Annotated in this window: 56 protein-coding genes and 1 pseudogene (1 of these 57 cut by a window edge); 42 read left to right on the forward strand and 15 right to left on the reverse strand. The window is 72.6% G+C overall.

The window, feature by feature from the left end; genetic code table 11:
* Positions 1 to 70 precede the first annotated feature (70 nt).
* The 3 genes from ACFVS9_RS29790 to ACFVS9_RS29800 all read right to left on the reverse strand — a co-directional run bounded on the left by ACFVS9_RS29790 (position 71) and on the right by ACFVS9_RS29800 (position 2,826).
* A complete protein-coding gene (locus ACFVS9_RS29790) occupies positions 71 to 1,051 on the reverse strand; it encodes a heme A synthase (protein WP_383118135.1) in 981 nt (326 codons plus the stop codon).
* 84 nt (positions 1,052 to 1,135) lie between these two features.
* Positions 1,136 to 1,903, reverse strand: a complete 768-nt coding sequence (locus ACFVS9_RS29795) for an ABC transporter permease (protein ID WP_383118116.1) — start codon at positions 1,901 to 1,903, stop codon at positions 1,136 to 1,138.
* Positions 1,900 to 2,826 carry an ABC transporter ATP-binding protein gene (locus ACFVS9_RS29800; RefSeq protein ID WP_389937329.1) on the reverse strand — a complete coding sequence of 309 codons (927 nt, stop codon included), beginning with the start codon at positions 2,824 to 2,826 and terminating at the stop codon, positions 1,900 to 1,902. The genes ACFVS9_RS29795 and ACFVS9_RS29800 overlap by 4 nt, the downstream gene beginning before the upstream one ends.
* Positions 2,827 to 3,060: 234 nt before the next feature.
* Between ACFVS9_RS29800 and ACFVS9_RS29805 the strand changes: the two genes are divergently transcribed.
* The 10 genes from ACFVS9_RS29805 (at position 3,061) to ACFVS9_RS29850 (ending at position 11,642) form a co-directional block, all read left to right on the forward strand.
* Positions 3,061 to 3,810 carry a helix-turn-helix transcriptional regulator gene (locus ACFVS9_RS29805; RefSeq protein ID WP_383118118.1) on the forward strand — a complete coding sequence of 250 codons (750 nt, stop codon included), beginning with the start codon at positions 3,061 to 3,063 and terminating at the stop codon, positions 3,808 to 3,810.
* A complete protein-coding gene (gene sufB / locus ACFVS9_RS29810; protein WP_383118119.1) occupies positions 3,807 to 5,228 on the forward strand; it encodes a Fe-S cluster assembly protein SufB in 1,422 nt (473 codons plus the stop codon). Before ACFVS9_RS29805 ends, sufB begins: the two co-directional genes overlap by 4 nt.
* A 67-nt stretch (positions 5,229 to 5,295) precedes the next feature.
* Positions 5,296 to 6,513 (forward strand): Fe-S cluster assembly protein SufD, encoded by a 1,218-nt coding sequence (gene sufD / locus ACFVS9_RS29815; RefSeq protein ID WP_389937334.1) that lies wholly within the window; start codon positions 5,296 to 5,298, stop codon positions 6,511 to 6,513.
* 1 nt (position 6,514) lies between these two features.
* The gene (locus ACFVS9_RS29820) at positions 6,515 to 6,832 is read left to right on the forward strand and encodes a bifunctional 3-phenylpropionate/cinnamic acid dioxygenase ferredoxin subunit (RefSeq protein WP_014156911.1); all 318 of its coding nucleotides are present in this window, start codon (positions 6,515 to 6,517) and stop codon (positions 6,830 to 6,832) included.
* 7 nt (positions 6,833 to 6,839) lie between these two features.
* Positions 6,840 to 7,604 (forward strand): Fe-S cluster assembly ATPase SufC, encoded by a 765-nt coding sequence (sufC, locus tag ACFVS9_RS29825; RefSeq protein ID WP_383118121.1) that lies wholly within the window; start codon positions 6,840 to 6,842, stop codon positions 7,602 to 7,604.
* A complete protein-coding gene (locus tag ACFVS9_RS29830; RefSeq protein WP_383118122.1) occupies positions 7,601 to 8,869 on the forward strand; it encodes a cysteine desulfurase in 1,269 nt (422 codons plus the stop codon). The genes sufC and ACFVS9_RS29830 overlap by 4 nt, the downstream gene beginning before the upstream one ends.
* Positions 8,870 to 8,885: 16 nt before the next feature.
* Entirely contained in the window at positions 8,886 to 9,341 is a 456-nt protein-coding gene (gene sufU, locus ACFVS9_RS29835) for a Fe-S cluster assembly sulfur transfer protein SufU (RefSeq protein WP_383118123.1), read from the forward strand.
* A complete protein-coding gene (locus ACFVS9_RS29840; protein WP_093539690.1) occupies positions 9,338 to 9,676 on the forward strand; it encodes a metal-sulfur cluster assembly factor in 339 nt (112 codons plus the stop codon). Before sufU ends, ACFVS9_RS29840 begins: the two co-directional genes overlap by 4 nt.
* A 142-nt stretch (positions 9,677 to 9,818) precedes the next feature.
* On the forward strand, positions 9,819 to 11,210 hold the full coding sequence (locus ACFVS9_RS29845) for a hypothetical protein (RefSeq protein WP_389937339.1): 1,392 nt from the start codon (positions 9,819 to 9,821) through the stop codon (positions 11,208 to 11,210).
* A gap of 66 nt (positions 11,211 to 11,276) precedes the next feature.
* Complete coding sequence (locus ACFVS9_RS29850; RefSeq protein ID WP_389937342.1) at positions 11,277 to 11,642, forward strand: VOC family protein; 366 nt, start codon at positions 11,277 to 11,279, stop codon at positions 11,640 to 11,642.
* A 136-nt stretch (positions 11,643 to 11,778) separates the two neighbouring features.
* On the opposite strand, the gene ACFVS9_RS29855 is transcribed toward ACFVS9_RS29850, so the two are convergent.
* Complete coding sequence (locus ACFVS9_RS29855) at positions 11,779 to 12,933, reverse strand: hypothetical protein (protein ID WP_389937345.1); 1,155 nt, start codon at positions 12,931 to 12,933, stop codon at positions 11,779 to 11,781.
* A gap of 157 nt (positions 12,934 to 13,090) precedes the next feature.
* Between ACFVS9_RS29855 and ACFVS9_RS29860 the strand changes: the two genes are divergently transcribed.
* From ACFVS9_RS29860 to dapD, 3 genes are all read left to right on the forward strand, one after another.
* Entirely contained in the window at positions 13,091 to 13,411 is a 321-nt protein-coding gene (locus tag ACFVS9_RS29860; protein WP_383118127.1) for a DMT family transporter, read from the forward strand.
* A complete protein-coding gene (locus ACFVS9_RS29865; RefSeq protein WP_383118128.1) occupies positions 13,411 to 13,968 on the forward strand; it encodes a TetR/AcrR family transcriptional regulator in 558 nt (185 codons plus the stop codon). The genes ACFVS9_RS29860 and ACFVS9_RS29865 overlap by 1 nt, the downstream gene beginning before the upstream one ends.
* Before the next feature lie 144 nt (positions 13,969 to 14,112).
* Positions 14,113 to 15,111, forward strand: a complete 999-nt coding sequence (dapD, locus tag ACFVS9_RS29870) for a 2,3,4,5-tetrahydropyridine-2,6-dicarboxylate N-succinyltransferase (protein ID WP_383118129.1) — start codon at positions 14,113 to 14,115, stop codon at positions 15,109 to 15,111.
* Here the strand turns inward: dapD and dapA are convergent.
* Positions 15,108 to 15,992, reverse strand: coding sequence for a 4-hydroxy-tetrahydrodipicolinate synthase (gene dapA / locus ACFVS9_RS29875; RefSeq protein ID WP_383118130.1), 885 nt, complete (start codon positions 15,990 to 15,992; stop codon positions 15,108 to 15,110). The two genes, dapD and dapA, sit on opposite strands and share 4 nt — an antisense overlap.
* 140 nt (positions 15,993 to 16,132) lie before the next feature.
* Here dapA and ACFVS9_RS29880 point away from each other — a divergent pair, with 140 nt between their 5' ends.
* The 4 genes from ACFVS9_RS29880 to ACFVS9_RS29895 all read left to right on the forward strand — a co-directional run bounded on the left by ACFVS9_RS29880 (position 16,133) and on the right by ACFVS9_RS29895 (position 21,404).
* On the forward strand, positions 16,133 to 16,765 hold the full coding sequence (locus ACFVS9_RS29880) for a DUF4232 domain-containing protein (protein ID WP_389937350.1): 633 nt from the start codon (positions 16,133 to 16,135) through the stop codon (positions 16,763 to 16,765).
* Between the two features lie 720 nt (positions 16,766 to 17,485).
* Complete coding sequence (locus ACFVS9_RS29885) at positions 17,486 to 18,940, forward strand: hypothetical protein (RefSeq protein ID WP_383118132.1); 1,455 nt, start codon at positions 17,486 to 17,488, stop codon at positions 18,938 to 18,940.
* A 573-nt stretch (positions 18,941 to 19,513) separates the two neighbouring features.
* Entirely contained in the window at positions 19,514 to 21,094 is a 1,581-nt protein-coding gene (locus ACFVS9_RS29890) for a TROVE domain-containing protein (protein WP_389937353.1), read from the forward strand.
* A 79-nt stretch (positions 21,095 to 21,173) separates the two neighbouring features.
* Positions 21,174 to 21,404 carry a hypothetical protein gene (locus ACFVS9_RS29895; RefSeq protein WP_014156926.1) on the forward strand — a complete coding sequence of 77 codons (231 nt, stop codon included), beginning with the start codon at positions 21,174 to 21,176 and terminating at the stop codon, positions 21,402 to 21,404.
* A 162-nt stretch (positions 21,405 to 21,566) separates the two neighbouring features.
* Here the strand turns inward: ACFVS9_RS29895 and ACFVS9_RS29900 are convergent, their stop codons facing one another.
* Both ACFVS9_RS29900 and ACFVS9_RS29905 read right to left on the reverse strand, forming a co-directional pair.
* Positions 21,567 to 22,775 carry a TerD family protein gene (locus ACFVS9_RS29900; protein ID WP_389937356.1) on the reverse strand — a complete coding sequence of 403 codons (1,209 nt, stop codon included), beginning with the start codon at positions 22,773 to 22,775 and terminating at the stop codon, positions 21,567 to 21,569.
* 144 nt (positions 22,776 to 22,919) lie between these two features.
* A complete protein-coding gene (locus tag ACFVS9_RS29905; protein WP_389937359.1) occupies positions 22,920 to 23,729 on the reverse strand; it encodes an NAD-dependent epimerase/dehydratase family protein in 810 nt (269 codons plus the stop codon).
* 340 nt (positions 23,730 to 24,069) lie between these two features.
* Between ACFVS9_RS29905 and ACFVS9_RS29910 the strand changes: the two genes are divergently transcribed.
* From ACFVS9_RS29910 to ACFVS9_RS29995, 18 genes are all read left to right on the forward strand, one after another.
* Complete coding sequence (locus ACFVS9_RS29910) at positions 24,070 to 25,029, forward strand: 5-dehydro-4-deoxyglucarate dehydratase (protein WP_383116166.1); 960 nt, start codon at positions 24,070 to 24,072, stop codon at positions 25,027 to 25,029.
* The gene (locus tag ACFVS9_RS29915; protein WP_389937362.1) at positions 25,026 to 26,210 is read left to right on the forward strand and encodes a hypothetical protein; all 1,185 of its coding nucleotides are present in this window, start codon (positions 25,026 to 25,028) and stop codon (positions 26,208 to 26,210) included. Before ACFVS9_RS29910 ends, ACFVS9_RS29915 begins: the two co-directional genes overlap by 4 nt.
* A 200-nt stretch (positions 26,211 to 26,410) precedes the next feature.
* Positions 26,411 to 27,067, forward strand: coding sequence for a GntR family transcriptional regulator (locus tag ACFVS9_RS29920; protein WP_383116164.1), 657 nt, complete (start codon positions 26,411 to 26,413; stop codon positions 27,065 to 27,067).
* A gap of 50 nt (positions 27,068 to 27,117) precedes the next feature.
* Complete coding sequence (locus ACFVS9_RS29925) at positions 27,118 to 28,020, forward strand: dihydrodipicolinate synthase family protein (RefSeq protein ID WP_383116169.1); 903 nt, start codon at positions 27,118 to 27,120, stop codon at positions 28,018 to 28,020.
* Positions 28,017 to 29,762 carry an L-arabinonate dehydratase gene (araD, locus tag ACFVS9_RS29930; protein WP_383116163.1) on the forward strand — a complete coding sequence of 582 codons (1,746 nt, stop codon included), beginning with the start codon at positions 28,017 to 28,019 and terminating at the stop codon, positions 29,760 to 29,762. The genes ACFVS9_RS29925 and araD overlap by 4 nt, the downstream gene beginning before the upstream one ends.
* A gap of 123 nt (positions 29,763 to 29,885) precedes the next feature.
* Positions 29,886 to 30,824, forward strand: a complete 939-nt coding sequence (locus tag ACFVS9_RS29935) for a carbohydrate ABC transporter permease (protein WP_383116162.1) — start codon at positions 29,886 to 29,888, stop codon at positions 30,822 to 30,824.
* Positions 30,821 to 31,738, forward strand: a complete 918-nt coding sequence (locus ACFVS9_RS29940) for a carbohydrate ABC transporter permease (RefSeq protein ID WP_389937367.1) — start codon at positions 30,821 to 30,823, stop codon at positions 31,736 to 31,738. Before ACFVS9_RS29935 ends, ACFVS9_RS29940 begins: the two co-directional genes overlap by 4 nt.
* Positions 31,739 to 31,805: 67 nt before the next feature.
* Positions 31,806 to 32,978: a Gfo/Idh/MocA family protein gene (locus tag ACFVS9_RS29945; RefSeq protein ID WP_383116160.1), complete on the forward strand. Its 1,173-nt coding sequence runs from the start codon at positions 31,806 to 31,808 to the stop codon at positions 32,976 to 32,978.
* The gene (locus ACFVS9_RS29950) at positions 32,975 to 33,799 is read left to right on the forward strand and encodes a PmoA family protein (protein WP_383116159.1); all 825 of its coding nucleotides are present in this window, start codon (positions 32,975 to 32,977) and stop codon (positions 33,797 to 33,799) included. Before ACFVS9_RS29945 ends, ACFVS9_RS29950 begins: the two co-directional genes overlap by 4 nt.
* Positions 33,796 to 35,346: a family 43 glycosylhydrolase gene (locus ACFVS9_RS29955; RefSeq protein ID WP_389937371.1), complete on the forward strand. Its 1,551-nt coding sequence runs from the start codon at positions 33,796 to 33,798 to the stop codon at positions 35,344 to 35,346. Before ACFVS9_RS29950 ends, ACFVS9_RS29955 begins: the two co-directional genes overlap by 4 nt.
* A 27-nt stretch (positions 35,347 to 35,373) precedes the next feature.
* The gene (locus ACFVS9_RS29960) at positions 35,374 to 35,586 is read left to right on the forward strand and encodes a hypothetical protein (protein WP_389937374.1); all 213 of its coding nucleotides are present in this window, start codon (positions 35,374 to 35,376) and stop codon (positions 35,584 to 35,586) included.
* A gap of 44 nt (positions 35,587 to 35,630) precedes the next feature.
* Positions 35,631 to 36,965, forward strand: coding sequence for an ABC transporter substrate-binding protein (locus tag ACFVS9_RS29965; protein WP_383116156.1), 1,335 nt, complete (start codon positions 35,631 to 35,633; stop codon positions 36,963 to 36,965).
* Between the two features lie 135 nt (positions 36,966 to 37,100).
* Positions 37,101 to 37,919, forward strand: coding sequence for a rhamnogalacturonan acetylesterase (locus tag ACFVS9_RS29970; protein WP_389937377.1), 819 nt, complete (start codon positions 37,101 to 37,103; stop codon positions 37,917 to 37,919).
* Positions 37,920 to 38,004: 85 nt separating this feature from the next.
* Positions 38,005 to 39,333: a polysaccharide lyase family 1 protein gene (locus tag ACFVS9_RS29975; RefSeq protein WP_389937380.1), complete on the forward strand. Its 1,329-nt coding sequence runs from the start codon at positions 38,005 to 38,007 to the stop codon at positions 39,331 to 39,333.
* A 96-nt stretch (positions 39,334 to 39,429) separates the two neighbouring features.
* The gene (locus ACFVS9_RS29980; protein WP_389937383.1) at positions 39,430 to 40,533 is read left to right on the forward strand and encodes a pectinesterase family protein; all 1,104 of its coding nucleotides are present in this window, start codon (positions 39,430 to 39,432) and stop codon (positions 40,531 to 40,533) included.
* Positions 40,530 to 40,652, forward strand: a complete 123-nt coding sequence (locus tag ACFVS9_RS29985; protein ID WP_389937386.1) for a hypothetical protein — start codon at positions 40,530 to 40,532, stop codon at positions 40,650 to 40,652. Before ACFVS9_RS29980 ends, ACFVS9_RS29985 begins: the two co-directional genes overlap by 4 nt.
* A 120-nt stretch (positions 40,653 to 40,772) precedes the next feature.
* Complete coding sequence (locus ACFVS9_RS29990) at positions 40,773 to 40,925, forward strand: hypothetical protein (protein WP_389937389.1); 153 nt, start codon at positions 40,773 to 40,775, stop codon at positions 40,923 to 40,925.
* A gap of 54 nt (positions 40,926 to 40,979) precedes the next feature.
* On the forward strand, positions 40,980 to 41,195 hold the full coding sequence (locus ACFVS9_RS29995) for a hypothetical protein (protein ID WP_389937391.1): 216 nt from the start codon (positions 40,980 to 40,982) through the stop codon (positions 41,193 to 41,195).
* Here ACFVS9_RS29995 and ACFVS9_RS30000 read toward each other — a convergent pair.
* From ACFVS9_RS30000 to ACFVS9_RS30010, 3 genes are all read right to left on the reverse strand, one after another.
* Positions 41,182 to 42,015, reverse strand: coding sequence for a pectate lyase (locus ACFVS9_RS30000; protein ID WP_383116152.1), 834 nt, complete (start codon positions 42,013 to 42,015; stop codon positions 41,182 to 41,184). The genes ACFVS9_RS29995 and ACFVS9_RS30000 overlap by 14 nt on opposite strands.
* A gap of 135 nt (positions 42,016 to 42,150) precedes the next feature.
* The gene (locus tag ACFVS9_RS30005) at positions 42,151 to 42,861 is read right to left on the reverse strand and encodes a hypothetical protein (RefSeq protein ID WP_389937394.1); all 711 of its coding nucleotides are present in this window, start codon (positions 42,859 to 42,861) and stop codon (positions 42,151 to 42,153) included.
* Complete coding sequence (locus tag ACFVS9_RS30010; RefSeq protein WP_383116150.1) at positions 42,861 to 43,433, reverse strand: SigE family RNA polymerase sigma factor; 573 nt, start codon at positions 43,431 to 43,433, stop codon at positions 42,861 to 42,863. Before ACFVS9_RS30010 ends, ACFVS9_RS30005 begins: the two co-directional genes overlap by 1 nt.
* Positions 43,434 to 43,727: 294 nt before the next feature.
* Between ACFVS9_RS30010 and ACFVS9_RS30015 the strand changes: the two genes are divergently transcribed.
* Positions 43,728 to 45,245, forward strand: a complete 1,518-nt coding sequence (locus tag ACFVS9_RS30015; RefSeq protein WP_389937397.1) for an NCS2 family permease — start codon at positions 43,728 to 43,730, stop codon at positions 45,243 to 45,245.
* An 84-nt stretch (positions 45,246 to 45,329) separates the two neighbouring features.
* Here ACFVS9_RS30015 and ACFVS9_RS30020 read toward each other — a convergent pair whose 3' ends face one another.
* On the reverse strand, positions 45,330 to 46,781 hold the full coding sequence (locus ACFVS9_RS30020; RefSeq protein WP_389937400.1) for a peptidoglycan D,D-transpeptidase FtsI family protein: 1,452 nt from the start codon (positions 46,779 to 46,781) through the stop codon (positions 45,330 to 45,332).
* A gap of 93 nt (positions 46,782 to 46,874) precedes the next feature.
* Positions 46,875 to 47,645 carry an IclR family transcriptional regulator gene (locus ACFVS9_RS30025; RefSeq protein ID WP_383116147.1) on the reverse strand — a complete coding sequence of 257 codons (771 nt, stop codon included), beginning with the start codon at positions 47,643 to 47,645 and terminating at the stop codon, positions 46,875 to 46,877.
* 154 nt (positions 47,646 to 47,799) lie between these two features.
* On the opposite strand from ACFVS9_RS30025, the gene ACFVS9_RS30030 reads away from it, so the two are divergent.
* The 4 genes and pseudogenes from ACFVS9_RS30030 to ACFVS9_RS30045 all read left to right on the forward strand — a co-directional run bounded on the left by ACFVS9_RS30030 (position 47,800) and on the right by ACFVS9_RS30045 (position 51,783).
* Positions 47,800 to 49,320, forward strand: coding sequence for an aldehyde dehydrogenase (NADP(+)) (locus ACFVS9_RS30030; RefSeq protein WP_383116146.1), 1,521 nt, complete (start codon positions 47,800 to 47,802; stop codon positions 49,318 to 49,320).
* 5 nt (positions 49,321 to 49,325) lie between these two features.
* Positions 49,326 to 49,931, forward strand: a complete 606-nt coding sequence (locus tag ACFVS9_RS30035; RefSeq protein WP_383116168.1) for a DUF1349 domain-containing protein — start codon at positions 49,326 to 49,328, stop codon at positions 49,929 to 49,931.
* Positions 49,932 to 50,138: 207 nt separating this feature from the next.
* Positions 50,139 to 50,261, forward strand: a complete 123-nt coding sequence (locus ACFVS9_RS30040) for a hypothetical protein (protein ID WP_389937404.1) — start codon at positions 50,139 to 50,141, stop codon at positions 50,259 to 50,261.
* Positions 50,258 to 51,783: pseudogene (locus tag ACFVS9_RS30045) on the forward strand (sensor histidine kinase). The gene ACFVS9_RS30040 and the pseudogene ACFVS9_RS30045 overlap by 4 nt, the downstream one beginning before the upstream one ends.
* Positions 51,784 to 51,892: 109 nt before the next feature.
* Here ACFVS9_RS30045 and ACFVS9_RS30050 read toward each other — a convergent pair.
* Positions 51,893 to 52,468 (reverse strand): TetR/AcrR family transcriptional regulator, encoded by a 576-nt coding sequence (locus tag ACFVS9_RS30050; RefSeq protein ID WP_389937407.1) that lies wholly within the window; start codon positions 52,466 to 52,468, stop codon positions 51,893 to 51,895.
* Between the two features lie 74 nt (positions 52,469 to 52,542).
* Between ACFVS9_RS30050 and ACFVS9_RS30055 the strand changes: the two genes are divergently transcribed.
* Positions 52,543 to 53,592, forward strand: a complete 1,050-nt coding sequence (locus tag ACFVS9_RS30055; protein WP_389937410.1) for a zinc-binding dehydrogenase — start codon at positions 52,543 to 52,545, stop codon at positions 53,590 to 53,592.
* A 340-nt stretch (positions 53,593 to 53,932) separates the two neighbouring features.
* Here the strand turns inward: ACFVS9_RS30055 and ACFVS9_RS30060 are convergent, their stop codons facing one another.
* Complete coding sequence (locus ACFVS9_RS30060; RefSeq protein WP_389937413.1) at positions 53,933 to 54,313, reverse strand: DUF3592 domain-containing protein; 381 nt, start codon at positions 54,311 to 54,313, stop codon at positions 53,933 to 53,935.
* Positions 54,314 to 54,340: 27 nt separating this feature from the next.
* Positions 54,341 to 54,772, reverse strand: coding sequence for a hypothetical protein (locus ACFVS9_RS30065; RefSeq protein ID WP_389937416.1), 432 nt, complete (start codon positions 54,770 to 54,772; stop codon positions 54,341 to 54,343).
* A gap of 300 nt (positions 54,773 to 55,072) precedes the next feature.
* Between ACFVS9_RS30065 and ACFVS9_RS30070 the strand changes: the two genes are divergently transcribed.
* Positions 55,073 to 55,903: the 5' end (the start) of a PHP domain-containing protein gene (locus tag ACFVS9_RS30070; protein ID WP_389937419.1), read on the forward strand. The gene runs 876 nt beyond the window's last position; only the first 831 of its 1,707 coding nucleotides appear in the window; the start codon lies at positions 55,073 to 55,075; its stop codon lies off the right edge, out of view.

Here is a 55,903-nt window from a genome sequence, read left to right on the forward strand (position 1 = left end):
CGACGGCCCCGTCCAGCCGGTGGACGGGGCCGTCGTCGTGCGTGCGGGGGGAGCGGCCGGGGCCGCCCGGTCAGTGCGCCGCCGCCCGCTCCGGCAGGCCGCCCGCCGCCGGGGCGGGAACGCCGGCGGCGGTCACCGGGCGCTCCCGCAGCGACAGGAGCAGGCGCAGCACGGCGATCCACATCAGCGAGGAGCCGAGCATGTGGATGCCGACGAGGATCTCCGGCACGTCGCTGAAGTACTGCACGTAGCCGATGGCACCCTGCGCCAGCAGCACGACCAGCAGGTCGCGGGCGCGGGCCCGGGTGTCGGCGGGGGCGTCCACGACGCGCAGGGCGAACCACATCGCGAGGGCCAGGGCGCAGACGACCCACGCGGCGACGGCGTGGACGTGGGCGGCGGAGCTCCAGTCCCACGGCATGCGCGGTACGTCGCTGCTGTCACCGGCGTGCTTGCCGGAACCCGTCACGGTGGTGCCGAGCGCGATCAGGACGACGGTGGTGGCCACGATGGCCCAGGACAGCCGCCGCACCGGCAGGGGGGCGCGCGGGCGCGGTGCGCCGTCGCCCTCGCCCATCCGCACCCAGGTGACGACCGTCACCGTGAGAAGGCAGTTGGCGAGCAGGAAGTGGCCGGCCACCGACCACGGGTTGAGCCCGGCCCAGACCGTGATGCCGCCGATGACGGCGTTCCCCATCACCAGCCAGAACTGCGACCAGGCCAGGCGGGTGAGCCCGCGCCGCCGGGGCTTGAGGGAGCGCGCCGCGATGATCGCCCAGCCGACCGCGGCCGACAGGACGTAGGTGAGCATCCGGTTGCCGAACTCGATGGCGCCGTGCAGGCCCTGTTCAGGGGTGGCGAAGAGGCTGTCGTCGGTGCACTTGGGCCAGGTGTCGCAGCCCAGGCCGGAACCGGTCAGCCGGACCGCGCCACCGGTGATGATGATGAAGACGCTCATCACCACCGCGGCGAGCGCGGCACGCCTGGCCGTCCTCACCGACGGCGTCCAGCGCTTGGCGATGTAGGAGATGGGGGTTTCCACGCGCCCTATCGTAGGGAACGGCTTGTGCACGTTTTCACGAGGGGTGGGCATTCCGGCATTCCCGGCCGAGCCCGGACATCTCCCGGCGGCGGCTCACTCCCAGCGGAAGAACCGTGCCGCGGCGCCCAGCCCCAGCACCGCCCACACGGCCAGGACCGCCGCGTCGCCCCAGGGCATCGCCGAGCCGTGCTGGAGGACCTCCCTGAGCCCGTCGGAGAGCGCCGAGATCGGCAGCAGGTCCAGGACCGGCCGCACCGCGTCCGGGAAGCGGTCCAGCGGCACGATGACGCCGCCGCCGACCAGCAGCAGCAGGAAGACCAGATTGGCGGCGGCCAGCGTCGCCTCCGCCTTCAGCGTCCCCGCCATCAGCAGCCCGAGCCCCGAGAAGGCCACGGTGCCGAGCACCAGGAGCAGCAGGACGGCGAAGGGGCCACCCCGCGGCGACCAGCCCAGGGCGAAGGCGATCACCGTCAGCAGGAGGACCTGGAGCACCTCCGTCACCAGCACCGCGAGGGTCTTCGCCGCCATCAGGCCCCAGCGCGGCAGCGGCGAGGCGCCCAGCCGCTTGAGCACGCCGTAGCGCCGCTCGAAGCCCGTCGCGATGGCCTGGCCCGTGAAGGCCGTGGACATCACCGCGAGCGCCAGCACGCCGGGCGCCAGGAAGTCCACCGGCTCGGCCGCGCCCGTGTCGACGATGTCGACCGCGCTGAACAGCACGAGCAGCAGCGTCGGGATGACCACCGTCAGCAGCAGCTGCTCGCCGTTGCGCAGCAGCATCCGGGTCTCCAGCACGGCCTGCGCGGCGATCATGCGGGGGAGGGGGGCGGCGCCGGGGCGCGGGGTGTACGTACCGGCGCTCATGCGCGCAGCTCCTTGCCGGTCAGTTCCAGGAAGACGTCCTCGAGGGTGTGCCGCTCCACCGCGATCCCGTCGGGCATCACGCCGTGCTGCGCGCACCAGGAGGTGACGGTCGCCAGCAGCTCGGGGTCGATCCGCCCGGTGATGCGGTACGCGCCGGTGGTCAGCTCGGCCGCCTCGCTGCCGTCGGGCAGCGCCTTCAGCAGGGAGGCGAGGTCGAGGCCGGGGCGCCCGGTGAAGCGCAGCGTGTTCTCGGCGCCGCCGCGGCACAGCTGCTCCGGGCTGCCCTGGGCGATGACCCGCCCGGCGTCGATGACGGCGACGTCGTCGGCGAGCTCCTCGGCCTCGTCCATGAAGTGGGTGGTCAGCACGACCGACACCCCGTCGGCGCGCAGCTCCCGCACGAGGTCCCAGGTCGAGCGGCGGGCCTGCGGGTCGAGCCCCGCCGTCGGCTCGTCCAGGAAGACCAGCTCGGGGCGGCCGACGACGGCCATCGCCAGCGCGAGACGCTGCTGCTGGCCGCCGGAGAGCCGGCGGTAGGCGGTCCGGCCGCAGCCGCCGAGTCCGAGGCGTTCGACGAGCGCGCCGACGTCCAGCGGGTGGGCGTGCAGCTTCGCCATGTGGCGCAGCATCTCGTCGGCCCGGGCGCCGGAGTACACGCCGCCGGACTGGAGCATCACGCCGATGCGGGGGCGCAGCGACGCGGCGTCCGCGACCGGGTCCAGGCCGAGGACCCGTACGGTCCCGGCGTCCGGCCGCCGGTAGCCCTCGAAGGTCTCGACCGTGGTGGTCTTGCCGGCGCCGTTGGGGCCCAGGACCGCGGTCACCGCGCCCGCCGCGACCTCCAGGTCGAGGCCGTCCACCGCCGTTCTCGTGCCGTACCGCTTGACGAGGCCCCTGGCCTGTACGACGGGCTCACTGCTCATGGCGGGCAAGTCTAGGCCGGTGGTGCGGGGGTCCGGCGCGCCGGGTTCCCCCGGGTCCCCGAGGCGTTCCCGGAGGCCCGGCGGCCGGCCGGCTCCGACGGCGCCCACCTGCGGTGGCCTGGCGTGATCGTCTGTTTCCGCAGGTCAACTTAGGTGTGCCTAAGTGATGAAGGGCACCGCGCCCGGCCCGGAGGCGGGTTGTCACGCCCGAAGGAATTACGCAACAATGGCGTTGTGAAATACGTTGGCGAGGCTCCCCAGGAGGAACTCGCGACCGGTGAGCGCTCGACGCGCAACAGGGTCGCGCGCTCCATCCTGGACCACGGCCCGTCCACCGCCGCCGACCTGGCGAAGCGGGTCGGCCTGACGCAGGCGGCCGTGCGGCGCCACCTCGACGCCCTCGTCTCGGACGACGTGGTCGAGGCCCGCGAACAGCGGGTGTACGGGGCACGGACCCGTGGCCGTCCGGCCAAGGTCTTCGCCCTCACCGACTGCGGCCGGGACGCCTTCGACCAGTCCTACGACAAGCTCGCCGCCGACGCGCTCCGCTGGATCGCCGACACGGCGGGGGACGAGGCGCTCGTCGCCTTCGCCCGCGCCAGGATGGCCTCCCAGTCCGAGACGTACCGGGCGGTGATCGAGGCCGCGGGCCCCGAGACCCGCACCGAGGCCTTGGCCAAGGCCTTGTCGGCCGACGGGTACGCTGCTACGGCGCGTAGCGCGCCGGGCCCCCAGCAGGGCGAGCAGCTGTGCCAGCACCACTGCCCGGTCGCGCACGTGGCCGAGCAGTTCCCGCAGCTGTGCGAGGCGGAGACGGAATTCTTCTCCAGCCTGCTCGGGACCCATGTACAGCGTCTCGCCACCCTCGCCCACGGCGACGGCGTGTGCACGACGTTCGTCCCGCGCAGCAGCCCCGCAGCAGCACAGGCTCCACAGACCACTCAATCAGCATCTGCAAGTACGGCCGGGAGGAACCCCGCATGACGCTCCCTACGGAGACTGCCCACCCTGAGCTCGATGGCCTGGGCACGTACGAATTCGGCTGGGCCGACTCCGACGCGGCAGGCGCGGCGGCGAAGCGCGGCCTGTCCGAAGCTGTCGTCCGCGACATCTCGGAGAAGAAGAACGAGCCGGAGTGGATGCTCAAGCTCCGGCTCAAGGGCCTGAAGCTGTTCGACAAGAAGCCCATGCCGAACTGGGGCTCGGACCTGTCGGGCATCGACTTCGACAACATCAAGTACTTCGTGCGGTCCACGGAGAAGCAGGCGGAGTCCTGGGAGGACCTGCCCGAGGACATCAAGAACACGTACGACAAGCTCGGCATCCCCGAGGCGGAGAAGCAGCGCCTCGTCGCCGGTGTCGCCGCGCAGTACGAGTCCGAGGTCGTCTACCACCAGATCAACGAGGAGCTGGAGGCGCAGGGTGTCATCTTCATGGACACCGACACCGCGCTGAAGGAGCACCCGGAGCTCTTCAAGGAGTACTTCGGCACCGTCATCCCCGTCGGTGACAACAAGTTCGCCTCGCTGAACTCCGCCGTGTGGTCCGGCGGCTCCTTCATCTACGTGCCGAAGGGCGTGCACGTCGAGATCCCGCTCCAGGCCTACTTCCGTATCAACACGGAGAACATGGGCCAGTTCGAGCGGACGCTGATCATCGTCGACGAGGACGCCTACGTCCACTACGTCGAGGGCTGCACCGCGCCGATCTACTCCTCGGACTCGCTGCACTCCGCGGTCGTCGAGATCATCGTGAAGAAGGGCGGCCGCTGCCGCTACACGACCATCCAGAACTGGTCGAACAACGTCTACAACCTGGTCACCAAGCGCGCCGTGGCGTACGAGGGCGCGACCATGGAGTGGGTCGACGGCAACATCGGCTCCAAGGTCACCATGAAGTACCCGGCCGTCTACCTGATGGGCGAGCACGCCAAGGGCGAGACCCTGTCCATCGCCTTCGCGGGCGAGGGCCAGCACCAGGACGCCGGCGCCAAGATGGTCCACATGGCACCGAACACCTCCTCCAACATCGTCTCCAAGTCGGTGGCGCGAGGCGGCGGCCGCACCTCCTACCGCGGTCTCATCGAGATCGGCGAGGGTGCCCCGGGCGCCAAGTCCAACGTGCTGTGCGACGCGCTGCTGGTGGACACCATCTCGCGCTCCGACACCTACCCGTACGTCGACGTCCGCGAGGACGACGTGTCGATGGGGCACGAGGCGACGGTCTCCAAGGTCTCCGAGGACCAGCTCTTCTACCTGATGAGCCGCGGCATGACCGAGTTCGAGGCCATGGCGATGATCGTGCGCGGCTTCGTCGAGCCGATCGCCAAGGAGCTGCCCATGGAGTACGCCCTGGAGCTCAACCGGCTGATCGAGCTGCAGATGGAGGGCTCGGTCGGCTAGCACGGCACCGCCGTTAGCCGATCGTCCCCGAACGTTCTTGACTGAGAAAGCGAGCACTACGACAGCCATGGCTGAGGCTCAGAACTCCCCCACTCTCGGCTCCGCGCGAGCGGGGGGACCCCCTCCGGCGGGCTCCACCACCGCCGGTTCCATCGCGGTGGCGGCCGAGTCCACCGTCGCCACGCGCATGAGCGCGCCGCCGTCCTTCGACGTCGCGGACTTCCCGGTCCCGCACGGCCGCGAGGAGGAATGGCGGTTCACGCCGCTGGAGCGGCTGCGTGGTCTCCACGACGGCACCGCCGTCGCCACCGGTGACGGCGTCAAGGTCGTGATCGAGGCGCCCTCCGGCGTCACGGTCGAGACCGTCGGCCGCGACGACGAGCGGCTCGGCAGGGCCGGCATGCCGGTGGACCGGGTCGCCGCCCAGGCGTACTCCTCCTTCCGGCAGGCCTCGGTCGTCACGGTCGCCAAGGAGGCCGTGCTCACCGAGCCCGTCCGGATCGCCGTGCACGGCGAGGGCGGTGTGGCCTACGGCCACCAGGTCATCGAGCTGGGAGCCTTCGCCGAGGCCGTCGTCGTCATCGACCACACCGGTGACGCCGTGCTCGCGGCCAACGTCGACTACGTCCTGGGCGACGGCGCCAAGCTGACCGTCGTCTCCGTCCAGGACTGGGACGACACGGCCGTCCACGTCGGCCAGCACAACGCGCTGGTCGGCCGCGACGCCTCGTTCAAGTCCGTCGTCGTGACGTTCGGCGGGGACCTCGTCCGTCTCCACCCCCGGGTCGCCTACGCCGCGCCCGGCGGGGAGGCCGAGCTCTTCGGCCTCTACTTCACCGACAAGGGCCAGCACCAGGAGCACCGCCTCCTGGTCGACCACAACACCCCGCACTGCAAGTCCAACGCGGTGTACAAGGGCGCGCTCCAGGGCGACGACGCCCACGCCGTGTGGATCGGCGACGTGCTCATCCAGGCCGCCGCCGAGGGCACCGACACCTACGAGATGAACCGCAACCTGGTTCTCACCGACGGTGCCCGTGTCGACTCGGTACCGAACCTGGAGATCGAGACCGGCGAGATCGTCGGCGCCGGCCACGCCTCCGCGACCGGCCGCTTCGACGACGAGCAGCTGTTCTACCTGCAGTCCCGCGGTATCCCGGCCGAGGAGGCCCGCCGGCTCGTCGTGCGCGGCTTCTTCGCCGAGCTGGTCCAGCAGATCGGCCTCCCGGACGTCGAGGACAGGCTCCTCGACAAGATCGAGGCCGAGCTGAAGGCGTCGGTCTGAGATGGCCTTCGTCAAAGCCTGTGCGCTGAGCGAGCTGGAGGACGACACCCCCAAGAGGGTGGAGCTCGACGGCACGCCGGTCTCCGTCGTCCGCACCGAGGGGGAGGTGTTCGCGATCAACGACATCTGCTCGCACGCGAACGTCTCGCTCTCGGAGGGCGAGGTGGAGGACTGCGCGATCGAGTGCTGGCTGCACGGATCGAGCTTCGACCTCCGCACCGGCAAGCCGTCCGGTCTTCCCGCGACGCGCCCCGTCCCCGTATACCCCGTAAAGATCGAAGGGGACGATGTGCTCGTCTCCGTCACCCAGGAGTCCTGAGTCACCCATGGCAACGCTTGAAATCCGCGACCTGCACGTCTCCGTCGAGGCCGACAACGCCACGAAGGAGATCCTCAAGGGCGTCGACCTGACCGTGAAGCAGGGCGAGACCCACGCCATCATGGGCCCGAACGGGTCCGGCAAGTCCACCCTCGCGTACTCGCTCGCGGGTCACCCCAAGTACACGATCACGAGTGGCACGGTGACCCTGGACGGCGAGGACGTCCTGGAGATGACCGTGGACGAGCGGGCCCGCGCCGGCCTGTTCCTCGCCATGCAGTACCCGGTCGAGATCCCCGGTGTCTCGGTCTCCAACTTCCTGCGCACCTCCGCCACCGCCGTCCGCGGTGAGGCCCCCAAGCTGCGGACGTGGGTGAAGGAGGTCAAGGAGACGATGGCCGGGCTCCAGATGGACCCCTCCTTCGCCGAGCGCAACGTCAACGAGGGCTTCTCCGGCGGTGAGAAGAAGCGCCACGAGATCCTCCAGCTGGAGCTCCTCAAGCCGAAGATCGCCATCCTCGACGAGACCGACTCCGGCCTGGACGTCGACGCCCTGCGCGTGGTCTCCGAGGGCGTCAACCGGGTCCGCGAGAGCGGTGAGGTCGGCACCCTGCTGATCACGCACTACACGCGGATCCTCCGCTACATCAAGCCCGACTTCGTGCACGTCTTCGCCAACGGCCGCATCGCCGAGTCCGGCGGCGCCGAGCTGGCCGACAAGCTGGAGAACGAGGGCTACGAGGCATATGTGAAGGGTGGCGCTTCCGCGTGACTGACGCCCGACAGGGGCTCTCCGGCCTCCTCGACACCGAGGCGATCCGCAAGGACTTCCCGATCCTGGACCGCACGGTCCACGACGGCAAGAAGATCGTGTACCTGGACAGCGCGGCGACCTCGCAGAAGCCGCGCCAGGTGCTCGACGCCCTCGGTGAGTACTACGAGCGGCACAACGCCAACGTCCACCGCGGTGTGTACACCATCGCGGAGGAGGCCACCGCGCTGTACGAGGGCGCTCGCGACAAGGTCGCGGCCTTCATCAACGCACCCAGCCGCAACGAGGTGATCTTCACCAAGAACGCCTCGGAGTCGCTCAACCTCGTCGCGAACATGCTCGGCTGGGCGGACGAGCCCTACCGGGTCGACAGTGACACCGAGATCGTCACCACCGAGATGGAGCACCACTCCAACATCGTGCCGTGGCAGCTGCTCTCGCAGCGCACCGGCGCGAAGCTGAAGTGGTTCGGCATCACCGACGACGGCCGCCTCGACCTGTCCGACATCGACGAGATCATCACGGAGAAGACGAAGATCGTCTCCTTCACGCTGGTCTCGAACATCATGGGCACGATCAACCCGGTCGAGAAGATCATCCGTCGCGCCCAGCAGGTCGGCGCGCTGGTCTGCATCGACGCCTCGCAGGCCGCCCCGCACATGGTGCTCGACGTGCAGGCGCTGCAGGCCGACTTCGTGGCCTTCACCGGCCACAAGATGGTCGGCCCGACGGGCATCGGTGTGCTCTGGGGGCGGCAGGAGCTCCTGGAGGACCTGCCGCCGTTCCTCGGCGGCGGCGAGATGATCGAGACCGTGTCGATGCACTCGTCGACGTACGCCCCCGCGCCGCACAAGTTCGAGGCGGGGACGCCCCCGATCGCGCAGGCCGTCGGCCTCGGCGCGGCCGTGGACTACCTCTCGGCCATCGGCATGGAGAACATCCACCGCCATGAGCAGGCCATCACCGAGTACGCGGTGCGCCGGCTCCTGGAGGTCCCCGACCTCCGGATCATCGGTCCGGCGACGGCCGAGGACCGCGGGGCGACGATCTCCTTCACGCTCGGCGACATCCACCCCCACGACGTGGGCCAGGTGCTCGACGAACAGGGCATCGCCGTCCGGGTCGGACACCACTGCGCACGGCCGGTCTGCCTGCGGTACGGAATTCCTGCGACGACGCGAGCGTCGTTCTATCTGTACTCCACGCCCGCCGAGGTCGACGCCCTGGTGGACGGTCTGGAGCACGTGCGGAACTTTTTCGGTTAAGGGCGAGGGTTGACTGGTGAAGCTTGACTCCATGTACCAGGAAGTGATCCTGGACCACTACAAGCACCCCCACGGGCGTGGCCTGCGGGACGGCGACGCCGAGGTGCACCACGTCAACCCGACGTGCGGCGACGAGATCACCCTCCGGGTGAAGTACGACGGCGAGACCATCGCCGACGTCAGTTACGAGGGCCAGGGCTGCTCCATCAGCCAGGCCAGCGCCTCCGTGCTCAACGAGCTGCTCGTCGGCAAGCAGCTCGGCGAGGCGCAGAAGATCCAGGAGACCTTCCTGGAACTGATGCAGTCCAAGGGCCAGCTGGAGCCGGACGACGCGATGGAGGAGGTGCTGGAGGACGCGGTCGCGTTCGCCGGCGTCTCCAAGTACCCGGCCCGGGTCAAGTGCGCGCTGCTGAGCTGGATGGCGTGGAAGGACGCGACGGCGCAGGCGCTGTCCGAAGGGAAGACCGCATGAGCGACAACGAGACTCTCACGACCAAGCCGGCCTCCGAGGAGGAGGTCCGCGAGGCCCTGTACGACGTGGTCGACCCCGAGCTGGGGATCGACGTCGTCAACCTGGGCCTGATCTACGGCATCCACATCGACGACGCCAACATCGCCACCCTCGACATGACGCTGACGTCCGCGGCCTGCCCGCTGACCGACGTCATCGAGGACCAGGCGAAGTCCGCGACGGACGGTATCGTCAACGAGCTGCGGATCAACTGGGTCTGGATGCCGCCGTGGGGGCCGGACAAGATCACCGACGACGGCCGCGAGCAGCTTCGCGCGCTCGGCTTCAACGTCTGATCCATGACACCACGTCACTGACGGCCCCCGGTCCTCCGGGGGCCGTCGTGCGTTGTTCGTCCGCCGTACCGGTGCCGTGTGCCCGCCGTTGGTGCCGGGGCCGGAGCCTGCTCCTTCACGCCACTTCGACGAGAGGTCCGCAGTGTCGCATCAGCTCCCGCTCCAGAACCGCCGTGCGGCAGCCGCCGCCGGGATCCTCGCGCTGGCCGCACTGGGCGGCGCCGTGCCCGCGCACGCCGCGGCCTACGGAACCCCGACGATCAGCCTCTCGGCCTCCTACCTGTCCGGCGCCGTCGGCGCCACCGGCGACCCCGTGGTGGAGGTGACCGTCGCGCAGAGCGGCGCCGACGCGGCGGCGCTCACCGTGGCGGCCTCCGCCAGCTCCCGGTCCTCCGTCGCCAGGACCTCGGACGTGACCGTCACGGGCACCGGCACCACCCGCCGGGTCTCCGTCGCCGCGCGCGCCCGCGGCTACACCGACCTCACCGTCAAGGTCACCGGCCTCGACGGCCGGACGGCCACCAAGGTGCTCCACTACGCGGCCTCGGCCGCCGTGCTGAACTCCGCCGACACCCGCTACACGACCGGCTCCTCCGACGCCTCCGCGGCGGTGGACGTCGGCGGGGGCTACGCCGTCGTGGCGGACGACGAGTCCAACACCCTGCGCCTGTACGACCTCTCGCGGTCGGGCGCGCCGGTGAGGACCTGGGACGTCGCGTCGGCCCTCGGGGTGAGCAAGGAGATCGACATCGAGGCCGGCGCGCGGGCCGGTGACACCATCTACTGGACCGGTTCGCTCGGCAACAACAAGGACGGCGTGTACAAGGCCGACCGCAACACCGTCTTCACCACGACCGTGACCGGTTCCGGGGCGGACACCCGGCTGACGGTCGGCGGTTCGTACAAGAGGCTCCGCGACGACCTGGTGGCCTGGGACGAGGCGAACGGGGACCGGTACGGCTTCGCCGCGGGTACCGAGGACGGTGAGGCGCCCAAGCAGATCGACGGGTTCAACGTGGAGGGCCTGGAGTTCGCGCCCGGCTCGACGACCACCGCGTACCTCGGCTTCCGCGCGCCCCTCGTCCCGCCGAAGGCGGGCGGCAAGGCCCTGCTCGTGCCCGTGACCAACTTCGACCGGGTGGCCGGTGCCGGGGCGAAGCCCGTCTTCGGTACACCGGTCGAGCTGGACCTGGGCGGGCTGACCATCCGTGACATCCGGAAGAACGCCGCCGGCCAGTACCTGATCGTGGCCGGTTCCTGGGAGGCCGACGACAACTCCGCCCCGTACGCCCTCTACAGCTGGGACGGCGTCGCCGGCCACGCGCCGGTGGAGCGGACCGGGCTGCCCACCACCGACCCGGGCGGCTGGGAGGCCGTCGTCTCGGTGCCGGACCTGACGGTCCCCGGGACGCGCACCCAGGTGATCACGGACGCGGGGGCGGCCGATCTGTACGGGGACGGCACCGCGGCCAAGGACCTGGACCACGCCGAGTGGAAGAAGTCGCGGGTCACCTGGTTCACGGTGGGCGGCTGACGAACCGCGGTTGCGGTGCTCCCGCTCCGCGTGACAGCGGCCCTGCCCGCCGGGCAGACTGGCCGCATGGCCGTCCGCTTGTACCAACTCGCCGTCGATGCCCACGACCTGCCGTCACTGGCCCGCTTCTGGTGCGCGGTGCTGGACTGGCAGGTGCTGTTCGAGGACGAGGACGAGGTCGTCATCGGTGCGGACGCGTCCGCCCTGCCCGGGATGTGCTTCCTGCCCGTGCCCGAGGGGAAGACGGTCAAGAACCGCCTCCACATCGACCTGGCCCCGGACGACCTGTCCACCGAGGTCGAGCGGATCATCGCGCTCGGCGCCCGGCGGGTCGACGTCGGGCAGAGCACGGACGTGACCTGGGTGGTGCTGGCGGATCCCGAGGGCAACGAGTTCTGCGTGCTCCGGCCGAAGACGTCGCTGGTGGACTGAGTCCGCCGCCCGGCGGGCACCGGGGCCGTTCCCCGCGTCCGGGGCAGGCCCCCGCACCCCGCCGTGAGCGCCCGGCCCCGGACCGGCCGTCGCGCGGACGCCCCGGCGGCGTCCGCGCGTTCCGGTCCCGCCCCGCTCACCCCTGCGGGGCGGCGTCCTCGTAGGGCGGACGCGGGTGGGGGCCCTGTGCGGGGACGCCCGCGGCCTCCGCCAGCACCGGGCCCAGGTTCTCCGTACGGATCCTCCGGTCGACGTAGAGCAGGCCGGACACCAGCTGGGGGAACGTGGTCGAGATGATCTGGCTCAGCAGCTGCCCCAGCAGGGTCGCGACGACGTAGCCGCTCACCGCGACCATCACCGCCGCGGGGCTGGGGTCCTGGTCGAGGGACGAGGTCCCGATCATGCCGGGGAAGACGCCGAGGACCGTGAACGGCATCTGGACGAGGTAGCCGGCCACGCCCGCCATCAGCCCGGCCAGCAGGGTGATGCCGAAGATCCGCCACCAGTCCCCGCGCACCAGCTGGGACGAGCGGCGCAGCGCGGCGACGGGCCCCTGGCCCTCGAAGACCACGGCCGCCGGTGCCAGGCAGAACTTGACGTAGAGCCAGACCGCCAGCGGCACCGTCGCCAGGGCGCCCAGGATGCCCACCGACAGGGCGACCGCCGCGCCCCCGCCCCCGCCGTCCAGGGCGAAGGTGCTGATGACCAGCCCGAAGACGGCCGCCGTGAGGAGCAGTACGGGCACCATCGCCAGCAGGGAGGTGAGGATCAGGGTGCCGATCACCGGGGCGACACGGGACCAGGCCTTGCGCCACAACGCCGCGAAGGTGACGGGCCTGCCCAGGACGGCCTCCTGGAGCACCGCCGGGACCACCGCGTACATCAGGCCGGAGACGACCGCCATGACGACGAACCCCAGCAGGACGAGGATCGCGCCCCCGGTCACCAGCGGAACGATGTCCGTGGACGACGGCCCCTCACCGCGGTCGAGGGACACCACCCGGTCCAGGTGGTCGGAGACCGCGGAGTAGGTGACGGCCACCGCCGTCGCCATCAGGAGCGCCGCGCCGCCGTAGAGGGCGGCGGCCGTGCCGAAGAGCTGCTTGCCGTACCTGCCCATCGTCGAGAACGCCCCGCCCAGGAGTTCCCCCAGCCCCAGCGGGGCGAGCGGTATCACCCCCGGCTTCGGCGGCGGCACCCAGCCGCCCCACCCCGGTGGTCCTCCGAAGGGATGACCGCCGTACCGCGCGCCCCCGTAGGCGCCCCCGCCCCACCCTGCGTCCTGCGCCACCACTGCTCCGTTGTTCGTATCGTCCGGTCGTCATCAGGTCCTACCGGTTCGGGACACCGTAGCGTCCCCGGCCGCGGGTGAATCCGGTCCCGACCGGCCCGGAACGGACACCCGGGGATGTGTACAGGCGTACACACCGTTGTGTACGATCGTACGCATGGGATACGGACTGCTGGCCGGGGCCATCGCGGCGGAGGTGGCCGCGACGACGGCCATGAAATACAGCGACGGCTTCACCCGGCTGTGGCCCTCGCTCGCCACGGTCGTGGGATACGTGCTGGCCTTCGCGCTGCTCGCCCAGACGCTGAAGACGCTCTCCATCGGCACCGCCTACGCGATCTGGGCGGGCGTGGGCACCGCGGCCGTCGCCGCCATCGGGATCCTCTGGCTGGGGGAGTCCATGACCCCCGCCAAGCTCGCCGGGATCGCGCTGATCATCGCGGGGGTCGTCGTCCTCAACCTCGGGGGAGCCCACTGATGGCCCGGCGGTACGACCCCGAGCGGCGCGAACGCATCATCGACGCGGCCCTCCGCGTCGTCGCCGACCGGGGCATCGGCGGGCTCAGCCACCGCACCGTGGCGGCCGAGGCCGACGTGCCGCTCGGCTCGACGACGTACCACTTCGCCTCGCTCGACGAACTGCTGACCGCCGCCCTGCGCCGGTCCAACGAGAGCTTCGCCCGGACGGTACGGGACAGCCCGCACTTCCGTGACCCCACGGTCCCGCTCGCGGACGAACTGGCCCGGCTGCTGGGGGTGTGGTTCGAGGCGGGGCGCGGGCCCCTGGCGCTGGAGTACGAGCTGTACCTCGCCGCCCTGCGCAGGCCCGCCCTGCGGCCGGTCGCCACCGAGTGGGCCGACGCCCTGTACGCGCTGATCGCCCACCGCACCGACCGGGCCACCGCGCGGGGGCTCACCGCGCTGCTGGACGGGATCAGCCTCCAGGTGCTGCTCACCGGGGGCGAGTTCGACCCGGAGTACACCAGGGACATGCTCGCCAGGGTCGTCGAGGGGGCGGCGGCCTCCGGGCGGTGAGGCGGTGCGCCGCCCACCGGGCCGTCTCCTGGCGGTGCGGCGGCCGGGCGGACCCCGGTACGCGCGGGAGCTCCGGTGGACGGACACGCTCCGGCTGCTGAGACCGGTTCGCCCGCGCGGGGCTCGGACGGTTAGGTTCTGTTCATGACCGACACGACTTCCCAGGGCTCCGCCCGCACCACCGGCGCCGTCGCCGCCGGCCTCGCCACCATCGCCGGTGACGGCACCGTCCTCGACACCTGGTTCCCCGCCCCCGAGCTCGTCGCCGAGCCCGGACCGGCCGGCACGCAGCGCCTGAGCCCCGAAGAGGCGGTGAACCGCCTCGGTGAGGGCGCGGCCGGCGCCATCGGCGTGGACGCGCGCCGTGGGGTGGAGATCGTCGCCGTGTCCACGGTCATCTCCTCGCTGGACGACAAGCCGCTCGACGCGCACGACACCTACCTGCGGCTGCACCTGCTCTCGCACCGTCTCGTCCGGCCCCACGGGCAGAACCTCGACGGCGTCTTCGGCTTCCTCGCCAACGTCGCCTGGACCTCGCTCGGCCCGGTCGCCGTCGACGACCTGGAGAAGGTCCGGCTCAACGCCCGTGCCGAGGGCCTGCACCTCCAGGTCACCTCGGTGGACAAGTTCCCCCGGATGACGGACTACGTCGCGCCCAAGGGCGTGCGGATCGCCGACGCGGACCGCGTCAGGCTCGGGGCGCACCTGGCCTCCGGCACGACCGTGATGCACGAGGGCTTCGTCAACTTCAACGCGGGCACCCTCGGCACCTCCATGGTCGAGGGCCGCATCTCGGCCGGTGTCGTCATCGGCGACGGGTCCGACATCGGCGGCGGCGCCTCCACCATGGGCACGCTGTCCGGCGGCGGCAAGGAGCGCATCGCGATCGGGCAGCGCTGCCTGATCGGTGCCGAGGCCGGTGTCGGGATCGCGCTCGGCGACGAGTGCGTCGTCGAGGCCGGGCTGTACGTCACGGCGGGCACCCGGGTCACGATGCCGGACGGGCAGATCGTCAAGGCGCGGGAGCTGTCCGGCGCCTCGAACATCCTCTTCCGCCGCAACTCGGTCACCGGTGCCGTCGAAGCCCGCCCGAACAACGCGGTGTGGGACGGGCTCAACGACGTACTGCACAGCAACGACTAACCGGCGGCGAGGAGTTCCTCGCGCAGCACCCGCAGCCCGTCGGCCGCCTCGCGGCCGGCGGGCTGCAGCGGTTCGCGGACCGGGCCCGCGTCCAGCAGGGCCTTCACCGTCACGGTGCCGGGCAGGCCGGCCGCCATCATGGCCTCGATCAGCGGGACGGCGAGCCCGTTGAGCCGGGCGGCCTCCGCGGTGTCACCCGCGTCGAACGCGTCCAGCACGGCCCGGAGCTGACGCGGGGCCACGTTGGCGACCGTACTGACGAATCCGGCCCCGCCCAGGGCGTACAGCGGGAGGTTCAGCTCCTCGCAGCCCGAGTAGTACGCCAGCGGGGTCCGCGCCATCACCTTGGCGGCGGCGAGCAGGTCGTACGAGCAGTCCTTGACCGCGAGGACGCGCGGGTGTTCCGCCAGGCGCAGCAGGGTCGCCGGTTCGATCCTGGTGCCGGTGCGGCCCGGGATGTCGTAGAGCATGAGCCCGATGCCCGTCGCCTCCGCGACCCGCAGGAAGTGCGCCTCCACGGCGGCCTGCGGCGGGCGGCTGTAGTACGGCGTGACCACCAGCAGCCCGTCCGCGCCCGCCGCCTCGGCCTCCTGGGCGAGCCGGACCGTGTGCCGGGTGTCGGCACTGCCCACCCCCGCGATCAGCGGGACCGCGTCGCCGACGGCCTCCCGGACGGCCCGCAGCAGCGCGGTCTTCTCCGTGTCCGATGTGGTCGGCGACTCGCCCGTGGTGCCGCTGAGCACCAGGCCGTCGCAGCCGTCCGCGACGAGGGCGGCGGCGTGGCGGCGGGCGGTGTCCAGGTCCAGGTCACCGCCGGCGGTGAACGGCGTGATCATGGCGCAGAGGGCGCGGCCGAAGGGCCCGGGGGTGTGGGATGTCATGTTCGCAGTCTCGGCGCCCGGTGGGCGCGGGTCCACTTAGTTCTGCTTCGGGTGAGGGGCAAGAGACGCTGAACGGTGGAAGGGGTCTGGCATGATCGAACAGATGGGCGACGGACCGTTCCAGGGGTGGGGCACACGCGATGCGCGTACGGAAGACGATCCCGGCAGCCGCGTTCGCGGCGGGCGCGGCACTGACGCTGTCCGGCTGCGCCGGATTCCTCGTCCCGGCGGGGGAGGGGGAGCCCGTCCGCGCCACCGCCACCCGGGCGCCGGCCCCCGCGCCGGTGCCGGATCCCGGGGCCGTGACGGGCGTGCCCACGCAGGGCGCGCCGAGCCCCGCGGCACCGGCCGACGGCTGCCCGGCCTCCGGGGCGGCCGTGGAGATGGGCCCCGTGGAGGCGGCGCTGTTCCACCGCGCCGTCACCCTCACGCTCACCAACTGCGGCAAGAAGCCCTACCGCGTCCACGGCTACCCGTCGGTCCGTGCGCTGGGCGACGACGGTGAGCGCATTCCCGTCCCCGTGAACGCCGGAGGGTCGATGTTCGGCAACGACCAGGGGCCCGAGGAGGTCATGCTGGAGCCCGGCCGGAGCGTCACGTCGATACTGGCCTGGGTCTCCACCAAGGAGGGCGGCGACCTCATCGAGGGCGACGCCCTGGAGATCGCCGCGGCGCCGGACGCGGGGGCGCGCGTCTTCCCGCTGGAAGGCCATGACATCCGTCTGATGGACGAGCTGAACACCACGGCCTGGCGTACGGACACGGGCGGCTGACGGCCCGGCAGCGTACGCGCCGGGGCCGGACGGGAAGAGCCGGACACCCCACGCCCGACGACGGGACCGCCGCCGGCCCGGTACCGAGCGGCCGGGGCCGGGCGCCTCCGTCCGCACCGCCTCTTCCCGTCCCCGTCCGCTCCGTGACCAGGGACGCGCGACGGACCGGCCCCGCGCACCTCGACGGGACCGGACGCAGGCGGCGTCCGAGGCACCGGGCCGGCGGTCCGGCGCCCGTGCCCCGGGATACGCCCGCCTCGGTGCGAACGGCATGCCGGGATACGCCTGCCTCGGTGCGGACGGCATGTACGTGGTCCTCGCGGTGCGGCGGGGGACGCGTGGGGAGGTCGTGCGGGTACCTGTCGGCGTGCTGGTCGGGCCGGGATACGTCCGCCTCGGCGCGGACGTCACGCAGATGCTCCTCGCGGTGCGGCGGAGACGCGTGGGGAGCCCCTGCGGCCACCCGCGGGCGCCCTCGCCGGGTCCGCCGGCGGTGGTGCCGGACCGCTCGGGCCGCCGGGGGCCGGGGCCCGAACCGGACCGGTCCGCGGGGCCGCACGGTGCGCCGCCGGAGGCCCGCTTCCCGCATCGGGGACGGGGTGCGGCAGAACCGGGCGGCACGGGACGAAATGCGTCTACGCTGGGGCGGCGGCCAAGGCCCGGAGCACATCGGGCCGGCCCTTCGCACCAGCCCGCGCACGCCCCGAGGAGAACCCCCTGATGTCCGCAGAGCGCCCCTCCCTGCCGCCGGTGCGGCTGCACACCGAGGCCGAGCTGGCACGGGACGCGCTGGCCGCTCCGCTGCTCGCCCGCGCCGTCCGCCTCGCCCGCTGGGCGGGCCCCGCGACCCGGGTCGGCGCGGGTGGCGAACTCGTCGACGCGCAGCTGGCCCCGGCCGCCGAACACCTCGGTCTCGGCGACGACGAGGACGGTACGGCGTACGCCAGCGAGGCGTGGCGCCTCGCCGTCGACACGGGGCTCGTCGACGTCGAGGATCCGGAGGACGAGGACGCGGAGGGCACCGCCACGGCCGGCGAGAACCTGGCGCTGCTGACGTCCGGATCGCCGCAGGACGTCCTGGCCATCTGGCTCGACGGTCTGGAGGCCGTGCACGCGGACGCCACCGCCCCGGCCTTCGACGACTTCGCCGACCTCATCGGCGAGGACGGCAGTGTCGACTTCGACGCCCTGGACTGGGACCCGGAGGAGGAGGCCGAGTTCCTCGACGGGGTGCTCGGCAACCTCTACCTGCTGACCCTCTCGGAGGCCGGTCCCGCCGACGCCCCCGTGCCGCTGCCCGCCCTCGCCGCGTCCATGGTGGTGCCCGAGGACATGGGCGAGCCCACCGACGACGTGCTGGAACAGGTGTCGGAGGCCATGATGCGGCTGGACGACCAGTTCCGGGTCCTCGAACCCATCGGGATCGTCGAATACCGGCCGGTGGACGAGGCGTTGCTGACCGAGGAGGGCGAGGAGGCCACGCCGCCCGCCGACGACGAGGACGTCACCCGCTACGGCATGGTGAAGCTGACCCCCCTCGGGCTCTACGGCATCCGGGAGCGGATGCTGGAGGCCGGTGTGGACGCGCCCGCCGTCGGAGACCTCGCCGACAAGGGGGCCGACGTCCTCCTCGACGGCATCGCGTACTACCCCGAGGAGGCCGCCCGCACCGAGGTCGGCCTGTGGCTCGGCCGGCGTGGGGCGGACGGGGCGCAGGCCGCCGCGGCGGACCTGCTGGGCGCCGCGCGCGGCGGCGACGGACGCGCACCGCTGCGCAGGCTCCACTGCCAGCAGGCCCTCGCCCTGGTCGGGCCGGAGGCCGAGCCCGCCGTGCGCGCGGTGCTCGGGGATCCCGAGCTCGGCGGACTGGCGCGGGTCTGGCTCGCGGAGCGCGGCGCGGCGGACATCCCGGCGCCCCCGGAGACGATGATCTTCTGGCTCGCCGTGGACACCATCGCCGCGCAGCTGGACGCCGACGGAGACCTGGACGAGCTCCAGGAACTGGTCGAAGGGCTCTCCGGGCAGCACAGCGGGTTCTTCGACCAGGCCTGGCGGGTGGAGCACCCCGCGACGGCCGAGGTGCTGGAGGCCGTGGGGCGGCTGCACCGGGACCGGAAGATCGCCAAGGACGCCCGCAAGGCCGCCTTCAAGGCCCGCTCGCGCGCGAAGGGCTGATCCCGGCGGCGGACCCCGGCCGGCCGGCGAACCACGCGCGGCCGGTCGGGGGCGGCCCCGGCCCGGTCCGTCGCGGAACACGGCTCGACGCGGGGGCCGCTCCATGCCGTAGGCCGTTCGGCCCCCCTCGGTACGGGGGCGGTCGGCCCGCACCGGGGACGGCGGGGCCGGGGCCCCGGGCAGCACGCTCCGCACACCGCCACGGCCCGGGGAGCGACGACCGACCAGTCCAGCCGCCGAAGGGCGCTGCGCGGTACGGAAGGTAAATCGCCTCGCGCGCCCAGCCGTTGCCCTCGTAGGGTGAGGGCCATGCACCTCCCGGTGCGAAGGCAGCGGCTACTTCCTTTCCCGAACACGCCGCAGCCGTCCTGACCTCGGGAGGCACAGGAGCCGGGGTGCCCGGTGCGCAGGCGACGGATACTTCTCTGGTTCGACGGTTGCGGGTTCGAGTCCCGCCCGGCCCCGGCCGGTAGCTCAATCGGCAGAGCATCGGAATAAGCACCGCCGCCGACCCATGATCTCGGGCACCCCGTCCTCCGCTGTGTCCTCTCCCACGAATTCGGGGGAATTCACATGGCACGCTTCAACACCCGTCCCACCCGCCCTCGCGTCACCTCGCCCGTGAAGTCGTCCGGGTCCACCGCGCGCAACCACCAGGGCGCCGTGGGACACCTGCGGGACAGCCGTTCCGAACTCTTCCTGCTCGCGGTGGCCAACTTCGTGTCCCAGGACACCTTCCACGAGGACGGCGAGGCACGCGACAGCCGCTTCTCCACCCTGGTGCGGACACTCGCCGTCGAGGACCCCGCGTGGACGGCCGGCCTGCTGGGCTGGCTGCGCCGTGAGGGCCGGATGCGCACGGCGTCGCTCGTCGGCGCCGCGGAGTACGTGAAGGCACGGCTCGACGCCGGCGCGGTGGACGGTCCGTCCGGCCGGCGGGTCGTGGACTCCGTGCTGCTGCGCGCCGACGAGCCCGGAGAGCTCCTCGGGTACTGGACCTCGACGTACGGCCGCGCCGTACCGAAGCCGGTCAAGCGGGGGATCGCCGACGCCGTGCGCCGCCTCTACGGCAGCGCGGCGCTGCTGAAGTACGACACCGCGTCCAGGGGCTACCGCTTCGGCGACGTCCTGAACCTGGTGCACGCCGCGCCGGATCCCGCCAAGCCCTGGCAGGGTGACCTGTTCCGCTACGCCCTGGACCGCAGGCACCACCCCGAGAACGCCGTGGCGCCCGCATCCGACCGCGTCCTGGCCGCCCACCGGGCACTGATGGAGGTGCCGGCCGAGGAGCGCCGGGCCGTGATCACCGGGCCCGGCGGCGCGGAGCGGCTGGCCGCCGCGGGCATGACCTGGGAGGCGCTTGCGGGCTGGCTGCGCGGACCGATGGACGCCGTGGCCTGGGAGGCCGTGATCCCGTCCATGGGCCCGATGGCGCTCGTGCGCAACCTGCGCAACTTCGACGAGGCGGGCGTCTCGGACGAGGTCGCGGCCGGGGTGGCGGCGCGGATCAGCGATCCGGAGGCCGTCGCCGCCTCCGGGCAGTTCCCCTTCCGCTACCTCGCGGCGTACCAGCACGCGCCGTCGCTGCGGTGGGCCTACCCGCTGGAGCGGGCGCTCGGCCATTCACTGGGGAACGTCCCGTCGCTGCCCGGCCGCACCCTGGTCCTGGTCGACCGCTCGGGATCGATGTGGTCGCCGCTCTCCGAACGCTCCCGGCTGAACCGGGCCGACGCCGCCGCCGTCTTCGGCGCGGCGCTGGCGCTGCGGGCCGCCGACGCCGATCTGGTGGAGTTCGGCACGGGCAGTTCGGCGGTGGAGTACCGCGGGGGCGAGTCCGTGCTGAGGATCCTGGAGCGTTTCCGTAACCTGGGAGGGACCAACACGGTGGAGGCGGTCCGCAAGCACTACCGGGGGCACGACCGGGTGCTGGTCGTCACCGACGAACAGGCGTCGTTCACCCACTACGGCGACGTGACCGGCGGGGTCCCGCTGTCCGTGCCCGTCTACACCTGGAACCTCGCCGGATACCGGGTCGGGCACGCGCCGTCGGGAAGCGAGAACCGCCACACCTTCGGGGGTCTTTCCGACGCGGCGTTCCGCATGGTGCCCCTGCTGGAGGCGGGCAGGAGCGCGGACTGGCCCTGGAACGGCTGATTACGAATGCGGTACTACTGACGGCTCCGGAGCGGTCGGGCATGGCGTCCGGCGCTTACAGGGCGCATACTCGACCGTAATGAAACAGTCAGCCGGTTCCCGGCGTCACCTGCCGTCCAGTCCCTTCAACCGCCCGGCCCAGGCGGCCCCACCGGTCGAATGCTTCGATGTGGGCGACAGGGTGTCGCACGACCAGTTCGGACTCGGCCGAGTCCTCGCTGTCGAGGGGGACAACGACGCGGTCCTCATCGACTTCTCCGGGCGCCAGGGGAGGATCCTGAGCCCGTACTCCAAGCTGACCAAGCTCTGAGGGAGCGGACGAGCACGCAACGCGTCCCACCGGAGACTCTCCGGATCCGGGGCACCTGAGGGGAAAACCCGTCGGGTGCCCCGTAAGCCGTTCCGGGGCCCGGTGGCGTCAAGGAGTCCCCGGCCGGACCGAGGCTGCCCGCCCGACCCGGACGAAGGACCGTCAGAGCGCCTTCGCGGCGGGCTTCACCATGCCTCGGACGGTCCGCGACTTCACGAACTCGCCCATCGCGGTCATCTCCCACTCGCCGGAGAACTGCCTGATCAGCTTGGCCATCATCACGCCCGTCTGCGGCTCCGCGCCGGTCAGGTCGAAGCGGACCAGCTCCTCGTCGGTGGCCGCGTCGACCAGCCGGCAGTACGCCTTGGCGACCTCGGTGAACTTCTGCCCGGTGAACGAGTTGACCGTGAAGACCAGGCCGGTCGCCTCGGCGGGGATCCTGCCGAGATCCACGACGATCACCTCGTCGTCGCCCGCGCCCTCACCGGTGAGGTTGTCACCGGAGTGCTTGATCGCGCCGTCCAGGATGGCGAGCTTGCCGAAGTAGCAGCTGTCCAGGTGCTTGCGGTCGGGGCCGAAGGCGACCACCGAGGCGTCGAGGTCGATGTCCTTGCCCCGGAACGCGGGCTCCCAGCCGAGGCCCATCTTGACCTGCGAGAGCAGCGGCCTGCCGCCCTTGACCAGGGACACCGTCTGGTTCTTCTGGAGGCTGATCCGGCCCTTGTCCAGATTGACCTTGCCGGAGCCGGCGGGCGGCGCGGGCGGTGCGGCGGGGGCCGGGGGAGCGATCCGCGGGTCCATCGGGGCGGCCACGGGCGCCGGGGGCGCGACGGGCGGCGCGAGGGGGGCGGGCGGCGCGGCCGCGGCGGGCTCCTCCACCGAGACGCCGAAGTCCGTGGCGATGCCGGCCAGCCCGTTCGCGTAACCCTGGCCGACCGCGCGGGCCTTCCAGGCGCCGTTGCGCCGGTAGATCTCGATGACCACCAGTGCCGTCTCGCTGCCCAGCTGCGGCGGGGTGAAGGTGGCGAGCGCGGCGCCGTCGTCCGCGTTGCGCACGGTGGCGGTGGGCTCGACACCCTGGAAGGTCCGGCCCGCGGCGTCGGGGCTCGCCGTGACCACGATCTTCTCGATGCCCGGGGGGACCGCCGTGGTGTCCACCACGATCGCGTCGGGGGCGGACCCGCCGCCCGGGCGGTAGGTCACACCGGGGCCCGAGGGCTGGTTGTAGAAGATGAAGTCGTCGTCGGAGCGCACCTTGCCGTCGGCGGTGAGCAGCAGGCCCGAGACGTCGAGCCGCACCGGTGCGGCGACGTCCACCGCCACACGGGCGGCGGAGAGAGGGATGTTCGAGCCGGGGGTCATTGCGGTCATGCACGGGGTAACGAACGACCCGGCTTTGCCGTTCCCTTACCTTCGGGGGTTCCTCCGGACGGCCCCACGCCTGCCGCACGGCCCGGTCCGCGGAGGTGCGGGAGGGCGCGGGCGCACGCCCTCACCTGCTCCGGAGCGGTCCCGTCAGTGGGGCCAGAGCGGCGGGTCCGTGACGAAGTGTCCGCCGAGACGGGCGTGATCGGGATTGCCCGGATCCAGCTCGCCCTGTTCGGCGACGAGCTTGTCCGCGTACTGCTCGGAGTCGTCCTGCGGCTCGTAGCCGAGGGAGCGGGCCGTCGTCAGGTCCCACCAGAGCCGGGTGTTGCCGGAGGATCCGTAGACCACGGTGTGGCCCACGTCCTCGGCGGTGAGCGCCGCGTGGAAGAGGCGCGCCCCGTCGCCGGGGCTCATCCAGACGGACAGCATCCGCACCGACGTCGGCTCCATGAAGCAGGACCCGATGCGCACGGAGACGGTCTCCACGCCGTGCTTGTCCCAGTAGAACTGGGCGAGGTCCTCGCCGAAGGACTTCGACAGGCCGTAGAAGGTGTCGGGGCGGTGGGGGGTGCCGACCGGGATCAGCGGGTCGCCGGCGAGCGGGCGGGGGGTGTAGCCGACCGCGTGGTTGGAGGAGGCGAACACGACGCGCCCCACGCCCTCCTCACGCGCCGCCTCGTAGAGGTTGTACGTGCCCTCGATGTTGGAGCGCAGGATCTTGTCGAACGAGGCCTCCAGGGAGATGCCCGCGAGGTGGATGACCGCGTCGACGCCCCGGACGGCTTCCCGCAGCGCCGCCCGGTCGCCCAGATCGGCGGTGACCGCGTCCGGTTCGCCCTCGATGGGGGTGACGTCGAAGAGCCGGAGGTCGTAGCCGTACGCCGGGAGGAGCCCCCGCATCAGGGTGCCGAGGCCGCCGGCGGCGCCGGTGAGAAGGACGGTACGGGGAGCTGGCATGCGGGGATCTCCTCGGTGCGGGCGCGGGGCGCGGGCGCGGCGTGGACGGGTGCGGTGCGGTGCTGTGTGCGGTCGGACGTACGGACAGCGGGGTACGCGGGGGACGCGGACGTCACGCGACCCGGAGCGGCGCGTCAAATCCACGGACGGCATTCACATGCGTGGACACGCTAAGAATTCGCGGCGACCTCGTCAAGTGTCGCTCGGTTCCGACCGGTTCGCCTCGAGGTCGGGTGTTCGTGTCTTGACCGGCGCCGCGCGGCTGCCTTAGCGTGGCGGCGTTCAGAAATATGGACACCGATCATAATTGTGCACGCCTGAACCTGCTCAGGGAGCGCCCGTGACCTCAGCCCCCCTTGCCGCCCGACTCACCGACGTCGCCGGGCCGCTCTTCTTCCCCGTCACCGCCTACGGGCCGGACGGCGCCGTGGCCCTCGACGCCTTCCGCGCGCACGTGCGCGCGGGCGTCGACGCCGGTGCCGCGGCCGTCTTCGCCTGCTGCGGCACCGGTGAGTTCCACGCGCTGGCCCCGGAGGAGTTCCGGCTCGTCGTGCGGGCGGCCGTCGAGGAGACCGCGGGACAGGTGCCCGTCGTGGCCGGCGCCGGCTACGGAACGGCGCTCGCGGTCCAGTACGCGAAGCTCGCCGAGGAGGCGGGGGCGGACGGCCTCCTCGCCATGCCGCCCTACCTCGTCGTCGCCGGCCAGGAGGGGCTGCTGGCCCACTACACCGCCCTGGCCGCCGCCACCTCGCTGGAGACCATCGTCTACCAGCGGGACAACGCGGTCTTCACCCCCGCGACCGTCGTCGCCCTCGCCCGGACCCCCGGGATCATCGGGCTCAAGGACGGCTGCGGCGACCTCGACCTGATGCAGCGCATCGTCAGCGCCGTACGCACCACGCTGCCCGGCGAGGACTTCCTGTACTTCAACGGGCTGCCCACCGCCGAACTCACCGGCCCCGCCTACCGGGCGATCGGCGTCACGCTCTACTCCTCCGCCGTGTTCGCCTTCGCCCCCGACATCGCCCTGGCCTTCTACCGGGCGCTGGAGTCCGGCGACGACGTCCTGGTCGACGCGCTGCTCGACCACTTCTACCGGCCGCTGGTCGAACTGCGGGCCAAGGGCCACGGCTACGCGGTGTCCCTCGTGAAGGCCGCCGTCCGGCTGGGGGGCCTGGACGTCGGCCCGGTGCGCACCCCGCTCACCGACCCCCCGGCCGCGCACGTCGAGGAGCTCGGCTCGGTCATCGCCGGCGGCCGCGCGCTGCTGGAGAAGTACCGCGCGGGGGAGGCGAAGTGAAGGCCTCCGCGTTCCTGTACCCCTGGGACGTGGTGGGGGACCCGGACGCCGCGGCCCGCCTCGCCGCTCTCGGCGTCCAGCAGGTGACGCTCGCCTCCGCCTACCACTCCACCCGGGCCCTCACCCCGCGCCACCCCGGCCGCCGGATCGTCACCGCCGAACACGCCGCGGTGCTCTACCCGCCCGGCGCGGCGCGCTGGGCCGGGCGCGCGCTGCGCCCCTACGCGCAGTCCTGGGTGGCCGGCGACGACCCCTTCGCGGAAGCGGCCGAGGCGCTGGCCGCCGCGGGCCTCCAGGTGCACTCCTGGGTCGTCCTCGCGCACAACTCCCGCCTGGGCGCCGAGCATCCGGACACCTCCGTGGTCAACGCCTACGGCGACCGCTACCCCTGGGCGCCCTGCATCGCCCGGCCCGACGTCCACGCCTACCTGGTGGACCTGGCGGCCGAGGCGGCCGTACGGCCCGGGACGGCGGGGACCGAGCTGGAGTCGTGCGGGTGGTACGGCTTCGCCCACCTGCACGCCCACGACAAGACCTCCGGGGTCACCCTCGGGGACGCGGCGCAGTACCTGATGTCCCTCTGCTTCTGCGACGACTGCCGGGCCGGATACGCCTCCGTGGGGCTGGACGCCGGGGAACTGCGCGCCGCCGTGCGCCGCGCCCTGGAACCCGCCTGGTCCGGAGCCGGCGCCGGTGAGCGGGGCTGGGCCGCCGTGGAGGCGCTCCTCGGCGCCGGCCTCGCCGACGCCACCCTGCGGTGGCGCGGCCAGGTGGCCGGGCGCCTCCAGGAGGCCGCGGTCGCCGCCGTGCGCGGCGCGGCGGCAGGACCGGACTTCCAGGTCCTGCTGCACGCCGACCCCGCGCCCCACCGCACCGGGGCCAACGCGGGGACGGACCCCGCGCACATCATGGCCACGGCGGACGGCGTCGTACTGCCCTGCACCGGCGGGGACGCGGCCCGCGAGGCGGTGCTCGGGCCGTTCGCCGGACGGCCCGGGGTGCTGGCGGCGAACTTCAACGTGGTGAGCGGCATGGGCGGCAGCCCCGGCACCCTGGAGCGCGACGCCGCGCACGCCGCCTCGCTCGGGGCGGACGAACTGCGGCTCTACCACGCGGGCCTGGCCTCCGGACCCGACCTGGACGCCGTCACGAAGGCGCTCTCCGCCGTCCGCGGCGGCTGATCCGGACCCTCCCGGACGCGGGCCCCCGGCACACCGCCGGGGGCCCGCGCCGCGTGCGCGCGGGCGTCCCCCGCACACGTACGGCGAACTTCTTTTGCCAGAAGCGTTGACGAAACATTCCCACCGCTCTAGCTTCATCGCGTCGTACTTCGTACGTCATATATGAGACGCGATACGCGAGATGCGAGAGCTCTTCACCCATGACCTTTGCGCCTGCCCCGATTCCTTCCAGGACCCAGTACGTGCTGGAGGCGATCAAGCACGCGATCCTCACCGCGCAGCTGAGACCCGGACAGGCGCTCGTGGAGACCGAACTCGCCGCGCAGTTCGGGGTGTCGAAGACGCCCGTGCGCGAGGCGCTGAAGACCCTGGCGGGCACCGGGCTCGTGGTCATGAGCCAGTACAAGGGTGCCACCGTGCGGCTCGTCGACGCGACCATGGCCCGGGAGGTGTACGACGTGCGCCTGCTCCTCGAACCGGAGGCGCTGCGCCGCTCCATCACCCGCAAGGTCTCGCTGGAGGCGGCCCAGGAGGCGCTGGAGCGCGCCGACTCGGCGATCGACAAGGCGGACAGGTCGCTCGCCAACCGGGACTTCCACCGCGCGCTGTACCTGCCCTGCGGCAACCCGCTGCTCGCGCGGATGCTCGACGAGATCCGGGACCAGGCGGCCCTCGTGTCGACCGTGGCCTGGTCGGCGATCCCCTCCTGGGAGCGCGAGGCCGCCGAGCACCGCGAGATCCTGCGGCTCGCCCTCGCCGACGACGCGGCAGCCGCGGCGGCGGCCCTGCACGACCACATCGCATCGTTCGTACGCCGTGCCTTCCCCGACGACGAAGACGGAGGTGACACGGCGTGAACCACCGGCTGGACATGTATCACCAGCACCTCGACGAAAGGCCAGTCCGCATGGACCTCTCCCCGCTGAAGGCGGCCCTCGCAGACGTTGTGGCGATCCCGGTGACCCCGTTCGCCGAGGACGGCGGCATCGACGTCCCGGCGCACCGCGCCCTGCTGCGGAGGCTGCTCGACGGCGGCGTCCGCATCGTCACCCCGAACGGCAACACCGGTGAGTTCTACGCCCTCACCCCCGACGAGCGGCGCACCGTCACCGAGCTGACCATCGAGGAGGCCAAAGGCCGCGCCACCGTCCTGGTGGGCGTCGGCCACGACGTGCCGACCGCCGTGGCCGCCGCCGAGCACGCGAGGGACGCCGGGGCGGAGATGGTGATGGTGCACCAGCCGGTCCACCCCTACGTCTCGCAGGAGGGCTGGATCGACTACCACCGGGCCATCGCCGAGGCGGTCCCCGGGCTCGGGGTCGTCCCCTACGTCCGCAACCCGCTGCTCGCGGGCGAGAGGCTCGCCGAACTCGCCGACAGCTGCCCCAACGTCATCGGCGTGAAGTACGCCGTCCCCGACGCCGCCCGCTTCGGCGCGTTCGCCAGGGACGCAGGCCTGGAGCGGTTCGTGTGGGTCGCCGGGCTCGCCGAGCTCTACGCCCCCTCCTACTTCGCCACCGGCGCCGCCGGCTTCACCTCCGGACTCGTCAACGTCGCCCCCGGCGTCTCCCTCGCCATGCTGGAGGCGCTCCGGGCCGGCGACTACCTCGCCGCGATGAAGGTCTGGGAGCAGATCCGCCGCTTCGAGGAACTGCGCGCCGACGGGCAGTCCGCCAACAACGTGACGGTCGTCAAGGAGGCCCTGGCCTCGCTCGGGCTCTGCCGCCGCGACGTACGCGCACCCAGCCGGGCGCTGCCCGAGGAGCAGCGCGCCGAGGTCGCCGGCCTGGTCGCCGGGTGGTCGATATGACCGGCACCGGCACGGCGGGCCGCCGCATCGCCCCCGAGGAACTGCGCAGCCACCAGTGGTACGGCACGGACGGGCTCCGCACCTTCAGCCACCGCGCCCGCACCCGGCAGCTCGGCTACCTCCCCGAGGAGCACCTGGGCAAGCCCGTCATCGCGATCCTCAACACCTGGTCCGACATCAACCCCTGCCACGTCCACCTGCGCGAGCGCGCGCAGGCGGTCAAGCGGGGCGTCTGGCAGGCGGGCGGCTTCCCGCTGGAGTTCCCGGTCTCCACTCTCTCGGAGACCTTCCAGAAGCCCACCCCGATGCTCTACCGCAACATGCTGGCGATGGAGACGGAGGAGCTGCTGCGTTCCTACCCCGTCGACGGAGCCGTGCTGCTGGGCGGCTGCGACAAGTCGACGCCCGCGCTGCTCATGGGAGCCGCGTCCGTCGACCTGCCGGCCGTCTTCGTGCCCGCCGGGCCGATGCTGCCGGGCCACTGGCGCAACGAGGTCCTGGGCTCCGGCACGGACATGTGGAAGTACTGGGACGACAAGCGGGCCGGCCTCATCGGCGACTGCGAGATGGCCGAGCTGGAGAACGGGCTGGCCCGCTCGCCCGGCCACTGCATGACGATGGGCACCGCCTCGACCCTGACGGCCGCCGCCGAGGCGCTGGGCGTCACGGTGCCGGGCGCCTCCTCCATCCCGGCCGTGGACTCCGGCCACGACCGGATGGCGGCACAGTCCGGGATCCGGATCGTCGAACTGGTGTGGCAGCAGCTGACGTTGTCGCAGATCCTCACCGCCGACGCCTACGAGGACGCGGTCGCCACGGTCCTCGCGCTCGGCGGCTCCACCAACGCCGTCATCCACCTGATCGCGATGGCCGGCCGCTCCGGGGTGAAGCTCACCCTGGACGACTTCGACCGCGTCGCCCGCACCGTGCCCGTCCTCGCCAACCTCCGCCCCGGCGGCCGCTACCTGATGGAGGACTTCCACTTCGCCGGGGGGCTGCCCGGGTTCCTGGCCCGCCTCACCGACGTACTCCACCTGGACCGGCCCACCGTCACGCACACCACGATGCGCGAACAGCTCGACGGGGCGCTCGTGCACGACGCCGACGTCATCAGGGAGCGCGACAACCCGCTGGCGGAGGAGGGCGGCGTGGCGGTCCTCCGCGGCAACCTCTGCCCGGACGGCGCGGTCATCAAGCACATCGCCGCCGAACCGCACCTGCTGCGCCACACCGGTCCCGCCGTCGTCTTCGACGACTACAAGGAGATGCAGCGGACCATCAACGACCCGGCGCTGGCCCTCACCCCGGACCACGTGCTGGTGCTGCGCAACGCCGGCCCCAAGGGCGGACCCGGCATGCCCGAGTACGGCATGCTGCCGATCCCCGACTACCTGCTGAAGCAGGGCGTACGGGACATGGTGCGGCTCTCCGACGCCCGGATGAGCGGCACCAGTTACGGGGCCTGCGTCCTGCACATCGCGCCCGAGTCGTTCGTCGGCGGACCGCTCGCCCTGGTCCGCAGCGGTGACCTGATCACGCTGGACGTCGAGGCGCGCCTCCTCCACCTGGAGGTGTCCGACGAGGAACTGGAGCTCCGCAGAGCCGGGTGGACCGCGCCGCCCGCCCGCTACGGCCGCGGCTACGGGGCCCTCTACCAGGACCAGATCACCCAGGCCGACACCGGCTGCGACTTCACGTTCCTGGCCCGCCAGGGAGAGGTGCCCGACCCGTACGCGGGCTGAGACGGGCGAAGGGAATTCAGCGCGCCGCCCCGTCCGGGATACCGAACGGCATGCGGAAAGCGCTTGCACCATGCACCGGAAGCACGGCACATCCAGCACTTTTCCAGAGATCGGAGACGCGTCATGGCCCAATCCGCAGCCGTGGCCACACCGCCCCCCAAGGGGAAGGCGTCCAAGCGCCGCTCGGCCACCCCCCGCCGCCTGCCGTATCTGCTGATCGCGCCAGCGGGCCTGCTGATGCTGGGCTTCATCGCCTACCCGGTGGTGAGCGTCTTCTACTACAGCCTGCAGAACTACAACGTCACCAAGCCGTGGCGGAACGGCTTCGCGGGCTTCGACAACTTCACCCGGATCTTCACCGAGGACGAGCAGTTCTGGCCGACGCTGGGCTTCAGCGCCCAGTGGGTCCTCACTCAGGTGACCCTTCAGCTCGCCCTCGGCCTGGCCCTCGCCCTGATCGTCAACCAGACCTTCGTCGGCCGCGGCATCTCCCGGGCCATGGTCTTCTCGCCCTGGGCCGTCTCCGGAGTCCTGACCAGCACCATCTGGATCCTGCTCTACAACTCCTCGACCGGCTTCAGCCGCTACCTCGCGGACGCCGGGATCGGTGAGTACGGCACCTCGGTCCTCTCCGACACCGGGACCGTCTTCTGGGCGGCGACCGTCTCCGAACTCTGGCGCGGCGTCCCCTTCTTCGCCATCCTCATCCTCGCCGACCTCCAGTCCGTCTCCAAGGAGCTGTACGAGGCGGCCTCGGTGGACGGCGCCGGCCGGATGCGGCAGTTCTTCCACATCACGCTCCCGCACCTGCGCGACGCGATCATCCTGGCCACCCTGCTGCGCGGGGTCTGGGAGTTCAACAACGTCGACCTGCTCTACACCCTCACCGGCGGCGGACCGGCGGGCGAGACCACCACCCTCCCGCTCTACGTCGCCAACACAGGCATCGAGGGCCACGACTTCGGATACGCCTCCGCGCTCACCACCGTCGCCTTCGTGATCCTCCTCTTCTGCTCGATCGTCTATCTGCGCCTGAGCAAGTTCGGAGGCGAAAACAAGTGACCGCCGCACTCGTGGAGAAGAACGGCGCCCGCACGCCGGGCCCGGCCGGGGGCGACGCCGTCCCGCCGCCCTCCCCGCCCCGCCGCGCCAAGCGCGAGCGTGCCTTCGACGACGTACCGCGCTGGCAGATCTACCTGCCGCTCGGCATCTACCTGCTCTTCACGCTCATCCCGTTCTACTGGATGCTCCTCTTCGCCGTACGGCCCGCCGGGTCCACCTCGCTGGTGCCCTGGCCGATGACGGGGGACCACTTCTCCAAGGTCTGGAACGAGCGCAGCTTCGCCCTCTTCTTCCAGAACAGCATGATCGTCGGCGTCGCGACGCTGATCGCCACCACCCTGGTCGCGCTGGCCGGCGGATACGCCCTGGCCCGCTTCGACTTCAAGATCAAGGGCGCCTTCATGCTGGCGCTGCTCTGCTCGCAGTTCATCCCGGGCGCCCTGATGCTCGTGCCGCTCTTCGAGATCTTCAAGAACCTCCAGATGATCAACTCCCTGGCGAGCGTCGTCATCGCGGAGACCGTCTTCCAGCTCCCCCTGTCGATCATCCTGATCAGCGGATTCATCAAGAACGTGCCGGTCTCCCTGGAGGAGGCCGCCTGGGTGGACGGCTGCTCGCGCTTCAAGGCCTTCTGCGCCGTCGTCCTGCCGCTGCTGCGCCCCGGGCTGATCGCGGTCGGATCGTTCGCCTTCGTCCACAGCTGGAACCACTTCCTGTTCGCGCTGATGTTCCTCAGCGAACAGGACAAGCAGACGATCCCGGTCGGCCTCAACACCCTGATCGGCGCCGACAGCGTCGATCTGGGGGCGCTGGCCGCGGGCGGTGTCATCGCCGCGGTGCCCGTGGTGATCGTCTTCGCCTTCATCCAGAAGTGGCTCATCACCGGCTTCAGCGCCGGCGCCGTGAAGGGATGACGGACATGACCCGCACCCGCCGTCCCGCCACGCAGATCCGCCAGGCCCCAGCGGGGAGGGCCGCCCGATGAGCGCGACCACCCCCCTGCCCGTCGTCCTGGCCGGCGCCCGCGGCCACGGACGCTGGCACCTCGCCAACATCCGCCGGCTCCAGCACCAGGGCCTGGTCAGGCTGGCCGGGGTCTGCGAGCTGAACCCGCTGACCGACGCCGAACTCGACGTGTTCGCCGGGGAGATGCCGGAGCAGTCCTCGGACTTCGGGGCCCTGCTGGACTCCACCGGGGCGCGCGCCGCCGTCATCTGCACCCCCATCCCCACGCACACCACGCTGGCCCTGACCGCGGCGGCCCGGGGCGTCCACCTGCTCCTGGAGAAGCCGCCCGCCGCGACCTGGGCCGACTACACCCGCATGGCCGACGGGGTGCGGGAGGCGGGCGTCGCCTGCCAGATCGGCTTCCAGTCCTTCGGCTCGCACGCCGTGGCGGCCGTCAAGGACCTCGTACGCTCCGGCGCGATCGGCACCGTGCGGGGTGTCGGCGCCGCCGGCGCCTGGGTCCGTGACGACGCCTACTTCCGGCGGGCGCCGTGGGCCGGGCGCCGCAGGATGAACGGCACCGACGTGGTCGACGGGGTGCTCACCAACCCCCTGGCGCACGCCGTGGCCACGGCGCTCGAACTCGCGGACCGGGGAACGGCCGAGGACGTGGCGTCCATCGAGACCGAGCTCTTCCGGGCCCACGACATCGAGTCCGACGACACCAGCTGCGTCCGGGTCACCACCACCGGGGGGCTCCCGGTGACCGTCGCGGTCACCCTCTGCGCGGAGGAGGCCGGCGAGCCCTACGTCGTCGTCCACGGCGACCGGGGCCGCGTCACCTTCTGGTACAAGCAGGACCGCGTCCTGGTCCAGCGCGCCGGACACGGCCCCGAGGAGGCCGTGCACGGCCGGACCGACCTCCTGGAGAACCTGGTCGACCACCTGGAGCACGGCACCGCGCTCCTCGTGCCGCCGGAGCGCACGGGCGCGTTCATGCGGGTCCTCGAAGCCGTACGCACCGCACCCGAGCCCACCGCGCTGCCCGCCACCGCCTGGTACGCCCGGCCCGTCGACGGGTCGGACGGCGTACGGCGCGTCGTGCGGGGCATCGACGGCACCGTCGCCACCGCCGCGGACACCCTCACCCTCTTCTCCGAACTCGGCGCCTCCTGGGCGCGCCCCAGCGAGGTGAGCACACCATGACCACCGCACTCCTCAGCTGCGCCGGACGCCCCGTCGGCCGCTACGGCTACGGGCCGGATTCCGACAGCCGGCCCTATCTGCACCCCGTCACCACGCTCGCCGGCACCCCCGTCACCGAGGAACGCCCCGCCGACCACATCCACCACCTGGGCGCCTCCGTCGCGGTGCCCGACGTGGCCGGGCACAACTTCTGGGGCGGACGCACCTTCGTCCGCGGCCAGGGCCCCACCGCGCTCGACAACCACGGGACGCAGCGCCACCTCGGCTGGAAGCTGCGCGACCCGGACGGATTCGTGGAGGAGCTGAGCTGGGAGGCCGGCGGCACCGAGCTGCTGCGTGAGCACCGCACCGTCGCCGTCGCCGGCCTCTCCGGCACCGCCTGGGCGCTGGACTTCTCCTTCTCCCTCACCAACCGCGGCGGCGCGGACCTCTCCATCGGCAGCCCCGCCACCAACGGCCGCCCCGGCGCCGGATACGGCGGCTTCTTCTGGCGCGCGCCCAAGGAGGCGGCGCCGCCCGCCGTGTTCAGCGGGACGCTCGACGGCGAGGAGGCCGTGCACGGCAGGGCCGCCGACTGGCTGGCCCTCGCCGGGGACGGCTGGACCCTCGTCTTCGCCGGAGCGACCGAGGAGACCCGGCGCGACCCGTGGTTCGTACGGACCGCCGAGTACCCGGGGGTCGGCTCGTCGCTGGCCGCGGACCGCAGGCTCCCCGTCCCCGCCGGGGCCACGGTCGTGCGCCGGATCGTCACCGTCGTCGCCGACGGGCGCCTCGGCCGGGACGCCGCGGCCGCCCACGTCCGCAGGGCGGTCGCCGCGTGACGCTGCCCTGGACGGCCGACCTCGGGGACGGCACCTACCGCAACCCGGTCCTGAACGCCGACTGGTCCGACCCGGACGTCCTGCGCGTCGGCGACGACCACTACCTCACCGCCTCCAGCTTCGGCCGCGCCCCCGGACTGCCCCTGCTGCACTCCCGCGACCTCGTCAACTGGACCCTCGTCGGGCACGCGCTCGACCGCCTCGCACCGGAAGCCGACTTCGGGGTGCCGCGTCACGACCGCGGGGTGTGGGCGCCCTCGCTGCGCCACCACGCCGGACGCTTCTGGATCTTCTGGGGGGACCCCGACCACGGCATCCAGCAGATCAACGCCGAGGACATCCGGGGCCCCTGGAGCACCCCGCACCTCCTCAAGGCGGGCAAGGGCCTGATCGACGCCTGCCCCCTGTGGGACGAGGAGACCGGCGAGGCCTACCTGGTGCACGCCTGGGCCAAGTCCCGCTCCGGCGTCAAGAACCGGCTCACCGGCCACCGGATGAGCCCCGACGGGCGCGAACTCCTCGACGAGGGCACCACACTCGTGGACGCCGACACGATCCCGGGCTGGTTCACCCTGGAGGGCCCCAAGCTCTACCGCCACGACGGCTGGTTCTGGATCTTCGCCCCGGCCGGGGGAGTGGAGACCGGCTGGCAGGGCGCCTTCCGCTCCCGGACGTTCGCCGGCCCCTACGAGGAGCGGGTCGTCCTCGCCCAGGGCCGCACCGACGTCAACGGCCCGCACCAGGGCGGCTGGGTCCGTACCGCCGCGGGGGAGGACTGGTTCCTGCACTTCCAGGCCCGCGGCGCCCACGGCCGCGTCGTGCACCTCCAGCCGATGCGCTGGGACGGGGACGGCTGGCCGGTCATCGGCGACGAGGGCGAACCCGTCCTGACGCACCGCCGCCCGCGGGCCCCGGAGCAGACCGTCGGGGCCCCGGCCTCCAGCGACGACTTCCCCGGCGGGCGCCACGGCCGGCAGTGGCAGTGGACCGCCAACCCGCGCACCGGCTGGACGGTCCGGCACGCGGGCGACGGGCTGCGCCTCAGCTGCGTACGGACCGCGTACGCGCACGACCTGCGCGCCCTGCCCAACGTCCTGGTGCAGCGGCTTCCCGCCGAGGAGTTCACCGTCGAGACCGGCATCACGCTGGACACCGGCGAACCGGGGGCCAAGGCCGGGCTCGCCGTGCTCGGGGACGCCTTCTCCTGGATCGGCCTGGAGGCCGGGGACGACGGCGAGGCCAGGCTCGTCCACCGGTACGCCGAATCCGTCGCCGAGCACGAACGGGACGCCGCGCACCCCCGCCCCGCACCCGGCGCCTCCGTACGCGTGCGGATCGAGGTCACCCGCGGCGCCCGCTGCCGCTTCTCCGCCGACACCGGCGACGGGTCCGGCTTCCTGGCCTCCGGCCAGGTCTTCGCCGCCGCCCCCTGGCGGTGGGTCGGCGCGCTGCTGGGCCTCTTCGCCACCGCCCCGGCCGGTGACGGGCCGTCAGGAACAGCCGGTTTCACCGCTTTCCGCACCACCGGACGAGCTCGCACCCCCTGACCCCGCACCGCTCACCTGGGAGCCGCAATGACGCACCTCCGTACCGAGCGCACCAGAGCGAGAACGCTGTTCACGGCCTTCACCCCGCCCACCGCCACCCCCGGGCACCACGGCGGCGCCTCCCCGGGGAGCACCACGGGCCGTACCGACGCCCGGGGGAGCGCGTACGGACCGCGGGGCGTCCGCGCCTGCCCGCCGGAGCCCGTCACCCGGGACGCCCCGCACCGCGCACACCACTGACCTCCCCCCACGTACGCGTACCGATCCGAGAGAGAAGAGCCGACATGAACATCTCGAAGACGCTCCGGGGGCGTGCCGCGGCAGCGGTGTCCCTCACCGCGGTCCTGGCGCTCACCGCCACCGCCTGCGGTGACGACGGCAGCAGTTCGGGCACGGAGGGCAGCGGAAAGGGCGAGATCACCTTCTGGGACAACAACGGCGGTCCGCGCACCGCCGTCTGGACCGAGATCATCAAGGACTTCCAGAAGGAGAACCCTGACATCAAGGTCAAGTACGTCCCGATCCCGATCGCCGACGTGCAGTCCAAGTACGACACGGCCATCGCCGGCGGAGGCCTGCCCGACGTGGGCGGTGTCGGCACCGCGTACCTGGCCAACATGGTGTCCCAGGAGGCGCTGGAGCCGGTCAGCGGCCGGCTGGAGAAGTCGCCGCTGAAGGACAAGCTCGTCGGGAGCATGGTCGCCAGCGTCAGATCCGCGGCCGGCCGGGGCGACGACCTGTACACCGTGCCGACCTCGGCCAACAACGGCGCGCTCTGGTACCGCACCGACCTGTTCGAGCAGGCCGGGCTGGAGGCGCCCACCACCTGGCCGAAGTTCTACGAGGCCGCGGACAAGCTCACCGACGCGAAGAACAACAAGTTCGGCTACACCATCCGCGGCGGCGCGGGCTCCATCGCGCAGGCCCTGGACGCCGTCTACGGCCAGACCGGCATCACCGAGTTCTGGGACGGCGAGAAGACGACCCTGAACGCCCCCGAGAACGTCGCGGCCCTGGAGAAGTACGCCGCCCTCTTCAAGAGGACGACGCCGGCCGCCGACGTCAACAACGACTTCACCAAGATGGTCGCCCAGTGGGACACCGGCACCATCGGGATGCTCAGCCACAACCTCGGCTCCTACCAGGACCACCTGAAGGCCCTGGGCGAGGGCAAGTTCGCCGGGATACCCGCCCCCATCGGGGAGGGCGGCAAGCGCGTCCAGGTCTCCAACCCCGTCGACGGCCTCGGCCTCTTCCGGTCCAGCAAGAACAAGAACGCGGCCTGGAAGTTCATCGAGTTCGCGGCCTCCCACGAGTCGAACAGCAAGTGGAACGAGTCCGCGGGCGCCATCCCGGCCAACACCGAGGCGGCCGGGGACCCGTGGATCTCCGAGTCCGAGCCGACCGCGCTCGCCGCCAAGGCGCTCACCGACGGCTCCACCGAGATCGTCGACCTCCCGTACTACCTGCCCGACTGGAACAACATCAGCAAGGCCGACAACGAGCCCGAGTTCCAGAAGCTGCTCCTCGGCAAGGTCACGGCCAAGGCGTTCCTCGACAAGATCGCCGACGAGCTGAACGCCGCCCAGAAGGAGTGGAAGGAACTGGGCAACGGCTGATCCGGCCGTCCTCACGGCCGGCACCCCGGTGACCGGGGGGCCGGCGGCGGTCCGGGTCGCACCCCGCCGCCGGCCTCCCTCCCCGCCCCACCCCACGTGTGCCATCCGATGTCATCCGAGAGAGGCAGTCATCCTGTGTCACTCACCCGCAGACGGACGGCGGCCGCGCTCCTCGCGCTGCCCGTAGCCCTCAGCGCCACCCCCGCACTCGCGCACGGCGGCGGGGGCCGGCCCCGGACCCTGCACATCGCGGGCGACTCCACGGCGGCCCCGAAACACGCCGACGCCGCGCCCGAGACCGGCTGGGGCATGGCCCTGCCCTTCTTCCTCGGCCGCGCGCTCGGCGTCGCCAACCACGCGGTGAACGGGCGGAGTTCCAGGAGCTTCGTCGACGAGGGCCGCCTCGCCGCCCTCCTGGACGGGGTCCGCCCCGGCGATCTCGTCCTCGTCCAGTTCGGGCACAACGACGAGAAGACCGAGGACCCCGCCCGCGGCACCGACCCGTACACCACCTACCAGGAATACCTGGGCCGGTACGTCGACGGCGCCCGCGCCCGGCGCGCGGAGCCCGTGCTGATCACCCCGGTCGAGCGCCGCCGCTTCGCCGCGGACGGCACCGCCAGGCCCACGCACGGCGAGTACCCCGCCGCGATGCGCGCCCTGGCGTCGCGGGAGGGCGTGCCCCTGCTCGACGTCCAGGCGCTCTCCCTCGCCCGCTGGCAGGAACTCGGCCCCGACGGGACCGAGGCCTGCTTCAACTGGCTGGAGCCCGGCCAGTCGCCGAACTACCCCGACGGCAAGCAGGACAACACCCACTTCAGGCCCGAGGGCGCCGTCGAGGTGGCCCGGATGACCGCCCGCGCCCTGCTGGACACGCGCACGCTCGCCCCGCGCGACCTGCGCCGCCTCGACGAGCCGGTACCCGGGTCGTGGATCACCTGGCCGCAGGCCTGATCCCTCCGTCCGCCCCGGGCACCGCCCTCACCGCTCCACCCGCTGATTTCCGAGCATGTCCGCGTACGACAGTTAAGGAATCGCCATGCCCGCACGCATGAGACACGTCCGCGCCCTCGCCGTGGCCACCGGCTGCGCCTCACTGGCCCTCGCCGTGAGCCTCCCCGCCCAGGCCGCCCCCCGCCCGGACCGGGGGACCGAGCGCGCCGTGCTCCCCCAGGGCGACGGCTGGGCCGCCGCCGAGGGCTCCACCACGGGCGGGTCCCGGGCCACCGCGGACCACGTCTACACCGTGTCCAACCGCGCCGAGCTCATCGCCGCGTTCAGGGACGCGGGCGACGCGCCGAAGATCGTCCGGATCGCCGGGACCGTCCACGGCAACTCCGACGCCGCGGGCACCCCGATCGGCTGCGAGGCCTACCAGCAGGACGGCTACACCCTGGACAAGTACCTCGCCGCCTACGACCCGGCGGTCTGGGGCACCGACGAGGTCCCGTCGGGCCCGCTGGAGGACGCCCGCGTCGCGTCCGCGAAGCAGCAGGCGGCCGCGGTCAACGTGAACGTCCCCTCCAACACCACGATCATCGGCGTCGGCAAGGACGCCACGATCGTCGGCGCCAGCCTCCAGGTGAAGAACGTCTCCAACGTCATCGTCCGCAACCTCACCTTCGAGGACACCTACGACTGCTTCCCCCAGTGGGACCCCACCGACGGTGACAAGGGCGCCTGGAACTCCGAGTACGACAACCTCGTCGTCTACGGCTCCAGCCACGTCTGGGTCGACCACAACACCTTCAGCGACGGCGACCGCCCCGACGCCGACCAGCCGTCCTACTTCGGCCAGATCTTCCAGCAGCACGACGGACTCTTCGACATCGTGCGCGGCGCCGACCTCGTCACCGTGTCCTGGAACATCCTCAAGGACCACGACAAGACCATGCTCATCGGCAACAGCGACGGCGCCGGGGCGAGCGACCGGGGCAAGCTCCGCGTGACACTGCACCACAACCTCTTCAAGGAAGTGAAGGAGCGCGCCCCCCGCGTCCGCTTCGGCCAGGTCGACTCCTACAACAACCACTTCGTCGCCACCGAGGGCGCCGCCTACGGCTACACCTACGGCATCGGCGCCGAGTCACGGCTCGTCGCGGAGCACAACGCCTTCACCCTGCCCGCCGGCCTCGACAAGGCCACCATCCTGAAGAAGTGGTCCGAGTCCTCCCTCACCGCGGGGGACAACTACGTCAACGGGCGCAAGACCGACCTGATCGCCGTCCACAACGCGGGCGTCCCCGCCGAGCACCTCACCGAGGGCGCCGGCTGGACCCCGGTGCTGCGCCCCCGCACCGACAGCCCGCGCGCCGTCCCCGCGCTGGTGGACCGCCAGGCGGGAGCGGGCAGGATGCCCGGCTGCTGAGCACCACCCCGAACCGGCCGGAGCGGCACCGCACGCTCTCCACCACCCCGGAGAGCGCCGCTCCGGCCACCCCACCCCCGCAGAGGAGTTACCGCCATGCCCAGCAGACGCAGTGCGCTGACCCTGTTCGCGGGTGCGGGCGCCGCCCTCGCCCTCGGCGCACCCGCCGCCCACGCCAGGCCCGCGCACGACCGCCCCTTCGGCCGGTACGGATCCCCGTCCCGGCGGCTCGACCCGCTCACGCTCTACGTCGACCCGCACGGCAGGGGCGACCACACCGACGTGCGGTCCGCCGTGGCCGCAGCCTCCGGCACCGGCCGCACCCTGGTGCTCGCCCCCGGCACCTACCGCGGCCCGGTCCTCGTCACCGCGGCGCAGACCGGGCTCACCCTGATCGGGGCGAGCGGCGGGCCCCGGGACACCGTCCTCGTGCACGACAACGCGGCCGGCACCCCCAGGCCCGACGGCTCCGGCCCCTACGGCACGAGCGGATCGGCCACCGTCACCGTCCAGGCCGCGGGCTTCACCGCCCGCGACGTGACCTTCGCCAACGACTGGCTGCGCGCGGACCACCCGGAGTACACCGGTACCCAGGCCGTCGCCATCAAGGTGCAGGGCGACCGCTCGGCGTTCCACCGCTGCCGGTTCCTCGGCCACCAGGACACCCTGTACGCCGATTCCCCCGCGCTCACCTCCCTCGCCCGCCAGTACTACCGGGACTGCTACGTGGAGGGCGACGTCGACTTCGTCTTCGGCCGCGCCGCCGCCGTCTACGACCGCTGCCACTTCCACACCCTGACGCGCACGGACCTCGCCTCGGCGCCGTACGGCTTCGTCTTCGCGCCCAGTACCGCCGGGGGCGCCCCGCACGGCTACCTGGTCCTGCGCTCCCGGGTCACCAGCGCCGCGCCCGACGGGTACTACAAGCTGGCCCGCCCCTGGGTGCCCTCCTCCGACCTCACCGCGCACCCGATGCTGACCGTCCGCGACAGCCACCTCGGCGCGGGCGTCGACGCGGCCGAGCCGTACGCCACGATGTCCGCGGGCTTCCCCTGGCAGGACCAGCGCTTCGCCGAGTACCGCAACACCGGTCCCGGCGCGCGCGTCACCGTCCCCGGGAACCGTCCGCAGCTGACCGCGTCCCAGGCCCGCGCGCACACACCGGCCGAATGGCTGGGCGACTGGCGCCCCTTCGCGTGAACACCCGGGCCGTCCCGGGCATCGAGGGGCTCGACCTGGACCGCCGGGTACCCGTCCGGCAGGAGTACCGCGACCACGTCACGGAACACGGCTCCAGCACCGGACCTCCGGACCGGTGACACGCTCACCATCCGTCAGCCGCTCCACGCGGCGCTGCTCCCTCCGGCGCGGAAGCCGCCCTGGCGCTCGCCGACACCTTCGGCACCGGCGCGGAGCGGACCGCCTCGGTCATCGGGCAGGTGAACGACAAGGCCGACGAACTCCACCTCGACAAGACCGAGTTCGAGTCCTTCGACGGGTGGGGGCGATGTCGGCACCCCGTCCGAACCGGCGGAGCCGGCCCGGTACGCGACTGCACCTGGACCGGCACGAGCCAGCTCCTCGGCTCGTAGGAGGGTGTCGCCGGCATCAGGACCGGCACGACCGCACCGGCGGGCGGCTGCCTGGTGTTCTCGGCCACCCGCGGCGGCACGACGTACATCGGCACGGTGCTGAACAGCACCGACCGGTACGCCGACGCCGCGCGGATGCTGGACCGCGGCATCGGTCCGGGCGAGGCCGAGGGGCGCAGCGCGACCGGCCGGGGCGCGGCGGGCATGACGCGGGGGCGCGGACACACCGGTGTCCGCGCCCCCGCACCGTCACCGCCTAGTCGTAGCTGAGGTCCGACGCGGCGTAACGGCAGTACGTCCCGTCCGGACCGCTGCCGGTCTCGGTCGGCTCGGCGCCGGTGCTGTTGCCGGTGTAGCGGACGCACGGCTTGATCTTCTTGCTGCTGTCACCGTGGATCCGTACCAGGCGCAGGGCGGCGGTGTCCCCGTAGTTGGTGTTGATCCCGACCAGGGCCTTGCCCGGCGCCGTGACGTCGACGTCGTTCACGATGATCTCGCGCTTGTACTGCTTGGAGCAGTTGCCGCAGGACCGGACGAGCTTGCCGAAGTCGGAGACCTGGAACTTCGTCACGACCAGCTTGCCCGCGCCGTTGAACTGGAAGACCTTGTCGGAGGCCTTCTTCGCGCCGCCGCCGTACACGGTGTAGACCGAGCCGGACGACGTGCCCTTGAAGGACGCGGCGTCCTCGCCGACGTCCTCCCACCAGACGTTCTGGATCGTGCAGCTGCCGGAGCAGTGGACGCCGTCGGCGGCGGGCGAGCCCAGGATGACGTTCTTCAGCGTCGCCCCGTCGGCCAGCTTGAAGATCGGGTCCTGGCCCTCCTCCTGGCCGCCCCCGCCGAGGTCGCCGGTCCCGTAGAAGCGCTTCAGCGACCCGTCGTACGTCCCCGAGACGCTGATGGTCTTCGAGACGGCCTGGCTCCCGGTGGCACTGGGCCAGGCGGGCACCGCGGCCGTCGCCGCGCCCGCGGGCTGGAGCGTGGCGCCGGAGGCGAGGGCGGCGGCGGTGAGGGCCAGGGCCGTGGTCAGTGCGGCGGCCATGCGGCGCCCGCCCGGCCCGCGCCGGTGGGTGTGCGCTCGTCGGCTCATGTCGTGGATTCCGTTTCCTAGGGGGTGGGGGTGTGTCGCGCTCATGGGTCGTCACCGCCCCGGAAAGGGTTGCCGGGTTCCCGGTCCGATTTCCCGCCGCCGCGCACTCCGCCCGCCGCCGCACGCGCCGTGCGGTCAGTGCGTCTCCGCGAAGTCCCCGCCCACCGAGATCTGTTCGCCGCCGGCCAGGGCACGCGCCGTGTAGTCGTCCCGCCCCGTGTCGCGGGTGCCCTCCGCGTGGTCGTACTGCCCCGCGAAGGTGTGCGTCCCGGCCGGCACGCTCCGCCCCGGCTTCAGGACCCACCGGTAGACCAGGAAGCCGTCCTCCTCGCGCGCCGCGACCGCGAAGTCCCCCTCCGGCAGCGAGCGCCAGGAACCGGTGGTGTTCACCCCGCCGTTGAGGGCGACACGGAGTTCGACGGTCAGCCCGGACAGCGGCCGGGACGTCTTGAGCGTGACCTCGCTCTGCGCCCAGTAGCTGTTGCCGGCCGGGTCCAGCGAACCGTCCGACCACAGCGGGCCCTTCCCGGCGGGCAGCGCACCGCCCCGGCCGGAGGCCGGCGCGGCGGGCCCCGGCGACGCGGGCCCCGCGGCCACCCGCTGCCCGCCCTCCGGCGCCTCCCGGCCGGCCGACGTGACCGCGAACGCCCCCGCCGTCAGCACCCCGCACACCGCCACGGTCGCACCGGCGACGCGCAGCCACGGCATGGGGGCGCGCGGGGCGCGGGCGGGCCGGGCCGGGGGCTCCTCCGCCATGCCGCGCTCGATCCGCGCCAGCATCCGCGCCCGGTCGGGGCGGTGCGAAGCGGCGGCCGTGCGCAGCCGCTCCCGCAGGTGCTCGTCCATCACTGCCTTCCTCCGGTGCGCTGCCCGGCCACCGCGACCTGTACCCGGGCCGCCGGGGCCTCGGGTCCGAGCAGCCGCTGGAGTTCCGCCACACCGCGCGAGGTCTGGCTCTTCACCGTACCCACCGAGATGCCCAGCACCAGAGCGGTGTCCCGCTCGGACAGGTCGAAGGCGTGCCGCAGCACCACGCACGCGCGCTTGCGGAACGGCAGCCTGCGCAGGGCCTCCTGGACGTCCACCACGGCCGACACGTCGGGCCCGTCCGCCGCGTAGCCGTCGCCGGTCCCCCGGGGAGCCCAGAACAGCGCGACCCTGCGCCGCTCGCGCACCGCGCTGCGGATGCGCGTACGGGCCAGGTTGGCGACGACCCCCCTGGCGTACGCCGCGGGGTGTTCGGCGTCCCTCACCCGGTCCCAGCGGTGCCAGAGCGCCATGAGGGCGTCGGCGGCCAGGTCGTCCGCCGCGTCGGCCTCGCCCGTCAGCAGGTGCGCGAGCCGGGCGAGTTCGGCGTAGTGCGCCTCGAAGAACGCACGGAACTCGGCGGCAGCGGCGTCATCCACGACTGTGCCCACGGGTACCTCTCCTCTGCACCGGATCCCTGCGCGCTCCACGGACTGTGTACGTTCCCAGTGCCGTTCGCGGGGCGAGAGCGTACCAACGCCGTCCCGGAAGCGCTTCGACGCGTGCGCCTCCCAGTAAGGCGTAACACGGCGAAAACCTGAAGCCCCCTGCGCCGGGTGAACGGCGCGGTGGCGCGACCGGACCGGCGGGCCGCGCAAGACGTAACACGGCGAAAACCCGAAACCCCCGTGGCCGGTGAACAATCCGGCTGACCGCCGCGTGATCCGTACCCCTGGAGGAGTGCCGTGCCGGACAGACCTGATCCCACCGTGCCCGCGAGCAGGACCGACGACGCGAAGGCGCCCGGACTCGCGGACCCCGCCGCGCCGCTGCCCGGGGCGCCCGCCGCGGCCGGGCCGGGAGGCGCCGTCGACCGCTACTTCTCGATCAGCGCCCGCGGCTCCGACTTCGGACGTGAGATACGCGGCGGCTTCGCCACCTTCTTCACGATGGCCTACATCCTGGTGCTCAACCCGGTCATCCTCGGATCGGCCGAGGACAAGTTCGGCAACCACCTCTCGGGCCCCCAGCTCGCCACCGCCACCGCCCTGGTCGCCGCGGTGATGACCGTCCTCATGGGGCTCGGCGGCAACCTCCCGCTCGCCCTCGCCGCCGGTCTCGGCCTCAACGCCGTCGCCGCCTTCCAGCTCGCGCCCCTGATGAGCTGGCCCGACGCGATGGGCCTCATCGTCATCGAGGGCCTGCTGATCTGCGTCCTGGTGGTCACCGGCCTCCGCGAGGCGCTCATGCACGCGATCCCGGCGTCCCTCAAGCAGGCCATCAGCGTCGGCATCGGCCTCTTCATCGCCTTCATCGGCTTCGTCGACGCCGGATTCGTCTCCCGCATCCCCGGGGACACCGGCTCCGTCCCCGTCCAGCTCGGCGCCACCGGACACCTCTCCGGCTGGCCGGTCCTGGTCTTCTGCCTCGGCGTGCTGCTCACCGTCGCGCTGCTCGCCCGCAGGACGAAGGGCGCCATCCTCATCAGCATCGTGGTGACCACCGCCGTCGCGGTGGTCATCGACGCGGTCGCCGACATCGCCCCCGCCGCCTGGGGCCTGACCGTGCCCGCCGTGCCCGACGACCTGCTCGCGGCACCGGACTTCGGGCTGATCGGCTCCTTCAGCCTCTTCGGGGCGTTCCAGCACGTGGGTGTCCTCACCCTCGTGCTGCTGGTCTTCACCCTGCTGCTCAGCGACTTCTTCGACACCATGGGCACCGTCGTGGGCGTCTCCCACGAGGCCGGACTCCTCGACGAGGACGGCAAGGTGCCGCACCTGGGCCGGGTCCTGCTCATCGACGGCGCGGCGGCCGTCGCGGGCGGCGCGGCCTCCGCGTCCTCCGCCACGTCCTACGTCGAGTCCACCGCGGGGGTCGGCGAAGGCGCCCGTACCGGCTTCGCCTCCCTCGTCACCGGTGGCCTCTTCGCGGTCGCGCTCTTCCTCACCCCGCTGTCCACGATCGTCCCCGCGCAGGCGGCGGCGCCCGCCCTGGTCGCGGTCGGCTTCATGCTCATGGCCCAGGTGCGGCACATCGACTGGGAGAAGTACGAGATCGCGATCCCGGCCTTCCTCACGATCGCCGTGATGCCGTTCACCTACTCGATCACCAACGGCATCGGCGCGGGCTTCGTCGCCTACGTGGTGCTCAGGGCCGTCCTCGGCAAGGCCAGGGAGGTCCACCCGCTGCTGTGGGCCACCGCGGCCCTGTTCACGGTGTACTTCGCCATCGACCCGGTCGAGCAGCTGCTCGGCGTGAAGTAGGCGCCCGGCCCCCGGCCACGGCGCGGCCCCTTCACCCGCCCCCCCCCGCCACCGCCCCGGTGGGGGGGGGGGCCCCGGGCCCGCTCAGCGCTTCAGCGCCGCCGTCATCATCTTCTGCGCGATCGGCGCGGCCAGGCCGTTGCCGCTGACCTCGGAGCGGGCCGCCCCGGAGTCCTCGACGACCACCGCGACGGCGACCTGCTTGCCGGTGGAGTCGTCCTTCGCGTACGAGGTGAACCAGGCGTACGGGGTGTTGCTGTTGTCCACGCCGTTCTGCGCGGTGCCCGTCTTGCCGCCCACCTCGGCGCCGTCGATCCTCGCGTTGCTCCCGGTCCCCTTCTCCACCACGGTGACCATCGCGCTCCGCAGCTGCTCGGCCGTCGACTCCTTCACGACCCGCCGGGTGTCACCGTCCGGGAACTCCTGGAGCGTGGAGCCGTCGGCGTCCGTCACCCGGGAGACCATGTGCGGCGAGGCCAGCTCACCGCCGTTGGCGAGGGCCGAGGAGACCATCGCCATCTGCATCGGGGTCGCGGTCACCTCGAACTGGCCGATGCCGGTCAGCGCGGTCTGCGCCTGGTCCATCCCGGTCGGGTACACGCTCTGCGAGGCCCGGACCGGCACGTCGAGCTTCTCCGTGTCGAAGCCGAAGGCGTCCGCCATGGCCTTCAGCTTGTCCTGGCCGAGGTCGGCCGCCACCTTCGCGAAGACGTTGTTGCACGAGTACCGGAGCGCGGTCCGCAGGGTGGCGTTCTCGCACGGCGCCGACGGGTTCTCGTTCGACAGGACCGTGCTCGTGTTCGGCAGGGTGTACGGGTCGGGGCTGTCGGTGGGCTCGTCGACCGAGCCGTACAGGCCGTTCTCCAGCGCCGCCGCGGCCACCACCAGCTTGAACGTCGAGCCGGGCGGCAGCGGCTGCCGCAGTGCCCGGTTGACCAGCGGCTTGCTCGCGTCGTCGAGCAGCTTCTGCCAGGCGTCGCCGTCCGTCGTCCCGCTGATGTCGGAGGGGTCGTAGGAGGGCGAGGAGACCATCCCCAGGATGCGCCCGGTCTCCGGGTCCATCGCGACCGCCGCGCCCCGGTCGTCCCCGAGCGCCTCGAAGGCGGCCTTCTGCACGTCCGGGTCGATGGTCGTCAGCACGTCGCCGGGGTCCGTCTGCTTGCCGGTGAGCACGTCGGCGGGATTCTTCAGCCGGTCGTCGGTGCCGTCGAGGACGTGGCTGTAGATGCCCTCCAGCTGTGTGGCGCCGTAGGCCTGCGAGCTGTAGCCGGTGACCGCCGCGTACAGATCGCCCTGGGTGTAGGTGCGTTTGTAGCGGAGGTCGTCGCCGTCCGTCTCCTTCGAACCGGTGACCGGCGAACCGGCCACGATGATGTCACCGAGCGGCTGCGCGTACTGCGCGATCGTGTTCCGCCGGTTGTGTTCGTCGTCTGCGAGCGCCCGTGCCTCGTACCCCTGCACCCAGGTCGCCCGCACCAGCAGGGCGAGCACCATGAGCAGACAGAAGACCGAAGCGCGCCTGATCGTCTTGTTCATCCCGCTGGAGGGACGAACGGGGGCGCCGGGGACGTTCCCGTCCGTGTTCCTTCTCACCGAGTTCTCAGGCGCGCGGGGCGGCCCGCCGGGGGCTCAGAGCCTGCGGGTCGCGAGGGTGAGCCGGTCGCGGGCGTCGAACAGGGCGTCCTTGACCATCTGCTCGTGCGCCGGCGTGAGCCGGGCCACCGGCACCGAGCAGCTGATCGCGTCGCGCGACGGGGTGCGGTACGGGATCGCGACGCCGAAGCAGCGCAGCCCCAGGGTGTTCTCCTCGCGGTCCACCGCGTACCCCTGCTCGCGGATGACGTGCAGCTCCTCGATCAGCTTCTCGCGGTCGGTGAGGGTGTGCTCCGTCAGGGCGGGCAGCGTCTCGGGCAGCATCGCGCGGACCTGCTCGTCGCTGTGGGTGGCCAGCAGCGCCTTGCCGAGCGAGGTGGAGTGCGCGGGGAGCCGGCGGCCGACGCGGGTGAACGGGCGCAGGTAGTGCTGGGACTGCCGGGTCGCGAGGTACACCACGTTCGTCCCGTCGAGCCGGGCCAGGTGGATCGTCTCCGTCGTGTCGTCGGAGAGCCGGTCCAGGGTGGGCCGGGCGACGGCGACGGCCTCGTCCCCGTCGATGTACGAGGTGCCGACGAGCAGGGCCCGTACGCCGATCCCGTACCGCGTGCCCGTGGCGTCGGTCTCCACCCAGCCGAGCTCCACCAGGGTGCGCAGCAGCATGTAGAGGCTGGACTTGGGGTAGCCGACGGCCTCCTGCACGGCGGCCAGCGAGTGCATACCGGGTCGCCCCGCGAAGTACTCGAGGAGTTCCACCGTCCGTACGGCGGATTTGACCTGTGCCCCACCGGATTCGCCTACCGACATGCCTGATGTCCCTTCCAGCCCGCTTGCACGGCCCTGTGACTTCTTGCCAACACTGAGCGCCCGGAAATAGAGTTCCCGTGTATTCACGATCAGGAACGCTGTTCAGAATACCGAACAACTTCTCCTGTGTGGCAGTGGACCGGAAGGAAACACGGTGGCAGCAGCACCAGTCTGGAGCGTCGACCCCCGGACGGGGAACCCGCGTGAGCAGGTTGCGGTGGAGGCTACAGCGGAGGAGGTCGACCGTGCGGTCCGGGCGGCGCACGCCGCTCGTGGAGCGCTGGCCGACCGCACCGTGCGCGCCGCGTTCCTGCGCACCGCGGCCGACCTCCTCTCCGAGGCCCAGGAGCACGTCATCGAGGCGGCCGACGCCGAGACCGCACTCGGCCCCGCCCGGCTCACCGGCGAACTCGCCCGCACCGCAGCACAGTTGAGGGCCTTCGCGGAGGTCGTCGACGAGGGTGCCTTCCTCGACGTCCACATCGACCACGAGGACGGCAGCCGGACCCCGCCCTGGCCGGACCTGCGCCGCTACAAGATCCCGCTCGGCGTCGTGGCCGTCTACGCGGCCAGCAACTTCCCGCTCGCCTTCTCCGTCCCCGGCGGTGACACCGCGAGCGCGCTCGCGGCCGGCTGCCCGGTCGTCGTCAAGGCGCACCCCGACCACCCCGCGACCTCGGAGATCTGCGCCTCGCTCCTGCGCAGGGCCGCCGCGCGGCACGGGCTGCCCGAGGACGTCCTGACCGTGGTCCACGGCTTCGACGCGGGTGTCGAGCTGGTCCGCCACCCGCTCGTCTCCGCGGCCGGTTTCACCGGCTCGATCCGCGGCGGGCGCGCGCTGTTCGACGCCGCCGCCGCCCGGCCCGCGCCGATCCCCTTCCACGGAGAGCTCGGTTCGCTCAACCCCGTCGTCGTCACCGAGGCGGCCGCCGCCGAACGCGCCGAGCAGATCGGTGCCGGACTCGGCGGCTCGATGACCATGGGCGCCGGGCAGTTCTGCACCAAGCCCGGTTTCGTCCTCGCCCCCTCCGGCGAGGCCGGCGACCAGTTGCTGAAGTCCCTGACCGAGACGGTCAGCGGCACGGCCGCCGGGGTCATGCTCGACCACCGGATGCGCGACGCCTTCGTGCACGGCGTCGCCGAACGGGCCGCGCTCCCGGACGTCGAGGCCCCGGTCACCCCGGGCGCCGGAGGCGAACACACCGTCTCCGCCGGCTTCCTCACCGTGCCCGCCCGCCGGCTGGCCCAGGAGGGGCCGCACGACGCGCTCCTGGAGGAGTGCTTCGGGCCGGTCACCGTCATCGCCCGCTACGACTCGGCCGACGAGATCACCGCCGTGCTGTCGCGTCTGCCGGGCAACCTCACCGCCACCCTCCAGATCGCCACGGAGGAGGCCGACGGCAGCGCCGCCGACCTGCTGGCCGCGCTCACCCCGGTGGCCGGACGCGTCCTGGTCAACGGCTGGCCGACCGGTGTCGCCGTCGCTCCCGCCCAGCACCACGGCGGCCCCTACCCGGCCACCACCTCCACCTCCACCTCGGTCGGCGCCACCGCGATCGAGCGCTGGCTGCGCCCCGTCAGCTACCAGTCGACGCCCGAGGCGCTGCTGCCCCCGGAGCTCCGCGAGGACAACCCGCAGGGCCTCCCGCGACGCGTGGACGGGCGGCGGGCATGACTCAGATGCGGATCGACGAACTCCCCTTCGCCCTCGAAGGGTTCGGGCCCGACGGCGGATGGGCGTACGAGGACGGCGTGCTCACCGGCTCGGCGGGCGCGAAGCAGGACCGCTTCGTGCCCCCGGGGGGCGAAGCGCTGGAGCCCGCCACCGACGCGCCGCGCCTGCTGGGCGCCGCACCGGAGGGCGACTTCCAGCTGATCGCCCGGGTGAAGGTCGGCTTCGCCGCGGCCTTCGACGCCGGGGTGCTCTACCTCCACGTGGGGGAGCGGGAGTGGGCGAAGCTCTGCCTGGAGCTCTCCCCGGAACGCCCGACCGTCTGCACCGTGGTCACCCGCGGCCAGTCCGACGACGTGAACTCGGCCGTCGTGGAAGGGGACAGCCACTGGCTGCGGCTCAGCCGCAGCGGCGGCGCCTTCGCCTTCCACGCCTCGGCGGACGGTGAACGGTGGACCTTCGTCCGGGTGTTCACCCTCGGCACGGAGCAGGAGCGGGCCGCCGCCCGCATCGGCTTCCTCGTCCAGTCACCGACCGGTGAGGGCTGCGCCGCCTCGTTCGACCGGATCGCCTTCCGCCCCACCGCGCCGGGGGACCTGCGCGACGGCAGCTGAGGGACCGTACACAGGTGGGGGCCCGGATCCGGGAGGATTCCGGGCCCTCGTCCGTGCGGCCCCGGCCCGTTCCGTCCGCCCGGTGTGCGCCTGGACGCGTCCAGAGGCCCCGGCCCGCCTTTCTCACGGCTTCCTCATGTGCCCCTGGTTCCGTGTCCGGTGCGGCCGGCGGACGCACGGCCCGCGCCATCCGAGGGGAACCCCGCCGTGAAGGCCGTACCAGCCCGGCACGACAGCCCGGCCGTCGAGGACGGCCCGGGCGACCGCGCCCTGCCCGACCCGGCAGCCCCTGATCCGTCCCCGCCGCCCGTCCGGGGCGGAGCGGTGTGAGGGGGGTACCGGGCCGCCCGCGCCCCCGCTCGCTGCACACCCGGCTGGTACTGATCGCCACGGTCCTGGCCACCGCCGCGGTGCTGGTGTGCCAGGCCACCGGACTGACCCTCATGCGGTCCTGGCTCATCGGGCAGGTCGACGGCCGGCTCGCCGACTTCCGCCCGCCGCCGCCCGTCTACCGCGACATCGCCGACGGCACCGCGCCCGACCGCAGGCCACCCGCCCACGAGATCCTGCCCTCCGACTTCCGCGTCCACTTCTACGACGCCGAGGGCCGGCTGCTGCCCCACTCGCTCGGCAGCGGAGGCGGCGAGCCGCGCCTGGCCCGGACGATCGACGTGGACCGGCCCGTGGACGGACGTCCGTCCACGGTGCCCGCCGCGGACGGCGACGGGGACTGGCGCGTGGCCATCGAGCCGGGGCCCGGCGGGATGCGTGCCGTCGTCGCCCTGCCCCTGGACACCGTCCAGGACGCGACGGCCAGGCTGCTCCGGTTCAGCCTGGCCGTCGGGGCGGCCACCGCCGCCGGAGTGATGCTGCTGGGGAGCGCCGCCGTGCGCCTCGGCCTCCGGCCGCTGACCCGTGTCGAGCACACCGCCCGCAGCATCACCGGCGGCGCGCTCGAACAGAGCGTCACCGACACCAGCCCGGACACCGAGGTCGGCCGCCTCGGCATCGCCTTCAACACCATGCTCGACCAGCTCCGGGCGGCACTGCACCGCAAGGACGGGACCGAGCGCCGGCTGCGCCGCTTCATGGCGGACGCCGGGCACGAACTGCGCCCCCGCTGACCTCGGTCCAGGGCTTCGCCGAACTCCTGCTGGAGGAACCGCACATGTCCCCGGCCCGTCGGCGCGAGGCCCACGAGCTGATCGCGCGGAACGCCGGCCGCATGAGCCGCCTGGTCGACAGCCTCTTCCTGCTGGCCAAGCTCGGCGACGCCCCCACCACCGAGCACGGGCCGGTCGACCTGCTCTCGCTGGCGGCCGACGGCGTGTCCGCCACGGCCGTGCGCCACCCGGGTCGACGCGTCGCCCTCGCACCGCTCGGGACCTGCGGACCCGGCGGAGGCGGTGAGCTGGACGTCGTGGAGGGCTCGGGCGACCCCCACCAGCTCGCCCAGGTGCTGTCCAACCTCCTGGACAACGCCTGTACGCACACCCCGCCGGACACCCCGCTCCAGGTGCGGGTGGGGAGCCTGCGCGTCGGTCCCCGTACGGGAGGCGCCGACCGCCCCGGCCGTACCAGCGTCAACCCGCCCCTGCCCCACGGCGCCCCGGCCCACGTCATCGAGGTGGCCGACCGCGGCCCCGGCCTCGCCCCTCAGGACGCCCGGCAGGTCTTCGACCGCTTCTACCGGGTACCACCGGCCTCCGGCGCCACGTGCGCCGGGGGATCCGGGCTCGGGCTCGCCATCGCCTCGACGATCGCCGAGGCCCACGGCGGCCGCCTGGAACTCGACACCGGCCCCGGTGAGGGCTGCACCTTCCGGCTGCTCCTCCCGGGCGACCCGTCCTGACGGCCGACGGCTCCGGCGCCCGGCGGCGTACCGCACACGGTGCGCCCGGGGGCGGGGGTGACGGCCGGGAAGGCCGTCCGGGCGCAGGGCCGCGGTGCCCGGCGCCCCGTCAGCGGCCGGTCGGCGCGCAGGCCCGGACGAGGGTCCGTGCCAGGGCGGTGGTCGCGGACAGGGTGTCGAGCGGCAGCGGCTGTGTGGCGAGGGCGCCCTCGTGCAGGACGAGGAGCCGGACGGCGAGGTCGGCGGGCTCCCGGAGGCCCGCAGCCGTGGCCAGTCCCTCGAACAGGTCCCGCAGCCAGAGCTTCTGGTCCGCGGCGACGCGGTGCGCGGGGTGCGCGGGGTCGGGGAGTTCGGCCAGCGCGTTGATGAACGCGCAGCCGCGGCTGTTGGCCCCGCTCCAGGTCCGCAGTGCCTCGAAGGGGGCGCCGACGGCCTCGACGGGGTCCTCGCAGGCATCGACGGCGGCGCGGACGAGTGCGCGCCAGCGCCGGTCGCGTTCCGTGAGGTACGTGGCCACGAGGTGGTCCTTGGAGCCGAACTGGTTGTACAGGGTCCGCTTCGTCACGCCCGAGTGCTCGGCGATCAGGTCCACTCCGACCGCGGTGATCCCGCGCTCGTAGAACAGCTCCTCGGCAGCCGCCGCGATGCGGCGCCCGGCCGGTGTCATGGACTGCGCTGGTGGCATCGGACGTTCCTTCACTGATCGGTGTACCGTGGGCCGGGTACACAGATCAGTATACCTGCGAGGAGGTACGAGCGATGGGTGTGTCCACGACCATGCGCGCGGTGCGGATCACCGGACACGGGGGGCCGGAGGTCCTTGAGGCGGCGGAGGTGCCCGTGCCTGTCCCCGGGGCGGGGGAGGTGCTGGTCCAGGTCGCCGCGGTGGCGTTGAACAACACCGACCTGTGGACGCGTGAGGGCGCCTACGGCAGGCCCGGGGACCCCGGGGCGCGGTCGGGCTGGCGAGGCCCGATCGGCTTCCCGCGCATCCAGGGCGCCGACGTGGCGGGCCGCGTCGTGGCGGTGGGACCGGGCGCCGACGAGGGCCTCGTCGGCCTCCGGGTGGTCGTCGACCCGGCGGTCTACGAGACCGCGGGCCCGGACGCGAACCCGGTGGGCCTCATGGGGAGCGAGCGTGACGGCGGCTACGCCGAGTACGTGACAGCGCCGGCGGAGCGTGTGCACGACATGACGGGATCCCCGCTCACGGACGACCAGCTCGCGACGCTGCCGACCGCCTACGGCACGGCGCTGGGGATGATCGAGCGCGGCCGGCTCCGGGAGGGGGAGACCGCCCTGGTCTCGGGGGCGTCCGGCGGCGTCGGTGTCGCGCTGGTGCAGATCGCCCGCGCGCGCGGTGCGCGGGTGGTCGCCATCAGCAGCGGATCCAAGATCGACGCGGTGCGCGAGGCGGGCGCGCACGAGGTCGTCGACCGGGCGGGGGATGTCGTCGCGCAGGTCCGCGCCGCCGCCCCCGAGGGCATCGACGTCGCACTCGACGTCGTCGCCGGGAGCCTGGTGGGGGAGGGGCTGCCGCTCCTGCGCGAAGGCGGCCGTTGGGTCGTCGCCGGTGCGCTCGCCGGGTACGACGTGCGGTTCGACGTGCGCCGTCTCTACCTGCACAACGCGCAGGTGATCGGCTCCGCGATGCACACGCCCACGCACTTCGGCCTCCTGATGGACCTGGCCCGGCAGGGCGGTGTCCAGCCGGTCGTCGCCGCGGCGTTCCCCCTGGAGCAGGCTGCCCGGGCGCAGGAGGAACTCGCCCGCAGGGGCCACGTGGGAAAGATCGTCCTGCACCCGTAGCCCCGGGGTCCCGGGCCGAGCCGCTCACACGCCGCCCGGACGGGGCGGCCCGTCCGCTCCGCCGGGGCGACGGCCCGCCCACCGGGGCCGCCTTCGGCGCTGGGCTCCCCACGTCGGCACGCTGTCCCCGCCCTGCGGCATACGACACGCGGTGAACCATGTGCCGGCGGCCGGGGAGGGCCGGGTGTCCGCCCGGACGCCGCCGTCCCCGAGCCGGACGCCGCCGTCCCCGAGCCGGACGCCGCCGTCCCCGAGCCGGCCGGCTCGCCCCGGCGTACCCGTGGGGTCCCTCACCGCGTCCGCCGGGGCGACCGCCGTCCTCGCGGGCGGCCGGCACCGATCAGAGGGAATCCAGGACAAGTGTCACCGCGGCGAAATCGAGCACCGCGGCCGTCAGCGTGACCGCGATGAACTCCGTGCGTCTCAAAGGTGCGACTTCGGAGCGGACCGGACGGCGCGGATCATAGATCACCTTCACCGCCGCGCCCACGTCCGCACTCCCTCCGCGATATCCGCTCGAACTGGTGCGGAGTATGCCGTCGGCGTCGATGAATTCGGCCACGGTCTTCACGCCGGAGGTCGACGAACTCCATTCGAGTCGCACGCAGACACCCTCGGTGGGGACGCCCCTGATGAAAAGGATGGCCCGTTCTCCCGCGTAGCAGGTGAGCCCGATACCGATGACACCGCACAGGAAGGCGGCTATGTGTATGCCGTGCACGGCTGTCCCACCTGCCCTTGTGTTCTGTCAGAACCACACGCTGTGTGCCAAGAAAATCGCCAGAAGGACTCCTGAGGCGCCTACTGTGGTCAGGAGGGGAACGATGACGGCCATGTAGACGGCGTTCGGGAGCAACGAACGAATCGGCGAGACGTCGGAGACCTCGGGATCCCCGGGGAGGTACACCACACCCACCGTGTCCCCCCGCTCGGGCAGCGTCCCGCGCCAGGAATGGGAAAGGGTCCGGCGGGACCGCCCGTCCCCGTCCTCGAACCGAATCTCCACGCCGTTGCCGTAGCGCCCGCTCGAATATCCGGTGCAGATTCCTTCGGCGTGCTCCCCACGTGCTTTCAGGCGCAGCTTTTCGAGGAACACGAGGAGAAGTGAGCGCAGCACGAAGAAGGGCAGAAGGGATAGGGCCAGAAGGACGAGGATCGCTGCGCTGGAAAGAAGTTTCACCGGCCCCCTCCGGATTGCGTCATGCGCACAGGCAGACCACTTTAGCAGCGGGCTTCCGGGCTTCCCCGGCCGTCGGCTCCGCTCCGGGCGCCCATGGGCGCCCGGCGTGCGGCGCGAGGGGCAGGGGGGTGCCGCGCCGGTGCCGGGATCCCCGAGTGGTCGCGCCGGATACGTCCGGCGCCCATCCGGAGGTCGTTCAAGGTTCACCTTCTGTGGCGACCCTCCTCGTACGGCTCACACCGCACACCCCGAGCCGGCAGCACCAGCCGCAACGGGCGGCGAGCAGCCACGAGGAGCGTCATGGGACACGGGCACGGCCACCACCACGAGCACGACCACGGTCACGACCATGACCACCAGCACGAGGCGGCGCCCCTGCCCGCGGCGTTCGACACCTCCGTCCCGGACGAGGAGCTGACCTCCGAGCAGCAGTCCCGCCGTGGTCTGCTGCGCCGGGCCGGCCTGCTCGGCGCCGGGCTGGCCGCCGGCGGTGTCCTGGCGGGCGCCGCGACGGCCCCCGCGTACGCCGGCTCCCGTTCCCGCCGCGGCGGGAAGGGCTTCCTGTGGCTGGCGGGCGACCACCACATCCACACGCAGTACAGCAGCGACGGCAAGTACCGCGTCGTCGACCAGGTCCGCCAGGGCGCCCGGCACGGCATGGACTGGCTGGTCATCACCGACCACGGCAGCGGCACGCACGCCAGGATCGGCGTGGAGAAGGTCAACCCCGACATCCGGGCGGCCCGCTCCGCCTACGAGGACACCCTGGTCTTCCAGGGCCTGGAGTGGAACATCCCGGCCGCCGAGCACGGCACGGTCTTCGTGCACCCGGGCAGGAACGAGGTGTCCGTCCTCAAGCAGTTCGAGACCGGCTACGACGGTGCCGTCAAGGGCGCGACCGGCTCGACGCCCGCCAACGAGGCGCTCGCCATCGCCGGCCTGACCTTCCTCTCCGAGCAGGTCGCCCGGCGCAAGGTCAAGGACGCCCTGATGCTGGCCAACCACCCGGCGCGCAAGGGCATCGACTCCCCGCACGAGATCCGCGCCTGGCGCGACGCCACCCCCGCCGGCCACCGCATCGCCGTCGGCTTCGAGGGCGCCCCCGGCCACCAGGCGGGCGGCTTGCCCAAG

The organism is Streptomyces sp. NPDC058008 (assembly GCF_042886395.1).
In the GTDB taxonomy this organism is placed as follows: domain Bacteria; phylum Actinomycetota; class Actinomycetes; order Streptomycetales; family Streptomycetaceae; genus Streptomyces.

Bases quoted from the DNA above. Each gene is read 5' to 3' on its own strand.
- sufC (WP_383118121.1), top strand. From the start codon at position 6,840: ATGGCAACGCTTGAAATCCGCGACCTGCACGTCTCCGTCGAGGCCGAC.
- ACFVS9_RS29900 (WP_389937356.1), bottom strand. From the start codon at position 22,775: ATGACCGCAATGACCCCCGGCTCGAACATCCCTCTCTCCGCCGCCCGT.
- ACFVS9_RS29890 (WP_389937353.1), top strand. From the start codon at position 19,514: ATGGCACGCTTCAACACCCGTCCCACCCGCCCTCGCGTCACCTCGCCC.
- ACFVS9_RS29965 (WP_383116156.1), top strand. From the start codon at position 35,631: ATGAACATCTCGAAGACGCTCCGGGGGCGTGCCGCGGCAGCGGTGTCC.
- ACFVS9_RS29795 (WP_383118116.1), bottom strand. From the start codon at position 1,903: ATGAGCGCCGGTACGTACACCCCGCGCCCCGGCGCCGCCCCCCTCCCC.
- ACFVS9_RS30025 (WP_383116147.1), bottom strand. From the start codon at position 47,645: ATGTCGGTAGGCGAATCCGGTGGGGCACAGGTCAAATCCGCCGTACGG.
- ACFVS9_RS29905 (WP_389937359.1), bottom strand. From the start codon at position 23,729: ATGCCAGCTCCCCGTACCGTCCTTCTCACCGGCGCCGCCGGCGGCCTC.
- ACFVS9_RS30005 (WP_389937394.1), bottom strand. From the start codon at position 42,861: ATGGACGAGCACCTGCGGGAGCGGCTGCGCACGGCCGCCGCTTCGCAC.
- araD (WP_383116163.1), top strand. From the start codon at position 28,017: ATGACCGGCACCGGCACGGCGGGCCGCCGCATCGCCCCCGAGGAACTG.
- ACFVS9_RS29860 (WP_383118127.1), top strand. From the start codon at position 13,091: ATGGGATACGGACTGCTGGCCGGGGCCATCGCGGCGGAGGTGGCCGCG.
- ACFVS9_RS30050 (WP_389937407.1), bottom strand. From the start codon at position 52,468: ATGCCACCAGCGCAGTCCATGACACCGGCCGGGCGCCGCATCGCGGCG.
- ACFVS9_RS29885 (WP_383118132.1), top strand. From the start codon at position 17,486: ATGTCCGCAGAGCGCCCCTCCCTGCCGCCGGTGCGGCTGCACACCGAG.
- sufD (WP_389937334.1), top strand. From the start codon at position 5,296: ATGGCTGAGGCTCAGAACTCCCCCACTCTCGGCTCCGCGCGAGCGGGG.
- ACFVS9_RS29980 (WP_389937383.1), top strand. From the start codon at position 39,430: ATGCCCAGCAGACGCAGTGCGCTGACCCTGTTCGCGGGTGCGGGCGCC.
- sufB (WP_383118119.1), top strand. From the start codon at position 3,807: ATGACGCTCCCTACGGAGACTGCCCACCCTGAGCTCGATGGCCTGGGC.
- ACFVS9_RS29895 (WP_014156926.1), top strand. From the start codon at position 21,174: ATGAAACAGTCAGCCGGTTCCCGGCGTCACCTGCCGTCCAGTCCCTTC.
- ACFVS9_RS29800 (WP_389937329.1), bottom strand. From the start codon at position 2,826: ATGAGCAGTGAGCCCGTCGTACAGGCCAGGGGCCTCGTCAAGCGGTAC.
- ACFVS9_RS29950 (WP_383116159.1), top strand. From the start codon at position 32,975: ATGACCACCGCACTCCTCAGCTGCGCCGGACGCCCCGTCGGCCGCTAC.
- dapA (WP_383118130.1), bottom strand. From the start codon at position 15,992: ATGACATCCCACACCCCCGGGCCCTTCGGCCGCGCCCTCTGCGCCATG.
- ACFVS9_RS29850 (WP_389937342.1), top strand. From the start codon at position 11,277: ATGGCCGTCCGCTTGTACCAACTCGCCGTCGATGCCCACGACCTGCCG.
- dapD (WP_383118129.1), top strand. From the start codon at position 14,113: ATGACCGACACGACTTCCCAGGGCTCCGCCCGCACCACCGGCGCCGTC.
- ACFVS9_RS29840 (WP_093539690.1), top strand. From the start codon at position 9,338: ATGAGCGACAACGAGACTCTCACGACCAAGCCGGCCTCCGAGGAGGAG.
- ACFVS9_RS29865 (WP_383118128.1), top strand. From the start codon at position 13,411: ATGGCCCGGCGGTACGACCCCGAGCGGCGCGAACGCATCATCGACGCG.
- ACFVS9_RS29920 (WP_383116164.1), top strand. From the start codon at position 26,411: ATGACCTTTGCGCCTGCCCCGATTCCTTCCAGGACCCAGTACGTGCTG.
- ACFVS9_RS29820 (WP_014156911.1), top strand. From the start codon at position 6,515: ATGGCCTTCGTCAAAGCCTGTGCGCTGAGCGAGCTGGAGGACGACACC.
- ACFVS9_RS30055 (WP_389937410.1), top strand. From the start codon at position 52,543: ATGGGTGTGTCCACGACCATGCGCGCGGTGCGGATCACCGGACACGGG.
- ACFVS9_RS30035 (WP_383116168.1), top strand. From the start codon at position 49,326: ATGCGGATCGACGAACTCCCCTTCGCCCTCGAAGGGTTCGGGCCCGAC.
- ACFVS9_RS29935 (WP_383116162.1), top strand. From the start codon at position 29,886: ATGGCCCAATCCGCAGCCGTGGCCACACCGCCCCCCAAGGGGAAGGCG.
- ACFVS9_RS29960 (WP_389937374.1), top strand. From the start codon at position 35,374: ATGACGCACCTCCGTACCGAGCGCACCAGAGCGAGAACGCTGTTCACG.
- ACFVS9_RS30020 (WP_389937400.1), bottom strand. From the start codon at position 46,781: ATGAACAAGACGATCAGGCGCGCTTCGGTCTTCTGTCTGCTCATGGTG.
- ACFVS9_RS29975 (WP_389937380.1), top strand. From the start codon at position 38,005: ATGCCCGCACGCATGAGACACGTCCGCGCCCTCGCCGTGGCCACCGGC.
- ACFVS9_RS30000 (WP_383116152.1), bottom strand. From the start codon at position 42,015: ATGAGCCGACGAGCGCACACCCACCGGCGCGGGCCGGGCGGGCGCCGC.
- ACFVS9_RS29925 (WP_383116169.1), top strand. From the start codon at position 27,118: ATGGACCTCTCCCCGCTGAAGGCGGCCCTCGCAGACGTTGTGGCGATC.
- ACFVS9_RS29880 (WP_389937350.1), top strand. From the start codon at position 16,133: ATGCGCGTACGGAAGACGATCCCGGCAGCCGCGTTCGCGGCGGGCGCG.
- ACFVS9_RS29945 (WP_383116160.1), top strand. From the start codon at position 31,806: ATGAGCGCGACCACCCCCCTGCCCGTCGTCCTGGCCGGCGCCCGCGGC.